The 56,888-nt window shown below is 68.8% G+C and carries 51 protein-coding genes and 6 pseudogenes (1 of these 57 running past the window's edge); 34 read left to right on the top strand and 23 right to left on the bottom strand.

The features are described 5' to 3' along the window. The 5 genes from ACIBNE_RS37705 to ACIBNE_RS37685 all read left to right on the top strand — a co-directional run. Positions 1-235, top strand: partial view of a hypothetical protein gene (locus ACIBNE_RS37705; RefSeq protein WP_399279947.1) — the final stretch only. The gene continues 1,034 nt to the left of window position 1, outside the view; only the last 235 of its 1,269 coding nucleotides appear in the window; its start codon lies beyond the left edge, outside the window; its stop codon occupies positions 233-235. A gap of 280 nt (positions 236-515) precedes the next feature. Next, positions 516-992: a hypothetical protein gene (locus ACIBNE_RS37700; protein ID WP_399279945.1), complete on the top strand. Its 477-nt coding sequence runs from the start codon at positions 516-518 to the stop codon at positions 990-992. Positions 993-1,277: 285 nt separating this feature from the next. Next, complete coding sequence (locus tag ACIBNE_RS37695; RefSeq protein ID WP_399279943.1) at positions 1,278-2,165, top strand: hypothetical protein; 888 nt, start codon at positions 1,278-1,280, stop codon at positions 2,163-2,165. After that, positions 2,165-2,887, top strand: a complete 723-nt coding sequence (locus ACIBNE_RS37690; RefSeq protein ID WP_399279941.1) for a hypothetical protein — start codon at positions 2,165-2,167, stop codon at positions 2,885-2,887. Before ACIBNE_RS37695 ends, ACIBNE_RS37690 begins: the two co-directional genes overlap by 1 nt. A gap of 60 nt (positions 2,888-2,947) precedes the next feature. Continuing rightward, a complete protein-coding gene (locus tag ACIBNE_RS37685; RefSeq protein WP_399279939.1) occupies positions 2,948-4,114 on the top strand; it encodes an ISKra4 family transposase in 1,167 nt (388 codons plus the stop codon). 3 nt (positions 4,115-4,117) lie between these two features. Here the strand turns inward: ACIBNE_RS37685 and ACIBNE_RS37680 are convergent, their stop codons facing one another. The 3 genes from ACIBNE_RS37680 to ACIBNE_RS37670 form a co-directional block, all read right to left on the bottom strand. Further along, complete coding sequence (locus tag ACIBNE_RS37680) at positions 4,118-5,098, bottom strand: threonine/serine dehydratase (RefSeq protein WP_399279937.1); 981 nt, start codon at positions 5,096-5,098, stop codon at positions 4,118-4,120. A gap of 333 nt (positions 5,099-5,431) precedes the next feature. Then, the gene (locus ACIBNE_RS37675) at positions 5,432-5,989 is read right to left on the bottom strand and encodes a hypothetical protein (protein WP_399279935.1); all 558 of its coding nucleotides are present in this window, start codon (positions 5,987-5,989) and stop codon (positions 5,432-5,434) included. A 72-nt stretch (positions 5,990-6,061) separates the two neighbouring features. Then, positions 6,062-6,361 (bottom strand): hypothetical protein, encoded by a 300-nt coding sequence (locus ACIBNE_RS37670; protein WP_399279933.1) that lies wholly within the window; start codon positions 6,359-6,361, stop codon positions 6,062-6,064. Positions 6,362-6,408: 47 nt separating this feature from the next. Here ACIBNE_RS37670 and ACIBNE_RS37665 point away from each other — a divergent pair, with 47 nt between their 5' ends. The 3 genes and pseudogenes from ACIBNE_RS37665 (at position 6,409) to ACIBNE_RS37655 (ending at position 8,051) form a co-directional block, all read left to right on the top strand. Beyond that, positions 6,409-7,002 carry a hypothetical protein gene (locus ACIBNE_RS37665; RefSeq protein WP_399279931.1) on the top strand — a complete coding sequence of 198 codons (594 nt, stop codon included), beginning with the start codon at positions 6,409-6,411 and terminating at the stop codon, positions 7,000-7,002. A gap of 265 nt (positions 7,003-7,267) precedes the next feature. Next, positions 7,268-7,348 (top strand): annotated as a pseudogene (locus ACIBNE_RS37660) (transposase); the annotation flags it as partial. A 67-nt stretch (positions 7,349-7,415) separates the two neighbouring features. After that, complete coding sequence (locus ACIBNE_RS37655; protein WP_399279929.1) at positions 7,416-8,051, top strand: IS5 family transposase; 636 nt, start codon at positions 7,416-7,418, stop codon at positions 8,049-8,051. Here ACIBNE_RS37655 and ACIBNE_RS37650 read toward each other — a convergent pair. Further along, positions 8,014-8,550, bottom strand: coding sequence for a hypothetical protein (locus ACIBNE_RS37650; protein ID WP_399279927.1), 537 nt, complete (start codon positions 8,548-8,550; stop codon positions 8,014-8,016). The genes ACIBNE_RS37655 and ACIBNE_RS37650 overlap by 38 nt on opposite strands. Before the next feature lie 226 nt (positions 8,551-8,776). Between ACIBNE_RS37650 and ACIBNE_RS37645 the strand changes: the two genes are divergently transcribed. From ACIBNE_RS37645 to ACIBNE_RS37635, 3 genes are read left to right on the top strand one after another with little or no spacing between them, the layout of a single operon-like run. After that, positions 8,777-9,724 carry an ISL3 family transposase gene (locus tag ACIBNE_RS37645; RefSeq protein WP_399279925.1) on the top strand — a complete coding sequence of 316 codons (948 nt, stop codon included), beginning with the start codon at positions 8,777-8,779 and terminating at the stop codon, positions 9,722-9,724. Beyond that, positions 9,721-10,374 carry a transposase gene (locus tag ACIBNE_RS37640; RefSeq protein ID WP_399279923.1) on the top strand — a complete coding sequence of 218 codons (654 nt, stop codon included), beginning with the start codon at positions 9,721-9,723 and terminating at the stop codon, positions 10,372-10,374. The genes ACIBNE_RS37645 and ACIBNE_RS37640 overlap by 4 nt, the downstream gene beginning before the upstream one ends. A 43-nt stretch (positions 10,375-10,417) precedes the next feature. Then, positions 10,418-11,203, top strand: a complete 786-nt coding sequence (locus ACIBNE_RS37635) for a hypothetical protein (protein ID WP_399279921.1) — start codon at positions 10,418-10,420, stop codon at positions 11,201-11,203. 164 nt (positions 11,204-11,367) lie between these two features. Here ACIBNE_RS37635 and ACIBNE_RS37630 read toward each other — a convergent pair whose 3' ends face one another. The 4 genes from ACIBNE_RS37630 to ACIBNE_RS37615 all read right to left on the bottom strand — a co-directional run bounded on the left by ACIBNE_RS37630 (position 11,368) and on the right by ACIBNE_RS37615 (position 15,261). Further along, positions 11,368-11,667 carry an ATP-binding protein gene (locus ACIBNE_RS37630; RefSeq protein ID WP_399279919.1) on the bottom strand — a complete coding sequence of 100 codons (300 nt, stop codon included), beginning with the start codon at positions 11,665-11,667 and terminating at the stop codon, positions 11,368-11,370. 374 nt (positions 11,668-12,041) lie between these two features. Beyond that, the gene (locus ACIBNE_RS37625; protein ID WP_399279917.1) at positions 12,042-13,262 is read right to left on the bottom strand and encodes a Ca2+-dependent phosphoinositide-specific phospholipase C; all 1,221 of its coding nucleotides are present in this window, start codon (positions 13,260-13,262) and stop codon (positions 12,042-12,044) included. Positions 13,263-13,637: 375 nt separating this feature from the next. Beyond that, complete coding sequence (locus ACIBNE_RS37620; RefSeq protein ID WP_399280140.1) at positions 13,638-13,901, bottom strand: tetratricopeptide repeat protein; 264 nt, start codon at positions 13,899-13,901, stop codon at positions 13,638-13,640. A gap of 565 nt (positions 13,902-14,466) precedes the next feature. After that, positions 14,467-15,261 carry a DUF5995 family protein gene (locus ACIBNE_RS37615; RefSeq protein WP_399279915.1) on the bottom strand — a complete coding sequence of 265 codons (795 nt, stop codon included), beginning with the start codon at positions 15,259-15,261 and terminating at the stop codon, positions 14,467-14,469. 393 nt (positions 15,262-15,654) lie between these two features. Between ACIBNE_RS37615 and ACIBNE_RS37610 the strand changes: the two genes are divergently transcribed. Next, complete coding sequence (locus ACIBNE_RS37610; RefSeq protein ID WP_399279913.1) at positions 15,655-16,764, top strand: polyprenyl synthetase family protein; 1,110 nt, start codon at positions 15,655-15,657, stop codon at positions 16,762-16,764. A gap of 33 nt (positions 16,765-16,797) precedes the next feature. Here ACIBNE_RS37610 and ACIBNE_RS37605 read toward each other — a convergent pair whose 3' ends face one another. Next, the gene (locus ACIBNE_RS37605; protein ID WP_399279911.1) at positions 16,798-18,456 is read right to left on the bottom strand and encodes an FAD-dependent oxidoreductase; all 1,659 of its coding nucleotides are present in this window, start codon (positions 18,454-18,456) and stop codon (positions 16,798-16,800) included. 627 nt (positions 18,457-19,083) lie between these two features. Then, a complete protein-coding gene (locus tag ACIBNE_RS37600; RefSeq protein ID WP_399279909.1) occupies positions 19,084-19,914 on the bottom strand; it encodes a lysostaphin resistance A-like protein in 831 nt (276 codons plus the stop codon). Positions 19,915-20,218: 304 nt separating this feature from the next. Between ACIBNE_RS37600 and ACIBNE_RS37595 the strand changes: the two genes are divergently transcribed. Both ACIBNE_RS37595 and ACIBNE_RS37590 read left to right on the top strand, forming a co-directional pair. Next, the gene (locus ACIBNE_RS37595; protein ID WP_399279907.1) at positions 20,219-20,395 is read left to right on the top strand and encodes a hypothetical protein; all 177 of its coding nucleotides are present in this window, start codon (positions 20,219-20,221) and stop codon (positions 20,393-20,395) included. A gap of 157 nt (positions 20,396-20,552) precedes the next feature. After that, positions 20,553-21,365: a S1 family serine peptidase gene (locus ACIBNE_RS37590; protein WP_399279905.1), complete on the top strand. Its 813-nt coding sequence runs from the start codon at positions 20,553-20,555 to the stop codon at positions 21,363-21,365. 17 nt (positions 21,366-21,382) lie between these two features. On the opposite strand, the pseudogene ACIBNE_RS37585 reads toward ACIBNE_RS37590, so the two are convergent. Continuing rightward, a pseudogene (locus ACIBNE_RS37585) lies at positions 21,383-21,783 on the bottom strand (Tn3 family transposase); the annotation flags it as partial. Positions 21,784-22,266: 483 nt separating this feature from the next. Here ACIBNE_RS37585 and ACIBNE_RS37580 point away from each other — a divergent pair. Next, positions 22,267-23,076: a SigB/SigF/SigG family RNA polymerase sigma factor gene (locus ACIBNE_RS37580; RefSeq protein ID WP_399280138.1), complete on the top strand. Its 810-nt coding sequence runs from the start codon at positions 22,267-22,269 to the stop codon at positions 23,074-23,076. 958 nt (positions 23,077-24,034) lie between these two features. Here the strand turns inward: ACIBNE_RS37580 and ACIBNE_RS37575 are convergent. Next, positions 24,035-24,304, bottom strand: a complete 270-nt coding sequence (locus tag ACIBNE_RS37575) for a hypothetical protein (RefSeq protein WP_399279903.1) — start codon at positions 24,302-24,304, stop codon at positions 24,035-24,037. A gap of 331 nt (positions 24,305-24,635) precedes the next feature. Between ACIBNE_RS37575 and ACIBNE_RS37570 the strand changes: the two genes are divergently transcribed. From ACIBNE_RS37570 to ACIBNE_RS37560, 3 genes are all read left to right on the top strand, one after another. After that, positions 24,636-25,412 carry a TetR/AcrR family transcriptional regulator gene (locus tag ACIBNE_RS37570; protein WP_399279901.1) on the top strand — a complete coding sequence of 259 codons (777 nt, stop codon included), beginning with the start codon at positions 24,636-24,638 and terminating at the stop codon, positions 25,410-25,412. After that, the gene (locus ACIBNE_RS37565) at positions 25,405-26,067 is read left to right on the top strand and encodes a hypothetical protein (protein ID WP_399279899.1); all 663 of its coding nucleotides are present in this window, start codon (positions 25,405-25,407) and stop codon (positions 26,065-26,067) included. Before ACIBNE_RS37570 ends, ACIBNE_RS37565 begins: the two co-directional genes overlap by 8 nt. Before the next feature lie 148 nt (positions 26,068-26,215). Next, positions 26,216-26,467 carry a hypothetical protein gene (locus tag ACIBNE_RS37560; RefSeq protein WP_399279897.1) on the top strand — a complete coding sequence of 84 codons (252 nt, stop codon included), beginning with the start codon at positions 26,216-26,218 and terminating at the stop codon, positions 26,465-26,467. A 27-nt stretch (positions 26,468-26,494) separates the two neighbouring features. Here the strand turns inward: ACIBNE_RS37560 and ACIBNE_RS37555 are convergent. Both ACIBNE_RS37555 and ACIBNE_RS37550 read right to left on the bottom strand, forming a co-directional pair. After that, positions 26,495-27,337 (bottom strand): annotated as a pseudogene (locus tag ACIBNE_RS37555) (IS5 family transposase). Positions 27,338-27,406: 69 nt separating this feature from the next. After that, positions 27,407-27,826 (bottom strand): MarR family transcriptional regulator, encoded by a 420-nt coding sequence (locus ACIBNE_RS37550; protein ID WP_399280136.1) that lies wholly within the window; start codon positions 27,824-27,826, stop codon positions 27,407-27,409. A gap of 124 nt (positions 27,827-27,950) precedes the next feature. Here ACIBNE_RS37550 and ACIBNE_RS37545 point away from each other — a divergent pair, with 124 nt between their 5' ends. Continuing rightward, the gene (locus tag ACIBNE_RS37545; protein WP_399279895.1) at positions 27,951-28,823 is read left to right on the top strand and encodes an alpha/beta fold hydrolase; all 873 of its coding nucleotides are present in this window, start codon (positions 27,951-27,953) and stop codon (positions 28,821-28,823) included. Between the two features lie 121 nt (positions 28,824-28,944). Next, positions 28,945-29,715 (top strand): transposase, encoded by a 771-nt coding sequence (locus ACIBNE_RS37540; protein WP_399279893.1) that lies wholly within the window; start codon positions 28,945-28,947, stop codon positions 29,713-29,715. Between the two features lie 73 nt (positions 29,716-29,788). Here ACIBNE_RS37540 and ACIBNE_RS37535 read toward each other — a convergent pair. Then, a pseudogene (locus ACIBNE_RS37535) lies at positions 29,789-31,473 on the bottom strand (ISAzo13 family transposase). 33 nt (positions 31,474-31,506) lie between these two features. Between ACIBNE_RS37535 and ACIBNE_RS37530 the strand changes: the two are divergent. Continuing rightward, entirely contained in the window at positions 31,507-32,316 is an 810-nt protein-coding gene (locus ACIBNE_RS37530) for a hypothetical protein (RefSeq protein WP_399279891.1), read from the top strand. Between the two features lie 1,324 nt (positions 32,317-33,640). Continuing rightward, complete coding sequence (locus ACIBNE_RS37525; RefSeq protein WP_399279889.1) at positions 33,641-34,426, top strand: hypothetical protein; 786 nt, start codon at positions 33,641-33,643, stop codon at positions 34,424-34,426. 303 nt (positions 34,427-34,729) lie between these two features. Here the strand turns inward: ACIBNE_RS37525 and ACIBNE_RS37520 are convergent, their stop codons facing one another. Next, positions 34,730-35,011, bottom strand: a complete 282-nt coding sequence (locus tag ACIBNE_RS37520; RefSeq protein WP_399279887.1) for a hypothetical protein — start codon at positions 35,009-35,011, stop codon at positions 34,730-34,732. 28 nt (positions 35,012-35,039) lie between these two features. Here ACIBNE_RS37520 and ACIBNE_RS37515 point away from each other — a divergent pair, with 28 nt between their 5' ends. From ACIBNE_RS37515 to ACIBNE_RS37505, 3 genes are all read left to right on the top strand, one after another. Beyond that, positions 35,040-35,186 (top strand): hypothetical protein, encoded by a 147-nt coding sequence (locus tag ACIBNE_RS37515; RefSeq protein ID WP_399279885.1) that lies wholly within the window; start codon positions 35,040-35,042, stop codon positions 35,184-35,186. A gap of 473 nt (positions 35,187-35,659) precedes the next feature. Next, entirely contained in the window at positions 35,660-37,834 is a 2,175-nt protein-coding gene (locus ACIBNE_RS37510; protein WP_399279883.1) for a hypothetical protein, read from the top strand. A 231-nt stretch (positions 37,835-38,065) separates the two neighbouring features. Next, positions 38,066-39,103 (top strand): helix-turn-helix domain-containing protein, encoded by a 1,038-nt coding sequence (locus ACIBNE_RS37505; RefSeq protein ID WP_399279881.1) that lies wholly within the window; start codon positions 38,066-38,068, stop codon positions 39,101-39,103. A 324-nt stretch (positions 39,104-39,427) separates the two neighbouring features. Here ACIBNE_RS37505 and ACIBNE_RS37500 read toward each other — a convergent pair whose 3' ends face one another. Next, the gene (locus tag ACIBNE_RS37500; protein ID WP_399279879.1) at positions 39,428-39,601 is read right to left on the bottom strand and encodes a hypothetical protein; all 174 of its coding nucleotides are present in this window, start codon (positions 39,599-39,601) and stop codon (positions 39,428-39,430) included. Positions 39,602-40,147: 546 nt separating this feature from the next. Between ACIBNE_RS37500 and ACIBNE_RS37495 the strand changes: the two genes are divergently transcribed. The 4 genes from ACIBNE_RS37495 to ACIBNE_RS37480 all read left to right on the top strand — a co-directional run bounded on the left by ACIBNE_RS37495 (position 40,148) and on the right by ACIBNE_RS37480 (position 45,911). Further along, a complete protein-coding gene (locus tag ACIBNE_RS37495; RefSeq protein WP_399279877.1) occupies positions 40,148-41,053 on the top strand; it encodes an HNH endonuclease in 906 nt (301 codons plus the stop codon). Between the two features lie 527 nt (positions 41,054-41,580). Then, the gene (locus tag ACIBNE_RS37490) at positions 41,581-41,787 is read left to right on the top strand and encodes a hypothetical protein (RefSeq protein ID WP_399279875.1); all 207 of its coding nucleotides are present in this window, start codon (positions 41,581-41,583) and stop codon (positions 41,785-41,787) included. A 494-nt stretch (positions 41,788-42,281) separates the two neighbouring features. Next, complete coding sequence (locus ACIBNE_RS37485) at positions 42,282-45,695, top strand: RHS repeat-associated core domain-containing protein (RefSeq protein WP_399279873.1); 3,414 nt, start codon at positions 42,282-42,284, stop codon at positions 45,693-45,695. Positions 45,696-45,743: 48 nt separating this feature from the next. Then, positions 45,744-45,911 (top strand): hypothetical protein, encoded by a 168-nt coding sequence (locus ACIBNE_RS37480; RefSeq protein WP_399279871.1) that lies wholly within the window; start codon positions 45,744-45,746, stop codon positions 45,909-45,911. A 366-nt stretch (positions 45,912-46,277) separates the two neighbouring features. On the opposite strand, the gene ACIBNE_RS37475 is transcribed toward ACIBNE_RS37480, so the two are convergent. From ACIBNE_RS37475 to ACIBNE_RS37465, 3 genes are all read right to left on the bottom strand, one after another. Further along, entirely contained in the window at positions 46,278-46,775 is a 498-nt protein-coding gene (locus tag ACIBNE_RS37475) for a hypothetical protein (RefSeq protein ID WP_399279869.1), read from the bottom strand. Positions 46,776-46,911: 136 nt separating this feature from the next. Continuing rightward, entirely contained in the window at positions 46,912-47,199 is a 288-nt protein-coding gene (locus tag ACIBNE_RS37470) for a hypothetical protein (RefSeq protein ID WP_399279867.1), read from the bottom strand. Positions 47,200-47,323: 124 nt separating this feature from the next. Beyond that, entirely contained in the window at positions 47,324-47,674 is a 351-nt protein-coding gene (locus tag ACIBNE_RS37465) for a hypothetical protein (protein WP_399279865.1), read from the bottom strand. Positions 47,675-48,182: 508 nt separating this feature from the next. On the opposite strand from ACIBNE_RS37465, the gene ACIBNE_RS37460 reads away from it, so the two are divergent. Continuing rightward, positions 48,183-48,677, top strand: a complete 495-nt coding sequence (locus ACIBNE_RS37460) for a hypothetical protein (protein WP_399279863.1) — start codon at positions 48,183-48,185, stop codon at positions 48,675-48,677. A gap of 35 nt (positions 48,678-48,712) precedes the next feature. Here the strand turns inward: ACIBNE_RS37460 and ACIBNE_RS37455 are convergent, their stop codons facing one another. The 3 genes from ACIBNE_RS37455 to ACIBNE_RS37445 all read right to left on the bottom strand — a co-directional run bounded on the left by ACIBNE_RS37455 (position 48,713) and on the right by ACIBNE_RS37445 (position 50,627). Beyond that, complete coding sequence (locus ACIBNE_RS37455) at positions 48,713-49,261, bottom strand: GNAT family N-acetyltransferase (RefSeq protein WP_399279861.1); 549 nt, start codon at positions 49,259-49,261, stop codon at positions 48,713-48,715. 246 nt (positions 49,262-49,507) lie between these two features. After that, on the bottom strand, positions 49,508-49,819 hold the full coding sequence (locus ACIBNE_RS37450) for a hypothetical protein (protein ID WP_399279859.1): 312 nt from the start codon (positions 49,817-49,819) through the stop codon (positions 49,508-49,510). A 34-nt stretch (positions 49,820-49,853) separates the two neighbouring features. Beyond that, the gene (locus tag ACIBNE_RS37445) at positions 49,854-50,627 is read right to left on the bottom strand and encodes a glycosyltransferase family 2 protein (RefSeq protein WP_399279857.1); all 774 of its coding nucleotides are present in this window, start codon (positions 50,625-50,627) and stop codon (positions 49,854-49,856) included. A gap of 63 nt (positions 50,628-50,690) precedes the next feature. On the opposite strand from ACIBNE_RS37445, the pseudogene ACIBNE_RS37440 reads away from it, so the two are divergent. From ACIBNE_RS37440 to ACIBNE_RS37425, 4 genes and pseudogenes are all read left to right on the top strand, one after another. Next, a pseudogene (locus tag ACIBNE_RS37440) lies at positions 50,691-51,596 on the top strand (nucleotide sugar dehydrogenase); the annotation flags it as partial. A gap of 13 nt (positions 51,597-51,609) precedes the next feature. Continuing rightward, positions 51,610-51,825: pseudogene (locus tag ACIBNE_RS37435) on the top strand (glutathione S-transferase family protein); the annotation flags it as partial. Positions 51,826-52,191: 366 nt separating this feature from the next. Then, entirely contained in the window at positions 52,192-52,404 is a 213-nt protein-coding gene (locus ACIBNE_RS37430) for an MbtH family protein (protein WP_399279855.1), read from the top strand. A gap of 523 nt (positions 52,405-52,927) precedes the next feature. Next, on the top strand, positions 52,928-56,888 hold a 3,961-nt coding region (locus ACIBNE_RS37425), incomplete at its 3' end, for an amino acid adenylation domain-containing protein (RefSeq protein ID WP_399279853.1).

Here is a 56,888-nt window from a genome sequence, read left to right as displayed (position 1 = left end):
CGTGGTTGCCGAGGGCAGGGACCACGATGCCGTGTTCGCGGACGCCATGGCAGCTGTGCTCGACGATACGGACCGTCTGGTCCAGCTGGCTGCCGTCTACGGGCTTGCTCTCCACGACGACGAACGGTGCGTGGAAGCAGCACGCCTTCTCGGCCCGCCGCAGCGCGGTTCTCTGGAAGAGGATGGCTGCCTCGACGCGGTGTGGCGTTACGAATGGCGCCGCGACGGCCGCTGAACGTTTCCGCCTGTACCTGTCAGCTGCTCGGGGGCCGGGAACACCGCATGGTTCGAATGGCGCTCCCCGCCAGCTGGCGACGCGACCGGGAGCGGGAGTTGCGGCTCCGGCGCCGCCACCAGGACGGGGGAGAGCAAGGGAGCGGCGCCTTCGCCCTGCGGCCTTACTCGCCTGTGAGGCGCGCCGGACTGAACGTGTCGAATGGCGATGCTGGCGGCGTTGGTCAGCGTTAGGGTCGGCGTCTGGCACCGTCCCCGCGCATCTGTTGGAGGAACAGCCGATGAGTACTTCGCCGTCTGATCGTGATCTCTGGCAGGCGTATGAGGACGCCCACTCGGAAATGAGTCGCTACCGAGCCGAGTTCGACGAGCATGCCAAGGACCGGACCGAGATCCTCAGAGCCGCACTGGGCAGTGGGCCTAGAGCAATAGCCGCACTCGACTTCCTCGAAGCGCGCTCAGGGGACGGAAGCGTTGGGTTGGCCCTTCTCCCAGAGCTGGTGGAGTGGACGAGGTCCCACCGCTACGCCCGCTTTGCCCGACAGGCCATCAACGCCATTCCGAGCGAACGTCTGCTGCCCGTGCTCGAACCCCTCATTCTGGAACGGCTCGACTCAGCCGACGGCGAGGAGTACCTGCGCTACGCCGAACTCCTCTTCCACATCGAGGCAAGGGAACTCCTCGGCCGGCTCACCGCCCGTGCACTGGCCAGCGACGACCCCGACACACGTGAAGTGGGCGAGGACTACACGCAGTAGTACGGCCCGACGTGACTCCCCCGCCCCACCCCGTACCCCTCCCAGCGCCCCCTCGGCGCCAAGCGAGGCTACCGGCCACCTGCGTACCGCGCGGGACGAACAACGATCTGACGAACAACGATCTTCGGTGCGGGATGTCCGGATCCAGTGACACGCTGCCTGCATGGCTGCCGTCGGCACCACGCGGCCGTGTCGTACCGCGGGCCGGATTTCGGTGTTCGGATTCCGCCGACGGTCCCTCATTGGCTACCTTGGTCGGGTCGAGCCTGTGTCGAGGGGTGAGGGATGGGTGGTGGCGCCGACGAGGTGACCCCGAAGCCCGAAGTGGTGCGCAATCAGATCACCGGCGGCGCCGTTGTCTTCGGCCCGGTGGTGCAGTCCGGCACGTTCGCCGGACAGATCCATCATCACTACAGGGACGACCGCCGACCGCTGGACCTGCTCGCGCTGCGGTTGTGGGTCGACCGTATCGCGGCGGACTACCGCACGATGGTCGAGGACACCGGCGACCGGGCGGGTGCCGCGCACATCCGGCAGATTGACTTCGTACGGACCGGACTGGACGACTCTGGTCCCGCGAACGAGCGGCGCAAGGACGCAGTCCGGCGCCTCGTCGTCGCCGGCATCATCGGCTACCTGGCCCACCCCGGCGCTCCACCGAAGGAGCCGGTGCCCGAGCAGATCCTCCTCGACCTGATCGTCTTCTCGCTGTGGCCGGTGGTCACCGCCAAGAAGCTGCCATCAGGCTGGCAGGGCGAACTCGCCCAGATCACTTCACCTCGGCTCGCGGCGCTCGTGGAACGCGCGCGAGACGAGCGAAAGCCCCGCGCCGAGACGTTCGCCCGCGCCGTGGCCAACAAGTCGTTCTCGTCGGCGATGGCGACGTTGTTCGACGACCTGGCCGACCCCCGCCGTGGTGGCATGCTGCTGACAGCGATGGCGATTGCGGGTGGTCTGCCTGCCCCGCCCACCGGACGACAAGAAAGCAAGAAGGTCGCCGCGTGGGCGCTCGCCATCGCGGGTGGCGCCGCACTGTCGGAAGCCTTGAGGGGCCGTGATTCACTGGCCGCCCGAATCATCGGCGATGTGGTCACCGGCCTGCCCGCCGACGCGAGCGACCCGTTCGAGGCGACGATGGACCTGCTGGATCTGGTCGAGGGGCTGCTCGGCTGATGGACACCTCACTCGACCTCGTGTTCAGCGCGGCGTGGCTCACGGCGAGGACCATCTTCATCGGCACCTTCGGGATGTTTCTCGTCACCCAGGGCAATCCCCGTGAGATACAGGGCACAGCCCGGATCATCCACTACCTGAACGCGGCGCCTCCGACCGCGGTCTTCAGCTGGCAGAAGAGCGACGGGTATGAGGTCATCGTCTACAACTCCGCCACTGACGAAGAGGAGACGAAGCCCGCGCTGTTCCAGCCGGTCAGGTGGTCGGTGACCTATCCACTGTGGCCGAAGAAGCACCCGCAGTCCAAGGACGTCATGGCGCGCCGCGCGCTGCTTGCCTTCCTGGTGCGGTCGCTCTGCTTTCTCTGCTTCTTCCTCGGATCGTTCTGCCTGCTCGGGTGGCTGGCCGTCACCGAGAGCTGGCACTGGGGCGTCGCGCTAGGAGTACTGGCCGTCCATCAGCTCGCCTTCGCCCGCGCCCACACCTACTTCGTGTGGCTGAAGGGGTGGCTCTTTGTGGTAGTCGGCCTCGGGGTGTGGGTGTACCTGCAAGGCGGGACGTTCGAAACGATCGCGGTGTGCACCGTCGGCGCACTGGTCACGATTGCCATCCTGGGCCAGTGGTACATGGCGACGAGCTGGCGGTTCGAGCACATGCGTGACGTCGGGCGCAACCTCGGGGTTGGTCCCTTCGCCCCGAGGCGTCGGGGCAGGCTGTGGTGAACCCACCCACAGTACGGCTCGGTTGTCATTCTCCGGTCCGGTGCGGCACCTCCTGCGGAGTTGATCGGTGAGCAGGGCGGCGGTGATACGCAAGGCCAGGGAACAGGCCCGCGTGCAAGCCGGCAATGGCTGAGCGGCTCCTACGACCAAGTCCTGGAGGCGATCGAACGCCGCTGCGGGACGCGGACGGTGGGTAAACGCCAGGCCGAACAGCTCGTGCGTGCGGCTGCGGTGGACATCGCCGCCTTCTATTCCGCCCGCACCCCTGCCCCGGCGGCAAGCACGACGCTGCTGGTGCTCAGCGTCGACGGCAAGGGGATCATGATGCGCTCAGGCCATCTGCGGGAGGCGACGCGGAAGGCGGCGGAGCGTGCGACGCGCACCTTCCGCACCCGCCTGTCCGCCGGAGAGAAGACCTGCCGTAAGTGGATGGCCACGCTGGCTGTCGTCCACGACGCGGATACGGTTCCGCGCCGGGGGCACGACATCATCGCCTCGCCCCAAGGCCGCACCACCCGCCGTACTCCGGGCAAGGGCCCCAAGGCCCGTACGAAGTGGCTCACCGCCTTGGTTCAACACGACGCGGACCACGTCATCGCCGCCGCGTTCGACCAGGCAGAAGCTCGTGATCCGCAGCACCACCGGTGCTGGGTGGCCCTGGTCGACGGCGCCGAGCACCAGATCGAGTTGATCCATGCCGAGGCCGCCCGACGAGGCGTCACCATCCATGTCATCCTTGACACCGTCCACGTCATCGAGAAGCTCTGGGTGGCCTCGCGGTGTTTCCACACCGCCACCGATCCGGACGCCGGGACCTGGGTCGGCACCAGGTTCGCCCGGATCCTGGCAGGCGATGCCCTTGGCGCCGTCGCCGGCATCCGCAGCCAAGCCGACCGGCTGGGCCTGTCACCAGATCAACGGACCGCGGCGGACAGGACCTGCCGCTACCTGGAGAACAACGCCGCCGATCTCCACTACGGCCAGGTCCTCGCGGCCGGATGGCCGACCGCCAGCGGCATCGTCGAAGGAGCAGCACGTCACCTGGTGGCCGACCGTCTCGAAATCACCGGCAGCCGGTGGAGCGCCCTCGGTACCGAAGCCGTCCTGACCCTCCGGGCCCACATCAGCAACGGCGACTTCCCGCAGTACTGGACCTTCCACACCCGCAGAGAACGCGAATGCCTCTGCCCCCGGTCCAACCGGCACAGCTGCGAACTCCTGACCTGAGCATCAAGACCGGTGGAGGGGAGCCGCACCGACCCAGCGGTGATAGTTGTCTGCGTCGACGTTGCTGCCGCACACGATGGTCACCACGTGCCGCCCGGCGAAGCGGGCAGGGTCTTCGAGGACCGCCGCGAGGCCGAGCGCTGCGGACGGTTCGACGACGAGGCCGGCGTGGGCCAGGAGCATCCGCATGCCCGAGATGATCGACGTTTCTTGGACCAGGACCGCGTCGTCAGCGACCATGAGGAGGTCGTCCAGGACGGCCGGAATCGGGTACCGTCCGGCGACACCGTCGGCGATGGTGTCGGTGGAGTCGGTGGTGACGACACGTCGCTCGCGCCACGAGCGTGTCAGCGCCGGTGCGCCCGCCGGCTGGACGCAGATCACCTCGACCTCGGGTGCCAGGTCCTTCACCACATGACCCACGCCGGTGGCTAACGCCCCACCGCCGAGAGCGATCAGGACGGTGTCGAACGACGGCACGGTGCCCACCAGTTCCAAGCCGATGGTTGCCGCGCCCTCGCAGGTCTCGATGTCCAGACTGTCTTCGAGCAGCCGGATGCCGTCGTACCGCGCGATGGCCGCCGCCCGCTCGCGAGCCATCTCGTGGTCGCCGTCCACCAGCTCCAACCGGGCGCCCAAGGCGCGGATACGGTCAAGCTTGGCCACCGTCGCAAAGCGGGACGCCACGACGGTCACGTCGAGCCCCCGGCCGCGACCCGACCACGCGAGGGCCTGGCCAAGGTTGCCCGCGCTGGCGCACACCACGGCTCGCGAGCCGCTGTCGGCAAGCAGGCTCGCGGCAATCTCAGTGCCACGGGCCTTGAAACTGCGGACCGGGTTCGCCGTTTCGAGCTTGATGCTCACCGTGCACCCGAGGCCGGGCTCCAGCGCCTCACAGCGGTACAGCGGAGTATCGAGAAAGATCGGGTCGATTACCCGGCGAGCTTCCCGGATCCGAGCAGTATCGAGCCGCGTCTCCCGCATGACGCAGCAGCCTAGCGCTGTCAGCCGCTGGAGACGATGGCCGCGGGCTGGGTTCCGGCTCATCGGGTACACGTACCCGCATGAGCGTGGTGTGGGCTGAGGCGGTGGAACAGGCGTGGAGGATCGCCACGGGTATTCTCTGGCGATGTCGAATCAGTCAGTGGCGGCGGGAGTCAGACTCGCTGGTGCGATGGCACACTGCGGCGGGATCCCGGTGGGCAGCGCCGAGACGGTGTGACGGAGCCGGCCCTCCTTCGGCGAAGAGCACACACCGCGTGTTCTCCCGCGGGGCGAATTCCCTGAGCTACCAGGACCGTCCGAGCCGATCGTCGCTCAGGGCTGCCATCGCGGGGCCTCATCATCGGGTGTGTCCGGGCTGGCGAAGTGGAACGGAACAGAGAGGTGCTCAGCAAGGGCACGCCCCACCCGTTCGGCAGCTGCAGCTACGGGGTGGCGCGGATCGCCCTCCGCATCCTCGCCTAGGTAACGCTTGGCCGTTGACCAGTAGACGGTGGCCATGTGGGCTTCTCCCGCCGGGTCGGCGGTGATGGCCAGCAGCCGTACGAACCAGTCGTGGACGGTGTCACCATCCCAGATCGCCTCGATCGCCACTATGCGGCCCTCGCACCCGGCCGCCCTATAGGCCAACGACTCCAGATCGAGGGGGCTCTCCGGCTCGCGTGCAATCCGGTCCCCGTAGTGGAGATAGCGGTCATGGGCGATCAGCTGAGCGGTACCGACGCCGATGCCATGAGGAACGAGGCCGATGGCGACGATGACACGCACGGCCCCGAGAAGGGAGTCCTTAAGGATGTGTCCGTCGATCTCGTCGCGGATCCCGGCAGGCAGACTCTCCCACCATTCGGTCCTGGCCGCCGTGCTCATGCCCATCGAGAGCCCCCGTCTCCTTGGAGGCCCAAACAACCGAGCCTCGGGCCACTCTACGCCGTAGTCCAGCACCGTCTACGACAGCTGTCGCGCAGGGATCCGTCTGGTCACAGTGTCTTTGATCGGGGACAACACCGGCTGACCGATAGCTCGATACGCGGCCAACCAGACAGAAATGCAGTGTCCCAGACACGCGCCCCAGCCCCGCCGCGGGTTCACGCCGTCGGCGACCTCGGCCGCCGACGGCGCCGCCATGCCTGTGGCCTGGCGATCGGTCTGCCTGATCACGTGGTCCGCGAGGCTGTGACCGACGGAGAGAACCGCCCCCACCGCCCCGAAGGTCGCCAGGGTCTCGATCTGCTCGATGGAGGTCATCGGGTACCTCCTGCTTCGGCCAGGAGACCGTGGTCCAGAATCAGGGCATGGACGTCCCCAAGCTGCTGGAAGCCGCTTCCCTGCTGGTTCCCGAGAAGATCGCCACTGAGAACGACATCACGGTGAGCGACGTCTGGGAGTACCTCGTTCACGACGAGTGGGAAGTGGCGCTCGATCTACTGGAAGAACTTGGTGACGTCCGTCCGCTTCCGCTCAGCTTCTGGGAAGCCCTGGCCACCGCTGCCGAACAAATGAGGATGGAGAAGAGCGCAGCCTGGTGCCACTGGCGCGCCTTCGAGACCCGCCACGGGATCCTCCGAGCCGACCTCACCCTCCGCCCTGCCAGCGAAGCGCGACGGCAGACGCCCATCTCCGGCGCCGGCGTCCTGCGACCGATGTGGAACATCGGCCATCAGACCGCGACCGGCGAACCGGCTCTCAACATTGCCCGGCTCTGGGTGGAGTTCACGCCCTTCCTGGAGCCCGGGGGACATGCCTCGGTACGACTCGCGCCCCTGGACCCTTCGCAGTGGCAGCACCTTCGGCCTGGCCAGGTGATCACCATGCACGAGGACCAATCCGTGGCTGGCACGGCAGTCGTCCTGGAGATCCAGCGCCCCTCAGCCACGTCCGCCACGTAGTAGCTGTTGTCGTTCCGATCTTGAGGGCTGCACGTCGAACGGGGTGCTCGATCGGGTGATCGCCCCTGGCTGCGGGGATGAAGGCAGCGCCTCCTGGTAGCTCGGGGGTGCGAAGCCGACCGAGATCCAGGAGACCCTGTTGCCGCAGTTGTACGTGCTCGCGCCGGTGGAGTTCAACTCGGCTGCACCGACGTGTGATTGTGTCGCTCACCGGTTTGGAAACGCCGCCGATCACCCGGAACGTGTTCGGCGGTATCCCTCGGACATGACGGACGCGGAGTGGGCCGTGGTCCGGCCACTGCTGCCGGTGCCGGGCTGGATGCGCGGCCGGCGCGGGCGGCCGGAGGTGTACTGCCACCGGGCGATGCTCGATGCGATCCGTTACCTCGTCGACAATGGCATCAAGTGTGGCTATGCCAGTGGACTTCCCGCCGTGGGACCGGGTCTACGTGTCTTTCCGCCGCTGGCGCGACCGCTTGCCGGTCAGGGAGTTCCACGACCGGCTGCGCACCAGGGTCCGCGAGAGGCTGGGCCGCGACACGGAGCCGAGTGAAGGTGTGATCGACTCGCAGTCCGTCAAGGCGAACGCCGTCGTCGGCTTGGACAGCCGTGGCTTTGACGGTGGCAAGCCGGTCAACGGCCGCAAGCGGCCTGTCGTGGTCGACGCCCTGGGCCTGCTGCTGGGCGTGATGGTTACCGCCGCGGACACCGGCGACCGCATCGCTGCCCAGGTGCTGCGTGCGCAGGCCGCCGACGCGCACCACCGCCTCGCCCTGGTCTGGGCCGACGCCGGCCACAGCGGCCCGCTCATCGAGTACTGCCTGGCCACGCTCGGGCTGGTCCTGGCGATCGTCAGACGCAGCGACGACATGCGCGGCTTCGTGGTGCGGCCCAAGCGGTGGATCGTCGAGCGGTTCTTCGACCACCTGATGCACACCCGCCATCTGGCACGCGACTTCGAGCGCCGCACCACCAGCGCCGAAGCGATGGTCTACTGGTCGATGACCCTGTTCATGACGCGCCGCCTCGCGTGGCCGGGCCCTGGGTGAGGGCGAAGGGGCCTGGCTGCCGCTCGGCCAGCCACCCCCGTGCGGCCAGCCGTTTCGCCTTCGGCTGCAGCGCCTCCACTTTGGCCGACATCACGTCCAGGCCGAACAATGTGGCCAACTCCTGGCAGGTCAGGGGCCTTTGAAGTATCCGGTGCCGTTCCACCAGGGCTTCAAGGATGCGCTGATAGTCCACCGACAGCACCGACCAGGCCAATCCCTCACGCCACACCGGCACCTGCGACTTCGGTTTCGCCGCCTGGCCGGGCGCCGAGCGCGCGTCCGTGGCCCGTGGCTCGGGGGCGGCCTCCGCGTCATCGATGCCACCGACGTGCGGAGCCAAGACCGTGCTCACCCGCCTGCGAGCGATCACCCACTCCTGCCATTCCTGCGCAGCCGCGGCCAACTCGGCCTGGATGCGATCGGCTTCCTCACTCAACCCGTCAACCCGACGCCGACCAGCGAGCTCGTGCTCTTCCACCAGTCCGACGGCCGACGGCATCCGCAATCTCCCGGGAAGCGACGACACAGCACGCGACCACTCCCATCGATCCACCGCCCCTATGCCTGACCAGCGAAAACACCGCCTGGCTTTATTCGCGAGTTGTGGCTCTGGTCCACTTCGTGTGGGCGGGTACGCACGGTGACTGTTGATCTTCGTGTGGTGCGCGTTGAGGTCGCCCGAAAATCGCCCGGCCGAACAGCTTTGTGGTCGACAGTCCTTCGCTGTGAACGAAGTGCTGCCGCAACTGGACGAGCTGTTGTTCTCCTCGGACGTCGGCGTATCGGTGGTGTTGGTGCACGTGACCGATACGGTCGTCCAGGTCGAGGCCCGGACGACCACCGAGCGGGCGGCATGCCCGGACTGCGGATGCTGGTCAGAGCGGATACACGGCTCCTACCTGAGATTCCTCCGTGATCTGCCAGCGGTCGGCAAGCTCGTAGTGGTGTCCTTGCGGGTGCGCCGCTTCGTCTGCGCACAGGAGTCCTGCTCGCGCAGAACGTTCGCCGAGCAGGTACCCGGACTCACCCGCCGGTTCGGTCGGCGGACCGAACGGCTGCGCTCCACGCTGATATCGGTCGGTCTCGCGCTCGCGGGCCGGGCTGGTGCACGGATGGCCAACGCCTTCGAAGTACCCGTCAGCCGCAACACCCTGCTGAGGCTGATTGCCTCGCTGCCCGACCCAGTCACCGAGCCACCCCGTGTGGTCGGCGTTGATGAATACGCCCAGCGCAGGGGCCGAATCTACGGGACTGTGCTTGTCGACGTCGAGACACGTAGACCAGTGGACCTCCTGCCCGACCGGGAGGCCAGCACCCTCGCGGCCTGGCTCGCCGAACGGCCCGGCATCGAGATCGTCTGCCGTGACCGGGCTGTCTTCTTCGCCGAAGGCGCTACGCGGGGAGCCCCGCAGGCCCTTCAGGTTGCCGACCGGTGGCACCTCTGGCATAACCTGGGCGAGGCAGCGGAGAAGTGCGTTTATCGGCACCGAAGTTGTCTCCGGTTCACCCCGGCAGCGCCAGGACAGGAGCAGGAGGAAGTTGAGCCTGCGGCGTCGTCTCCCTGGCCGACAGGCCACCGGTTTGCGAACGCACCCGCGCCAAGCACGCCACCATCCACGCGCTGCTGGCCGCCGGCCACAGCAAACGGTCCGTGCCCCGGCAGCTGGGGATGACCCTCAACACCATCATGCGTTTCTCCCGCGCGGCCACCCCGGAGGAGATGTTCACCGGCCAGTGGCAAAGCCGGGCGACCAAACTCGACGCCTACAAGCCCTACCTCGACCAACGATGGCAGGAAGGCTGCACCAACGCCTGGAAGCTCTGGGAAGAGATCAGCGAGCAGGGCTACCCGGATGGCTACGCCAACGTCCGTACCTACGTCAGCCGGGTGCTACGCGGGAAGCCCCAGCCCGTCGGGCCGCGACCGCCCTCAGCTCGCGCCGTTACCCGCTGGATTCTCACGCATCCGGACGCCCTCGCCGAGAACGACAGACTCCGTCTCAAAGCCGTACTGGCGAGCTGCACCGAACTGAAAACGCTTGCCGAGCACGTGCGCTCCTTCGCCCACATGGTCACCCAGCTGCAAGGCGAGCAGCTGCCTGAATGGATCGCCTCGGCTACGGCCACGACCGATCTGATCAGCCTCAGCAGGTTCGCCCAGCACCTCGAACGAGACCTTGACGCCGTCACCGCGGGCCTCACACAGCCATGGAACTCGGGCGTCGTGGAAGGACACGTCAACCGCATCAAGATGCTGAAGCGTCAGATGTTCGGGCGCGCAGGATTCGAACTGCTCCGCAAACGCGTCCTGCTCTACCCATAAGCCCAGGCACAACTCTGGTTGGCCAAGGCACTAGCCTCAGCCTGTGCCCCCCCGCCCCAGACAGACCGAGCCGCCTTTCCCCACTGAGTTCCCTCTCAACGAACTGCTGGACAGAACGGACTGGGCGTCACTGGCCACGGCTGGCGGCACAGGTGAATCCCTGCCCGCGGCACTGACGCTCCTGACCAGCTCGGATCCGGTCGCCAGGGAGACCGGACTCCGCACCGCGTTGGGATCCGTAACTCACCAGAACAGCATCTACGAAGCCACGGTGCCCGTGGCACTCTTCGTTGCGGCGATTCTCGACCACCCGGCCGTCACGGCGGGTGACAGCGGCCACGGTGCCCCAACGCCCTCAACTCTCGTGCGGCTTCTCGACTGGCTCGGCGATACCGCTGCGGATGCCGACGACGAGTTCTCCGCCACTGACGAACATCTCGACAGTGAGGTATGCCGCGCGGAGATACGTGCGTTCAGGGAAGCGAAGCCAGCGATCTTCCCCAAAGTGCAGGCCCTCCTTGGCCATGACAGCACGGACGTCCGCCACGCCGCGCTCATCGCTGTCATTCCGCTGGTAGAGCACCCCTTTCTCACCCAGCACCAGGCCGAAATCGTTGGTCATGCACGACGTCTGCTGGCAGCCAGCACTGACCGCCACCATCGCAACCGCGCTCTCGACGCACTGAAAGGGTGGGGTTACAACACCGGCGAGTTGGAGAACGCGTCGGACATCGCAGCCCGCGAACGCTATGCCAGGCTGCAAGCTGCTCGTGCCTCTTGGGACGGCAACTGGGCAGGGGGCGGATATAGCGAAGAACCGCCGTTCTGACTCAAGGTCCAAATCGCTTTGAATCATCCGCTGCTCACACCGCGTGGCCGCTCCACACCAAGTGGACCAGAGCCCGTTCTCGTGAGCGAAGCCAACCGCCCTCAGATTCGGAACGACAACAGCTACACGCATGCCGCCGGGTCTGTCCATCGAACGGCCTCGTCTCACATCCGGTGACGACGGAGAGTGCTGTTATCCGGGGAGGATGCGGTGGCGGAGCAGGCGTGGAGCCAGCGCAGGGCCGCCAGGTCGCGGATCTGGGCGGCGGGGAGCTTGGGGGACGCGTTGAAGTCGAAGCCCTTCAGGGCGACTTGCTGCTCGAACTTCACCTTTCGCGGGTGGCGTTCGAAGGCGAGGCTCTCATGTCGGATGATCTCGTCTTGGCAGAGGGCCTGGAGGAAGTCGAGGCGGCCGAGCTTTCCGCCGGGGGCCTGGGCGAGGCGGGCGTCCAGGGTCTCCAGCATCGCTGGCCGAACTGCGCCGTGCCCGGCTCCGGGGCCGATGACGCCACCGAGTACGACCTGGTCGACTGCGTCTACCCGCACATTCCGGTCGGCGCTGGCATCCCGGCCGCAGCCGTCACCGCGGCCGGGATGCCGGTTACTTCTTCCAGCCGCGCCTGCCGAGCTGGGCGCAGGAGCCAGGGCGAGGACGACGGTGGTTGTGGGCTTCCGCAAGATGTGTGGCCAGGTGGCCCGGGGCGTGAGCGGGAGCCTGGCATCGGTCGGCGCCCCGGTCATCGCGAAATGCGGCCCGTGGGCCCATCTGAACTGCCTGGCCCGTACCGCTCACGCCCTCGTAGTCGCCCGGCGCGCTGGCTTCACGGTCACCGGGCCGGTCAGCGGTACCGCTTGAGATGGCGCGGGTTCTCGATGTCGAGCGCTTGGCAGAATGACGGAGCGTTGACCGGGTTGCAGCGTGCCGGTGTTCCGTCCGGTACCTGAACGGCGAAGGAGGGGTTGATCAGCGGGTCGGCTCTGGGGTAGTCGGTGCTGACGAACTGGGCGCCCGAAGCGAAGGCCGCGTCTCTGCGGGCGGTGCTGCCGGTCCGCGCTTCCACTGTGTTGGCGTCCGAGCGGGTGCGGACCATGTAGCCCGACGCGACCAGTTCCTTGATCCGGGCCAGGTCCTTCTCGGGCTCTTCCATGAGGACGACGGCCGCGTCCGGGTTGCCTGGCTTGGAGGTCGGGAACATCACCCGGCCGTGCAGGCTGCCGTCCGGCCGCAGGTAGTCGATCCGGTGGCGGTCATTGGCCAGGCAGTTGCAGCTGACGAACATGAACTTGCCGCGGCTGTCGGCGAGTTTGGGCCACTTGTTGGCGCGTACCGCGGACTCCAGGGTCGGGTAGCGGCCCTGGACGTCGTCGGGGGTGATGAGCTTGTCGGCGCCGAGCACCGAGCGGATCTCGTGGTCGAGGGTGTTGTAGTCCGCGGGGCCCCACTGCTTGGCCGGTGGGGTGTCCTTGATCTCCACGAGCACCATGAACGGCAGGTGGCCAGGGTTTTTCCGCGACCACTTCGCGAGCTCTCCCAGGCACTTGGTGAACAGTACGCAGGTGGTCCGCTGGTCGATCTGCCCGATGTGGAAGGCCTTCAGCCCCGGCTTGCGCCAGTCCGGATCCTTCATCCGGGTGGGTCCGCCCACCTCGGCCAGCATCGGGGTGCCGACGTACCGGCCTCCGTGGGGGTCGGCGTGCACGTCCAGCTCGACGTGCCGCACCCCCAGCTGCCCGATCTGCTTGGTCAGTGTGGCGTGCCGGTGGTCCAGCGACTGCCGGAGCGTTTCGAGAGGGAAGGGCAGCTGCGCGCCCAGCGACGGAGGCAGGCCCTGAGGTACGGGACCGGGCTTGTAGCTGTTGTGGGTGCCCATGTCCTGGATCTGGTTCATCCGGAGGGCGTTGTCCAGCGGGTAGGGCTTGCTGTGGTGCTTCCGGGCGCTGTCCGGCCCGGCGACAGCGCTCGCCGGGACAGGGCCCAGTGAGACCACGAGGCCCAGCAGTGCCGCTACGGCGCCGGCGACGGCATGCCGACGCGGGAACCGGACGGGGAATACGCTCACGTCTCTCCTATGGTGCGCAGCTTGTGAGGCAGCCCGGACGCTAGCTGCGTGCGCAGAAGGGGATCAACGGAGGTACCGAGCCGTGCGCAAGAGTTCACCGCTCCGTGCGCCACCGTGCCCCTGAAGATCATGCAAGGTGATCGGCGGCGGTCTCAAGGGCAGCCTGACGCGCCGCCGTCGCCGCGGCCTGGCCGAAAGCAGCGTTGCCATCCGGCGGCCCACATCGGGCCCCAGCCGAGGTCGACGTCGCCCAGCGCATCCAGGCGCTCGGTGCTCATCGCGCGCCGCCCGGCAGCACATCGGCGCTTCACCCACCCCGTCAGCCCTGCCCGGTCTGCGGGGACGTGTCCTGCTCACGCCACCGCCGCAGCCTCTTCACCCGGTCTCTGGTGTGGGGGTGCTCCTCGCCCAGAGTCGGCCGGGAGTCCTCGCCCCCCGTGCAAGCAGCTGCACAGCCTCATCCCCACGCCCCGCGTCGTGGTAACTGGCGGCAAGATTGGCGCGGGCGGCCAGGGTGTCGGGGTGCTGGGGTCCGAGAATGCGTTCGTTGCCGGCCAAGACCTGCTCCTCCAGCTCGATGGCTTCGTCGGTGAGCCCTGCATCCCGACAACTGGCGGCGAGGCTGGCGCGGGTGTTCAGGGTGTCGGGGTGCTCGGCACCCAGCTGGCGCTGCGCGTGTGATGCCTGGCTTTCCCAGTGGGGTGCGGTTCCTTTGGAGGGAAGTTCTGGTCGGGTGGAGGGCCTGCGGGAGGAAGCCGCGCGGCGGGCTGAGGTGCTGGAGTCTGCGGAGATCGAGCTGGACCGGCGGGTGATCGCCCGGGAAGAGCTGGGCGCGGCCCTGGCCGCTTCCGACGCTGCGACGACTGCCGTGACCGGGGCGGAGCGGGAAACCGTGTTCTCACCGGTGCCGGGGTCGGTGGTGCCGCCCTGGCGGGACGGGTTGGCGGTGACCGTGCCCGCGCTTGACTACCAGCGGATTGTGGGCGTGTTGGAGGCGCGGCGGTCCGCGGGCGGGGGACCGATGATGGCCGAGGAGATCGCGGCGGAGGTGGGCCCGGGGGCGAGGCCCGGGAAGGTCGAGGGGGGGGTGCGTTCGAAGGCCCGGCGTCTTGTGGAACGCGGGTGGGTCCTGGTGGACGCGTCGGGGATGTTCAGTGCCGGCCGACGGTCTGTGGCCGTGCCAGACGTCGGCTCAGACGAAGAGTCATCCGGCCTGTGGGGGACAAGGCGGTCGTGCCCCCGAGGGAGTGGGGAGGGAGGGGGCTGTGACGATCAGGCGTGCGATGAGCCCGGCGCGCCGTTCCATGCGGCGGATGATGTGGGCGCGGGTCGGTGTGTCCGGGGCGTTCCACAGGGCGAGGATGTCGCGCCAGATCCGGTCGCGCCATGCCACCAGGACGAGCATCGTCAGGCGGGCGCTCGTGCGGCGGCCCGCGGGTAGGCGTCGTAAGACCGTGGTGGTGCGGCAGCGGTAGCGCTCGGCCAGCATGTCCGTGCACTCGAGGACCGACTGTTCCAGGATGCGGTTGACGCGGAAGTAGTCGTGGCGGTAGCGGCGCAGGAGGTGTTGGTCGATGTGCGTGCGGTTCGCTTGGAGGTAGGCGTGGACGACGAGTCCGAGGTCGTGGTTGATGTGCGCGTTGATGCCCAGGATCGCGCTGCGGTACGGCGCTGCGGGTCCGTGGGCGGCGTAGCAGGTGGCCAGCCGCCAGGAGGTGGCGGTCACCGGTGTGCCGTGCAGTGAGTTCCGGGTGGCGATGAGGGCTTCTTCGGCGAAGAGGCCGGTCAGCTCGGAGAGCCACCCGGGTTCGAGGAAGCCGTCGTGGTCCTCGGTGTGCAGGATCTCGACGACCCGGCGGGTGATGACGACGTAGACGTCGAGGAAGACGGCGCGGTCGTCGTCGGCTTCGCGGAGCCGCTCGGTGAGCAGTTCGAGTGCCGCGAGGGCCTCCGGGGCCGTCCGTGGCCGCCAGTTGATGTCCTCGGTCGTGATCCGCACCCTGTGCTCCGGTCGTCAGTGATCGTCTTCGTGCTGACAAGCTAGCGGGTTCGGACGCCGCGGGGACCGGAACCCGGGAGACTCCCCGTCCGTGGCAGGGTGGGATGGCGCCCGGGCCGCACCGGCTCCGCCTGCCGGGGCCCTTGCTGTGCCGCACGGCCGAGGTGAGCCGCTACGGCAGCCACCCCCCTGCCGCACGGCCCTTGCGCGGCAGGGGAGGACAGAGTGGTGCTCCTGTCGGACCCCGCGGCACGCCGGGTGCGCGGAGGGGGCGGGTACGGGCGGTCCAGCCGGTCGGATCCGAGCGGGACCCGGGCGGGTTAGGCTCGGCCCGGGGCGTTGCCCGAACCCCTTCCGCGCTCACCGCCGACCGGTTCCGGAGCCCTGTTGAACATGTCGTCCGCCATAACGTCCCGCCCCGTCGCCCGTCTGCTGTCCGAGGCGCGTGATCGTACGGACGCGGTGGTCTCCGCCCTCTTGGAGCAGGTGGAGGAGGGCCCTGGCCGGGTTTTGGCCTACCAGTGGGGTCTGCGGGACCCCGAGGGTCGGCCCGTGCCCGCCGACGGACCAGGGAGGGGCAAGGCGGTGCGTGCAGCGCTGGTGTTCGCGGCCGCCCGGGCTACGGGCCGCCCCGGCAGCGATCCTCTGGTGCCTGCCGGGGCCACCGCCGTCGAGATGCTGCACACGCTCTCTCTGCTCCACGACGATGTGATGGACGAGGACGAGCTGCGGCGGGGGCGTCCGGCGGCGTGGCGGGTGTTCGGGGCGGACGCAGTCGAGAACGCTGTGCGTCACTTGACCCCGCACGCCGTAGGCCTGCTCTTCGACGCGGCAGCCGGCCCGGACGCGGACCCGGCACCGACGACCTCGCCCCGGGGCCCGGAGGCGTTGCGGGGCCCCGCACGCGCGGCGGGCGTGCTCGGCGCGGCGCTCGTTCGGCTGGTCCAGGGCCAGGCCCTCGACCTCGCCCTGGAGCAGGAGGCGCACCCCGGCGTCGCCGCGACCTTGCGCGTGCACGCCGACAAGACGGGCTCGCTGTTCTCGTGCGCCTGCGAGCTGGGGGCCGCCCCGGCCGCGGCCGGGGAGTTGGCGGTCTTCGGCGAGCACCTCGGCGTCGCTTTCCAGATCACCGACGACGTTCTCGGTATTTGGGGAGACCCCTTGGTGACGGGGAAGTCCGTCGGCTCGGACCTGACGGCCCGCAAGAAGTCCTACCCGGTCGCCGTCGCCCTGGCCCCGACGACCGCATCGGACAGCGCCGCCGACGATGCCCGCCGAAGACTGGCTCGCCTCTACGCCCACACCGAGTCCTGGACGGCGGCGGAGACCGACGAGGCACGCAGACTCCTCGACCACACCGGCGCCCGCTCCGTGGCGGAGGCGGCCGCGCGCCGCCACGCACGGGCGGCCCTCGAAGCCCTGTCCGGGATCTGCCCTTTGGACGAGGAGGCGGGGCAGGACCTGAGGGCGCTGGCCGCGTTCGTCACAGGCCGCCTGTACTGATCACTGACGGGGCCCGGGAGTCGTGCACTCTCTTCAGGACTGTTCCCAGGGGGCGGGTCGATCGAAGGTGTTGGGCAGACCGGCCGCGTACAGCTCGTCGTCCAGGCGGTGCAGACGGGCGAGTTCGGAGGGCGGTTTCCAGCCACGTATCACGCATGCCGGTGCGGTGGAGCCGGCGGTCGCGAGGAGGGCGTTCACAGCGGCTTTGGCGCTCTGGTCCGCAGCTTCCATGGTGGCGAGGTTGAGGTCCACGTCCACGTGGTCGCCGGCCTGGAACAGGTTGGGGACCTTCCCGGCCGGTTTGGGACGCCACCGGCGCGAGCCGGCCGTGCTGATCAGCAGCGGTTCGGTGTTGTGGGCGAGAGCACCGGGTTCCGTGGGCCAGCGGATGGCGGGATCGGTGAAGCAGGAGTGCACCAGATCGGGGCATATCAGCTGACGGCCGTCGCGGCGCAGCGAGCCGGCCAGTTGGTGCCACACCTCGCTGACCACCTCCTGCCGGGTGCAGGCCCGGGCGGGTTTTCCGGTCAGGGGTCCTGGGACGTCCCAGGCCGACACGTCGACCGACAGGCAGTCGTGGACGGTGCCGTCGCCGTACCGGGTCGGCAGGTCGATGCCGGACCAGAACTGGGCCTGGGCGATGGAGGTGAGCGCCCAGGGGGAGTCCACGTGGATGACGTGGCCGTGGACGATCGGGGTTGGCTCGCGCAGGAAGAACTGGATGCCGGTCATCCAGTCCGTTTCCAGGCGGTCGATGTCCGCCAGGGCCTCGTCGAGCTCGCACACCTCCGGCCCGAGGGTGCGTACGGCGGCCTCGGCGGGGACCGCGCAGACGAACCAGTCGGCCTCCACCTCGTGGACAACACCGGACGGAGTGCGCACTACGGCGGCTCGTACCGCTCCACGGGCCGTCCGCAGGCCCTGGACGCGGTGACCGACGAGGAAGCGGACCCCGAGCGATATGAGATGTGCGGCCCACGGCCCGATCCACGCCTCCGTGGTCGGCGCGTCGAGGACCCGGTCGGCCTCGGCGTGGCCGGCTCCGCCGAGCAGCCCGGACCAGAACTCCACCTGGGTACGGCCGATGGAGGCGACGCTCGCCACCTCGGCCTTCGCGGCGACCAGCGTGCGGGTGGGACCGATCACGCAGAGCCGCCGGTACTCCTCGGAGGCGGTCGCACCCGCCGTGAAGTCCCACCACGAGGTGTTCTCGAACTCGCTGTCGCGGCGGGCGGCCCCGCTCGTGGCCCAGACCAGCAGCCGGTTCGCGAAGTGTGCGCTCTCCTCAGCGGAGAGACCGGGCGTGCGGGCCAACAGGTGGCCCACCGCGCGCAGCGTGGCCTCGATGCTCCTCGCCGCAGGTCCCCCGGAGATGTCGACGACCACCCCGTCGCGCTGCCGGTCCCGCGCGTACAGTACCTGCGTGGTAGCCACCAGCCGGTCGGCGACCCAGCCGTCGCCGGAGGGGATGCGTGCCATCGTCTCGGTCACGTTCCGGTAGAACCCCGGGAAGAACCGGAACCCGTGCTCACCCGGCAGATCCCGACGCCCCTGCTTACCCGTCCCGGGAACAGGAATGCTGCGCGCCTTGCCGCCCAGTGCCCGGGCCTCGATGACGGTCACCGCGAACCCCCGCTCGGCCAGCTCCATCGCCGCGGTCAGCCCCGCCGGCCCGCCCCCGATGACCACCACCCGCCGTCCGACGCACCCGCCCCGGCTGTGCCCTCGGACCCCTGCCCCGACAACACCTGTCCTGGCCCTGTTCCCGCCTGTCCCCACGCCTCTGCCCTCCACGTGCCCGGTGCCGGACCGGTGTGCCCGAACCCCTCGCACAAGATCAGGGATGACGGCCAGGTAATGTGCTCCGGCCGTCCTCGAAGATCATTTCAGCACGCGCCCGCCGGCTTCAGGAGGCCGGGACCGGGCCCTGTTCGTTGCCTTTTACGTCTCCAGACCTCGCTGAACTCCAGCTGCTGAAAAGGGTGGTGGGCATAGCTGAATCCGGAGGGACGGCTCGGTGCTGGTTCTGGGGCCGCAGCGGTGGGTTGCGGCCGGGCGTGGGCGGGAACGCCGACAGCCCCGCCGCCTTTGACCGAGGGTTGCGGGGCTGTCGTTTGACTGTTTCATCCGGGTTGACTGGTGGTCAGGTGATGATCGGGACGACGACGGGGTTGAGCGAGTTGATGATGGCGAGGACTTCGGCGGACATGGGCGGGCCTCCTGGCGGCGGTGTGGGAGTGCGGGTGTCTCCCGGGACTGTTGATCAAACCGGCCGGAGAGGCCCGGGGCAACGCCTGCTTTGCGCCAGGCTTTGGCCGGTCAGTGGCCGGGAGCCGGTTCGGGCTGGGGCTGTCCGCTCGCGGTGCCGCCGGCGGTGGGGGCCGGTTCGATGGAGCGGCGTCGCAGGAGCAGGACGACGATGAGGGCGACCTGCAGGATGATCGGCAGGACCATCCCGGCGGACAGTTTGGGGTCGGTACCGACGCTGTTGGAGACGAGGCTGAAGTCCCACAGGCCGTGGACCAGCATGGGAAGCAGCAGAGTGGTCCCGGCGCGCAGGCACAGGTAGAAGAAGTAGCCCGAGGTGGAGACCACGATCGCCTGGAGGACGGCCTGGGAGCCGGTGCCGATAGCGTTGGAGAGGTGCACCGCGCCGAAGACGACCGAGGACCACAGGGCGACGCGGCCCTCGCTGAACCCTGCCTTCTTGAAGACCTGGACGCCGATCCCGCGGAACATCAGCTCCTCGCCGATGCCGACGCAGGCCGTCATGGCGAGCAGGGCCACGACCATGGCGGCTGGCTGGGCGGCGAGGTTGGAGTAGCTCACCGCGAGGAGGGCGGCGGCCAGCATCGAGACGGGCACGAACCGCACCCAGCGCCGTACCGGCGCCCGGTAGTGCAGGACGTCGCCCCACCAGCCGAGCCGGGTCACCACCGCTGCAGCGAAGACGACGGACAGGCCGATGGGTATCAGGCCGTTGCGGACGATGGCCTCGGTGGTGGGGAACTCGCTCTTCGCGCCGGAGGTGTCGACGCCGATGAGCAGGCCGACACCCTGGACGACCACGAGGTAGACGACGACCACGGCCAGGAACCACGGCCAGGTCAGCGTTCTGCCCTGCCGGGAGAGAGGTCGGTGCGTGGACATGGGACGACTCCGATCCGGTACAGCGCTGTGACATCACCAGGCGAAGCGGGACGATCCCCCCATCGCAAGGCGCTCGTATCTTCCCACAAGCACTTATCCCGCCTATACGCCCTCACGTGCCCAGGGCGGGCAGCCGGGCAGGTCCTGCTGCGGCCCGGCTGCCGCCTCGCCGCTCTCGCACCCCGTCACGGGCATCGCACAGCCGGTGATAATTTCGCACCGGCGCCCGGCCGCAGCCGCACCGGCCGGCGGGACGCCGCCCGGGGGCACGGCGCGCCCGGACGACCGAGAGGGAGTGCCCTTCATGAACCTGTTCCGTCAGGCCGTCGCCCGCAAGGCGGCGGCGCTCGCGGTCCTCGCGCTCGCCGTGACCGCCCTGGCCGCTGCCCTCGCCCCTGGCCAGGGCCCCGTCGCGACCTCGGCCCTGACCTACGGCGTCAGCGTGCGGCACATCTTCACCATCGAGGTGACCGTGCACTGACCCCGCCGCCGCGCTGGACGGACACCGGCCGCCCGGACATTCCGATGATCAAGAAGGGCCTGTTTCCCTCTTGGCGGCCCCCGGCCGTGACCGGCACGCTCCCCCGTGGTCGTGCCCCCGCCCCAGGGGGACGCCGAAACAGGGAGAGGGAGCGAAGATGGCACGGGCGGGGAACCGGATGCGGTGCGTGATCGCGGTGACGGTGGGAGCGGTACTGGCTGCGGTCGGTATCGGCACATGCACAGCCACGGCCGAGCCCCTCCCGCCGCCCACCCGGATCGTCGGGGGTACCGACGCCCCGGCCGGCGCCTACCCCTACCAGGTATCCTTGCAGCAGCAGGACTACGGCGGCTGGTACCACGTCTGCGGCGGGTCGATCATCGGCGAGCGGTGGGTACTGACCGCCGCACACTGCCTGAAGGCACCGGCCTCCAAGCTCCGCGTCATGACCGGCTCGAACACCCTGTCCCCCGAGGGCGTCACCTACCCGGTGCAGGAGACCGTGGGCCACGAGAACTACAACGGCGCCGCCGCCGGCAGCCCCAACGACATCGCCGTCCTGAAACTCGCCGCACCGATCGCCTTCACCCCACAGGTCCAGCCGATCGCCCTCCCGCCCCAGCCGGAAGCCTTCTCCGGCACGGCGACCCTGACCGGCTGGGGCTACCTCACCGGAGACGGCCCCACCCCCAACACCCTCCAGCAGGCCACCCTCACCCTCATCCCCATGACGGAGTGCCGACTGCGCTGGCCCGGCCAGAACCTCAGCCTGACCAACCACCTCTGCACCCTCGACAAAGAAGCCGGCCTGTCCGCCTGCTCGGGCGACAGCGGCGGCCCCCTCGTCCAGTACGGCCGGGTGATCGGCATCGTCAGCTGGGGCGTCAAGACCTGCAGCGGAAAGTACCCCTCCGTCTACACCAACACCGCCGCCTACCGGCCCTGGATCACCACCAAGACCGGCATCTGACCCCTCACTGGGCTCCGTCAGGTTTCAGCGCCGTCCTCGTCCTCGTCGAGCCCGGCCGCCTCCGGGTCGCGCAGCGGCCTCAGAGCCCCGGCGGCCGGGGCCGAGGAGGTGAAGCTGTAGCGGCCGAGCAGGTTCAAGGTTGCGGTGCTTGAGCGGGGAGAGCCGGGCGATGTCCTCGTCCCGGATCTCATGCCCCTCGGCGCGAAGCCGGGCAACGGCAGCGTCGATGTACTTCGTGCTCCACAGGCACGATGGCGTCGAGGACCAGGCCGAGCGCGCCGAGCTGCCGGTTCATCTGGCGGCGGTAGGTGTCGTCCACCGGGTCGACCACGCGCAGCAGGTGCTCGGTCTTCGCGATCCGCCCGTACCCGGCGAACGCCTGCCCCGGCGAGGTCGGGCGGCCGTCGCGGTCGAACACACACCGCGACGAGACCACTGAGGCCGGGGCACGTGATTTGTGCGCGGTCTGCCGTCCCGAGACTGGGCACCGCGTCGTCAGCGGCGTGCTGACCTGCGTGGTCGGGGCGGTGGTCGGGGCGGTCCGCGTGCTCCTGGCTGTGGCCGCTGGCATCACCCTGACCGGGTTCTACCGGGCCCGCCGCCGGGCCCGCCGGGGGAGCCGTAGCCGCGTCTCGGCCGGGGTGTCGGGCTGGCTTCGGAGGACGCTGCGGGACGGCGGCGTCGGTTTGCGGGCGCGGGGGTGGGGCAGGCGTGGGGGAGTGCTTCGGACCGGAGGCACGCCACAGGGTGCAGCTCTGCTGCCCCGGGCGTGCCGTGCCCGGGTGCGTGGAGGGGACCTGTGCGGCGGTTTCCGTATGGGACCGTCTTCCCCCGCGAAAGGGATTTTCCCGTGACCGCGACCACCCGCACCACCGCCTCTCCGCAGCACCCCGCCGCTCCCGTGGCCAGGGGTCCACGCCGCGCATCACCTCGTAGCCGTCATCCGCACGATGATGCCCCCGACACCGCCGCCGCTTTCCGGCGCCTGGCGGCGCTGCCTGCCTGCCGTGAACGGCAGGCGCTGCGCGGGGAGCTGACGACGGCGTGGCTGCCGATGGCGCACCGTATTGCGACCCGGTTCCGTCACCGCGGGGAGAGCATGGACGACTTGCGGCAGGTCGCGGCTGTCGCTTTGGTGAAGGCGGTGGACCGGTTCGAGCCCGCCCAGGGCAACGCCTTCGAGTCCTACGCGGTGCCCACCATCACCGGGGAGCTGAAGCGGCACTTCCGCGACCATGCCTGGGCCGTCCATGTCCCGCGCCGGGTGCAGGAACTGCGCGGCCGGGTCCGCCGCGCCCGCATCGAGCTGGAACAGACCCAGGTCCGCGAGCCGACCCTGGCCCAGCTCGCGCTCCAGGCCGGGCTGAGCGAGGACGAGGTAGCGGAGGGCCAGGAGGCGATGGGGAGTTTCTCCGCGCTGTCGCTGGACCGGCCCGCCACGGGCGCGGACGACGGCTACAGCATGCAGGACCGCATCGGCCGCATCGAAGGCGCCTTCGACCAGGCCGTGGACCGCGAAGCCGTCAAACCCGCCCTCCACGCTCTGCCCGAGCGGGACAAACGCATCCTGTACATGCGGTTCTTCGAGGGCATGACCCAGGCCCGCATCGCCGAGGAGTTCGGTATTTCCCAGATGCACGTCTCCCGCCTCCTCACCAAGATCTGTGACCGGGTGCGGGACCAGGCGCTGAAGGACCGACACGCCGCCTGAACCACCACGCGGCCCCTGGCAGCCGCGAGGCCGCCGCCTGCCCGGTGGCCGGTTCGGCACCCTGGACGGAGAGAGGGGACGGTCCGTAGGTTGGTCGTGAGGGGCGAGTCCGGGCCCCCCGTCCGGCCGCGCCCTTTCGCGGGGCGGGCTCAGTCCCCCGTTGAGCCCGCCCCCTCTCTCTCCTTCTGCTCAGTGCATGCGACGGCGCCGGGCGGGAAGTCCGGTGCCGGGCAGGGCCGTTGCCGCTCTCGGGGTCCGGGAGAGCGGGCGGCCCGCCGAAGCGGTCCTCATTCTCGTGCCGTCATGTTGTAGAGACCGCTGGGCGCCCTGCGCAATAGACGGTGTGCACGGAACACGCCGCGAACCTGCCGCGCGGGTTACCAGGCGGCGGACCGGGGAACTCGGAGCGGGAACGGGCCCGCGGGTATTGCCCGAAGCAGAGGCTTCCCGCACCTCTGGACACCCGCGGCGTGCTGGGCCCCGGCCGAGAGGTTCCGGGGGAGCCGGAACCCTCGGGGCCCAGCACGAACAGGAGAGGCACCGCGCTGACCAACAGGGCCGGGGCAGCGATCGGAGTGCTGCCCGTGCTCCTGGACGCCGTTGGCGACGTCGCCCTGACAGGGTTCTACCGGGCCCGCCGGGGAAGCCGTGGCCGCGTTTCGGCCGGGGTGTCGGGCTGGTCTCCGAGGACTCCGCGGGTCCGGAGCTGGTTGACGACAGCGAGCTGTCCCGGCCGGTACAGCAGGACCCCGGGCCGCACGTCGGCTTGCGCCGCGCGCACGGTTCGGCGGGACACACAATGCCGCGTAGTTAGCGGGTGTCTGCCCCTGTCAAGGGCTTCGGGCGGTGTCGGCCAGGATTACCTCGTGGTGGGCACGAGCTGGGCGGTGCCGGCCTGCCAGTGAATCCACTCCGTCGCCCCGCCCTTGGCGGTGATTTTCCCGCGCTTGTCCTGCGGTTACAGGTCTTCGACGTTCAGGCACAGCACTTCGTCGGCCTGTGCGGCGGACTTGTAGAGCATCTTCCACTGCGTTCTTTCCCGGCGTCCTACGTCCAGGTGCCACAGCGCGGTGATCTGGTTCTCGGCCAGGGCCTTGGTGCGGTCCGGCGGTGCCGGCCGCCGCTCGATGCCGATCGTCGGATCGCATTCGATCCAGCCCTGGCGCTGCCACCAGCCGATCGCCTTGCGCGCGATGGACAGTTCGCGGTTGACGGTGTCGGCGCCCATCTTGTCCGCCGCGCTGCCGCCACTTCGGCCAGTGTCTCGGGCGGTGCCGGGTCGTCGATCACGGCGGTGGGGAAGACCGGTGGCTGCGCGCCCCGGCGGGCGGGCCCGGTCGGCGCGGGCTTGCGGTTGAGTATCCATCCCCATGTCGTCAGCGAGATCCGGTAGATCCACGCGGAGGGCTTCGCGATGCCCGCACCCGCCAAATGCACTAAATCCGGCATTCACTGCGGCAGCACCCTGGCGGGGCGTCAGGCATCAGGCTGGGTGCGAGAATTCTTGTTTATTGCATATACATTGTATATCGTGTAAACACACCTAGTGGGAGGGGCCCATGCTGCCCGCAGATCGCACCAGCCGTCCCAGCCGCACGAATGACCTGAGCGCTGTCGCAGACCTCCTGTGGCGCGTCAATACCGACCATGCCGAGGAACCTCGCCCTCGGCTCAGCGCCAAGCGGATCGTGGGGACAGCCATTGCTCTCGCCGATGTCGAGGGACTGGACGCACTGTCGATGCAACGCATCGCCTCCGAGATGGGCTGTACCGCGATGGCGCTCTACCGGCACATCCCGAGCAAGAACCAGCTCCTCGCCGCAATGACCGACGCCGCTACTGGCCGCCCACCCACACCAGCCGCGGCCAAAGCATGGCGCTCCGAGGTCGAAGGATGGGCGGACGCGCTCTGGGGCCTCTACCTCCGCCACCCCTGGATCCTGCAGACGCCCAGGCTCAGCGCACCGGTCGGGCCGAACGAACTGGCGTGGTTCGAGGCACTGCTGAGCCCGCTCCACCGCGCCGGTCTCGACCGCGGAGACCTCATTCCGCTCGCCACCTTCATCTCCAGCGCTGTACGCGACCTGGCGCGAGTGGCTACCGAACTCGATCCCGAGGGCGCTGCCGCATACGGCCAGGTCCTGGCCGAGCGGCTGGACCCGCAGCTATTCCCCACCCTGTGCTCGCTTGCAGGCGGGGACGGGCTCGACGAAGCGGAGGACGGTGATGTCACTCCGATCGTCCACCTCGGTATGCAGCGCCTGCTCGACGGCATCGAGGCCCGAGCCCACTCCAACTCCTCTTCCGCACCGGACAAGGAAGAACGTCATGGATGACATCCGCATACGACAGCTGATGGGCCTGTGCGGCATCACCGCCGGGGTACTGGCTGCGATCGGCGTCCCGCTCTACTTCGTGTACTCCGGGGCGCCGCCGGCCTCGAACGTGCTCGCCAGGATCCTGTTGAACATCCTGACCTGCGGCGCGCTCCTGGTCTTCCTGACGGGCCTGCGCCATCTGATCCGGGGCGCGGGCGCCGGGTTCGAGTGGCTGGCGAGCCTGGTGTTCGGCTCTGGGCTGGCCTATGTCACCGTCACCCTGGTCGCTGCGTCGATCGAGGCGGGGACCGTCCTGGAGCATCCCGACGGGACCATGGACCCAACCGTCGACGGCACGCTGGCCCACGCGAACATGCTCCTGCACGGGTCGGTGGCCCGGCTCCTGACGGCGGTCTTGCTGATGGCCGCCGGATACGCGATCCTGCGCAGCGGAGTACTGCCGCGCTGGACCGGGCGCTTGGCCTACGCCGTCTCGGTGGTCAACCTCATCTTCGTACCATCGCTGTTCTTCGGGACGGATGCGGCCGACTTCTACAGCGCCGTCGGCTGGGGCAATACCGCCATGACCGCGGCGCTGGTCGTCTACTGGGCGCTGGCCGTCGGCATCGTGGTCATGAGGCGCCCCTCCCGGCAGTTCACGCGACTCGCCTGACGGCTAGGGCGCGAGGGCTGGCAGGCGAGTCGGTGTGATCGAGGCAGTTGCGGCATCGCAGCCTCCGGGGGCGCCGCGGTGGCCTCGACGCACTGCTGTTTCCCATCCCTTGACGGAGCGGTATGCCGTCCACGACTACGTACAGGCTGTGGACTCGGTGCGCGCGGTGCTGTCGGCGGTGCGCGAAGCCGGCGTCGGTGGTGTCGGGGGTGAGGTGCCGCTGGAGGACGTCCGAGCCGCGCTGACGCAGCTCGCCCGGGTCCGTGAGGATGTCGACGTCTGGGAACTCGCCCTGATCGAGGCGGCGCAGGCGCGCGGCGCGTCCCTGAGCGGGATCGCCGCGGATCTGGGGATGACGACACGGCAGTCGGCGGAGTCGCGGAAGCTGAGCCACGCATAAGGCCCTAGGAGCTGTTCAAGGTTCGGATCATGTGGCTGTAGTCAGGGACTTCAGCCACATGATCGATCCGCAGAGGTGTAGGCCTGCCGTGTAGCTTTCCGGGCTCTTGTCGTACCTGGTGGCCAGGCCGCGCCAGGTCTTGATCTTCTGGAAGCACCGTTCAACGTGGTTGCGCCGCTTGTAGAGGTCGGTGTCGAAGGTGACGGGCCGGCCGCCGGCGGAGCCCTTGCGCTTCCGGTTTGCGGCCCGGTCCGTCTTCTCCGGGATGACCGCGGTGATCCCGCGTCTGCGCAGATAGACGCGGTTGGCCTTTGAGGAGTAGGCCTTGTCAGCAGTCACCGCACCCGGACCTTGTCGAGCACTGTCTGGAAATGACGGCAGTCCGCGGCCTGGCCAGGAGTCAGCACGAACGCCAGCGGAAGGCCGGTCGGGGTCGGACGTGTCCTGTAGTCCCGCTGCCCCGTCACCTTCAGCACGGTCTTCTGCCGCGTCAGCGGAACCCCCTATTCCTCGGTCAGGGCCTGCTCAAGCGCATCCAGAGTCTCCCCGGCGACCGCCAGCCCGGACGATCGTGGAGTCCACGCTGACCAATTCCAGCCCGGCCTCGCCGCGCGAGGCGGCCTCCGCGATCAACTCGTCCATCAGGACCTGGAAGAACCCGCAGGCCACCCAGTTCCGGAAGCGGGCGTACGCGGCGCTCCAGGCTCCGTTGCACTCGGGTGCGTCCCGCCAGCCGCTGCCGGTACGAAACCGCCACAGCACCCCGTTGAACTGGTCCCGGACCCGCCGCGGCAGCGGCCCGGTGGCAGCCACCGGCACATGCGGTTCGATCAAGGCCCACTCGGCATCCGTCACGTCAAAACGCGCCACGCCCTCGAGTTCTACCAGAGACACCGGCCCGAAACTGAGTCACTCCAAGATCCAAACCTCGAACAGCTCCTAGATCGTTGCCTTCCGCATCCCAGCCAGAAAGCCCCTGACCGCGGCCAGTTCCCGCTCGTCGTATCCCCGCAGCAGGTCCACCGCCCGATCGATGAGCGGTCCGAAGTGGGACCAGCCGAGGGCGACCGCCCGCTCGTCCACTTCGATGGTGACCTTGCGGCGGTCCCTCGCATCGCGCACCCGCCGCACATGCCCGGCCCGTTCCAGGCGGTCGACCAGTGCTGTGGTTCCTGCCGAGTTGAGCCCGAGAGCGGTGCCTAGGTGCCCTGCGGTGGTCTCCTCGCCGGCGCGGGCGGCGTCCATCAGGGCGATCAGCGCACGCACGTCGGTGGGGTGCATGCCGTTGCGCTGTGCGAACCGGGTGCTGTGCCTGCCCAGGTCGACGGCCACCGCGCGCAGCAGGTGGACGATCTCCATCTCGGGCCCTGGCTCGGCTCGTTCGACGAGTTCCTCACCCTCCTGATCGGGCACGGACCACCTTCACGTATCATCTCGCCCAACAAGTATCTTGCTGAGCGAGATAATAGAGGAGTCGCCGTTCATGAACGCTCGCGATACGTACGACGCCGACAACTTCCTCATGGCCTACGACAAGGTCATGACCAAGTGGCCTGCCGCTCGCGAGACGGCGACCGTTCCCACGCCCTTCGGCGCGACACACGTCAACATATGCGGCCCGGCCGACAGGCCCTCGCTCGTCCTCCTGCCCGGCGGAGGGGGTGCAACCTCCGCGTCCTGGTACGCGCAGGCCGCCGAACTGTCCCGCACCCACCGGGTGTTCGCCGTCGACTTGATCGGCGCCCCCGGACGCAGCACTCCCGACGGCGACCGCCACCCCCGTACGGTCGCCGACCTGTCGGCCTGGCTGGACGCGCTCCTCGACGGCCTCGGAGTGGCCGAGACCGACCTGGGCGGACACTCGTACGGCGCCTGGATCGCGCTGCATCACGCCATGCGCGCGCCCGACCGGATACGCCGCCTGGCCCTTCTGGACCCGACCCAGTGCTTCGCAGGGTTCAGCCCCGCCTACCTGCTGCACGCACTGCCCATGCTGCTGCGGAACACACCCCGCCGGATCCGCGCCTTCCTGGAGTGGGAGACCAAAGGCTCCGCCCTCGATCCCGACTGGCTCGCCCTCCAAGAGGCGGCCGCCGGCTTCCCCTCTCTCCGACCCGTAACCGGACCGCGCCCGACACCGGACGCCCTGCGCGGCCTGGACCTGCCGGTCCTGTTGCTCCTCGCCGGAAGCAGCAGGACCCATGACCCCTCCAAGGCGGCCGCCCACGCCGAGGCGCTGCTGCCACGCGTCGCAACGACCGTGCTGCCGGATGTATCCCATCACGCGCTCCCACACACCATCCCGCCCGAGGCAAACCGCAGCCTCGCCGGCTTCCTGGAACGGTCCGCTGACTGAGCCTCAGCCCGCCCCGGGCACCACACCCTGAAAGTCAACCCTCGCTAGCTCCACTAATAGCACTTCCGATACACGGTCTAAAGGGTGCTGCAGAAGGATCTGTTTTGGGCATTTTCCCTGTATGGGTGGGGTGTTGCAGGTTGAGCCGGTGTGGGTGGAGGCGTTCACGGGCCTACGGATGGATCGGTTCGCGAAGCTGGTGAAGGTCGTGAAGGAGCGGGGCGGGAACGGGCCTGGTCGTGGCCGGCCGTGTTGTCTGCCGCTGCCGGACCGGGTGCTGCTGGTAGCTGTGTACTACCGCACCAACCTCACGATGCGGCAGCTCGCGCCGCTGTTCAGTGTCTCGCCTGCCACGGTCTGCCGGGTCATCCAGCGGCTCCGTCCGCTGCTGGCGCTCGAGCGAACTTTGCGGCCGACGGCGGACACCGAACGGCTGTGGATCGTGGACGGCACCCTCGTTCCGGTCCCCGACCGTAAGGTCGGCGCCTCGTCCCGCAACTACCGGTTCTCGGCAAACGTGCAGGTCATTATCGACGCGGACACCCGCCTGGCCATCGCGGCGGCCCGGCCGGCGCCGGGCAACAGGGCCGACGCGCACGTCTGGCGGGAGTCGCACCTGCCCGCCCTGACGTCGGGCACGACGGTCATCGCGGACGGCGCCTACCTCGGCACCGGCCTGATAGTCCCGCACCGCAAGAGAGCCGGTCGCCCCCTCCTGCGCGGGCAGGAGGAGGACAACGCCGAACACCGAAGGGTGCGAGCCCGTGTCGAGCACACCTTCGCCCGGATGAAGAACTGGAAGATACTGCGCGACTGCCGACAGCGAGGCGACGGACTCCACCATGCCGTCCAGGCAGTCACCGCCATGCACAACCTCGCCATGACCCGGTGAAACAGCAGATCAGACGCCGCTTCGGCCTACCGAAGCCCGACCTTCTGCAACACCCTTTAGGGCTTGCAGAGATTCAACATGCGGGTTTGGTCTCCGCGGGGTCACTGTTCGCGAGGAACGCGGCGATGTCAGCTGGTGTGCGGAAGCGGGCTGTGGAGGGTGGAATGGCGCAGCCGTGCTCGGCCAGGAGGGGCTTGACTTGGTGAACGGCTCTGGTGAGGGTGCTGCCGTTGACGCCGAGGAGCTGGGCGAGTAGGTCCCGGGTGCCATTTTGCGCAGGTAGAGCACGGTGGCCAGGACTCTGTCCGCGGTGGCCAGCTTGTCCTTCGCCCCGGCACCGCGAGCGCGGATGCGTTCGCCTCCTCGCTGCTGAAGGCGTCCTTGCTCTCGTAATTCATCAAGTTTCCGGGCGAGTTGGTGGACGAGTTCGTCCAGCGCTACTTCGGGCATGCCGGTCAGCTCCGGGTCTCGCAGGCGCCGGATGCAGGGCTGCGGGGGCGGGCCGTCGGCCAGCCGCGGGTTCTTGGCTGCGCGGGCGGTGTCGTGAGGTCGTGGATGGAGGGTGTAGTTCCAGTCGCCGTGGAAGCGGTGCCGGTGCATGGGCAGGGCGTCGATATCGCTGTCGGTGACCTTGACTCCCGTGTCGTAGGTGCCGGGGTCGAGTTCGGCGTGGACTTTGAGCCCGGTGAGGGTGGTGGTCGCCGCGATGCTGTTCACGATGACGTCGTGGCTGGTCAGCGGGCGGCCTCGCCAGTTCATGGAGATGTGGGAGAACAGCCGGTGCTCGATCTTGTTCCACTTCGAGGTGCCCGGCGGCATGTGGCAGACCGTGATGTCCAAGCCTGTTTCGGCGGCCAGGGCTGCGAGTTCGGTCTTCCAAGCGCGGGTGCGGTAGCCGTTGGAGCCGCCTGCGTCTGTGGTGATGAGCAGACGGGTGGCCTGCGGGTAGTCGTGTCTGCCGCGGGCCTGCCACCAGCGTCGGATGGAGGCAACGGCGAACTCGGCGGTGTCGTGGTCGGTGCCGACGCTAACCCAGCCGGTGTTCGCGGCGACGTCGTAAATCCCGTACGGGATTGCCTTGCCCGGCCCCTGCCGGTCCAGGAAGTCGTGCGTCTTGACCAGCACCGGCTCGCCCTCGGGCCGCCACTGACACCCGGCGTTCTTGTAGTCGCCGATGAGTTCCTTCTTCTTCGTGTCCACGCTGATCACCGGTTGCCCGCCGACCATGTGCCCTCGAGCCTGCTCGTTGATGTAACGGAACTGGGTATCACGGTCCGGATGCTGCTTACCCTCGAGCGTCTTGGCGCCGGCCTGCAGGCTGAAGCCCTCTTCACGCAGCAGGTCTCCGACCGTGTCCGCGCTCACCTTGTGCCCCCGACGGGTGAGGGCGGTTGCGAGGTTCCTGGTCGACTTCACAGTCCAGCGCAATGGCGACATCGGATCGCCCCGCTCGTCAGGTTCCACCAGTGCCAGCAGCGCGGGCCGCAGACCCGGATCAAGGTCCGCAGCCTTCTTCCGACCACCACCGGACCTGCGTACCCGCCCCAACGGCGCCTCGCCAGCCTCTAACTCGAACACGCCCTTGCGGACCGTCGTCTCGCTGACCTGGGCCGCCCGCGCGACCGCCCGGATACCGCCATGGCCCAGGATCCGGGCCTCCGCCCCCATCGTCAGCCGCCGCTGCCGCTCATCCAGATGCGGGAACAACACCCCGAATTTGATGGCGAGTTGATCGCGAGTCTCGTCAGGTACGCCCATACCACGTGAACGAGCCCGAGACCGGGAAGCAACATGTTGAATCTCTGCAAGCCCTTAGTGCCCGTGGGTGAAGATGATGTGATGCAGGAGAAGCGAGCAGAAGAGTACGGTCGGTGCGCCGCGGTTCTGGACGTCGACTTCCAGGTTCCTGGTGCGGCTGCGATTTTCGATCAGGCGTTGACGAACGGGCTGGCGGCCATCGTCGCTCACAACTGGCAGGGGGAGGAGAGCGAGAAACGCAGGAACGGCGATCATCGACTGAAAGCGGCGTCGCAGCTGCTGAAGGTCATCACAGAACGTTGTGATGCAGATCAGAAGGGCATACGATTCGTCCCCGACGTAGATCACGAGTCGAAGATCGCGGTAGATGTAGCGGCTCTGAGCGAGGCCCTGGAGCAGACCCAACGCGTTCGACATGCGCGTGGCGTGGGCGAGATCGAGAAGCGGTACGTTACGGCCTTGCTCGACCTCGACTACCACTCCTGTCTGGGCCAGGTCAGCGAGGAACGTCGAGATTCCGACTGGGTCAAACACCAGATTCAGGACCGATACGAGCGGCTGCGCGCTCAGGACTACCTGGAGCTGATCGGTGAGGTGGAGGCCGACCGACGCATCGCGTTGGCAGCCGACCACCGGCCTACGCACCCCGATGAGCTGAGCGACGGCATGGACGTGACGGATTGCCCGGTCTGCGGACGGGAAACCCTCGCCGTATCCGGCGTCGACGACTTCGGTGTCGGCTACGGCTCGGGTGTCTGCCTGGTGTGCTCCTACGTCCGCAGTCCCGATGCTGCCCACAGTCTGGCTCTCAGCCACATGCTTGCGCGCCACGCGGACGACTGAGGGAGGTGCAGCTGCCCCTGGCTGGGCGGTGAGAGAGGCCACGAGCTGATGCAGGCAGCGGCTGACCTATAGGGGCCGCTTGCCCGTAGGGTCTGTCGCTGCTGCTCACCAGTTGTCGAGTGTGCTGCTCACCCCCGCGGTCGGCTGGCCCACCGGCTCATCTGCCCCTCGTACCGCAGGGGAGAGGCTGAGTCCGCTACGAGAAATCCGGCCCGGATTGTCAGTGGCCCAGGGCAGAATGGTCGGATGTAGCTCACTCAGGTACGAAGTCGCCTCTTTCGTAACATCGTTGACAGCGGTGACGTCGATATCGCGCCGGACGTCACGGCGCTGGTCGGCAAGAACGAGAGCGGGAAGACAGCGCTGCTGTCGGCGATCTATCGCTTCCATCCCGTGTATCCGAAGGACTCCTTTGCCCTGGGGCAGGACTATCCGCGATGGAGGAAGGTGCCGGACACCCGCTCGAGGGAGATTAAGAACGCCAAGCCGATCACTTGCACGTTCGCTCTTGACGATGAAGACCTGAAAGCTGTCACCGACGCACTCGGCCCCGGTGTGATCACGGGCCGCTCGTACTCACGATCCAGGTCCTACGAGGGAAACGACACGGTCAGCCTTCAGATCGACGAAGCTGCGGCCCTGGAGAACCTGTACGCCGACGAAGAGGTGTCCCCCGCACTGCGCAGCGTCCTCGGAACGCGAAGCCTGGCAGCCGCCCTTGAGGAAGCTGCCGGTCTGGCCCCCACTGAGGAATCTGAGTACACCGCGGCGGACGTCGACCTCTTCACCAGGGCGGCACGCCAGCGCCTAGGTGAGGAGGCAAGTGCCTGGCATCGGGCCGTACGCATTCTGCGCGACCGCGAGCCGAAGTTCTTCTACTTCAGCGACTACCAGAACCTTCCCGGCCGGATCGCCCTGACGGAACTCAATGGCCAGGAAGAGCCTGGTGCCTCTCGCCCCCACCCAAAAGGAGCTGTCCCTGTGACCCACCCCTACGCGGTGCGGATCCGCACCGCCGCCCACCAAGTGACCGTCACCTCCCCCCACCGTGAGGTCGCCGACTGGACGCAGCGCTACTTCGGCCCGTGGTGGCACGCCACCCCCCTCGACTCCGCTGCCCCGGCCTTCCACGGCGCACCCCGGGTCGACGCCGCCGTGGACGTGCCCGCCACCCTCGCCCTGACCAAGGACGTCCAGGACTACCGGCACGAGACCACCACCTACGCGAGCGCCCCCCTCCTCTGCCGCACCGCACCCTCCGGCACCGTCCTGGCCGCCCAGCCCGCCCAGGGCCTTGGCTACCAGTACACTCCCCCGGCGCGGCGTGCTCCGCATCACCGGCTGCGACGAAACCGCCCTCGCCGTCGCCGCCGCCCGCCTCGCCCGCGAAATGCTCCGCGGACAGCTCCTCGCCGACGGCTGGAGCATCCTGCACGCCTCCGCCGTCACCGACCCCGCCGGAAACACCGTGCTGGCCTTCGGCCCGAAAGGCGCGGGCAAGACCACCTGTGCCCTGCTCCTGGCCCGCGCCGGCTGGCGGATCCTGGCCAATGACCGCGTATTCGCCCGCACCGACGGCGACGGCGTACGGATTCTGCCCTGGCCCTCCGCCGCCGCCATCGGCTTCGGCCTCCTTCACGCCCTCGACCTCTACGACACCGTCGCCCAGCGCGTAAAGGACGGCGAACAGCTCCACCCCACCCAGCACCCCCACGTCACCCACGCCCTCCTCACCGGCTCCCGCACCCCGGTCCGCAAGCCCGGCAGCGGGAAGGAACTCAAGCCCCAGTTCTTCCCCGACCAGCTCCCCGACTGGCTCGGCCTGACCCTGGCCACCGAAGGCCGCGCCGCCCAGCTCCTGTTCCCCACGATCACCCCCGATGCACGCCCGGCCGTCACCGGCGACGGCATGCTCCTCGGCGACAACGACTTCTTCCACCAGGCCACAGAAGACCGCTACCCCGACGTCTTCGGCCTCCTGCCCCCCGCCAGCAACACCACCAGATGCGGCACCGTCGCCGCAGCACTGGAACAACTGCCGCGCCACTCGCTGAACCTGGGTGACGACGCGGACGCCAACACCACCCTGCTGACCCGCACCACCGGCTGACCTGAACAACACCCCGTGCCCCGCCGCCCCCGCGCCCTGGGAGGCAGGGGCACAGCCTTGCCGCCGCCGAGGCAGCCCAGGCGCGGATTTCAGCACTGGCATCTCTCGGGTCCGTCTTCAAGCGGAGCTCGCCCGGAGAGGGAACCTACGGCGCTTCCGGAGTTACATCGGGGTCGTACCGGGGCGGGTCCAAGGCCGTTGCCCTGGAGCGGCAGTTGGCGCACAGGAGGAAAGGTGGTACGGCCGGCCCGTGCAGCCGCGGGCTGCACGGGGGAGAGGTGGCTGGCCTCTCCGTACCGGCCGTCAGTGCGGTCTCTGGCCCGCCGGGAGTTCATGCGCGGAGCGGCGCGCCGCCAGTGCTTCCACGCGTGTGCGCAGCCACCGCCGCCGCTGCAGGGGACGGCCGCCGCTGCCCTGGCGGTGCTCAAACCGGTCCGGCTCCTTGTGCTCGGCCAGGACCTCGTCGGCCACCGCGTTGTTGAACGCGGATGCATCGGCGTATCCCAGGATCCGCGCGGCTTCCTCGGCGCCGACCAGGTCCGCGGCGACTCCGGCCGACGGCAGGACGCCGCGCTTGCGCGCCACGTCGAGGACAACGTGCCGGGGCCACACCTTGCGCCGGCCACCCGGACTCGGCGGCACGTCAACTCCCGTCGGCAGTGCGGGGATCCGCACCTGGGACAGGGAACTGGAGAACGAGGAGCGGCTGCAACGCTGGCTGGGCGACGCGCAGATCACCGCCTGCGGGCAGGGGCAGTAGACCTCCCTGCCGTGCAACGCCTGGCAGTGGGAGTTCTCCGTGCCGGACGGCGACGGCCACACCGTCGTCGGCGCCAGCGGCCCGAAAAGGAATCGGGAGGGCAGGAGTGGCGGCGGGAACGCAAGAGTCCCGCACGAAGCGGAATACTATTCCGACTCGCATACCCATCTTGTGATCGCCCGGCCAGATACCTACGGTGATTTCGCAGACGGAATTCAATGCACATGTGGAATCCGGACGGCCGCCCAATTGGCCGTCCGGACATCTCTCCAGCGGTGAAGCCCCGACCGTGGTGCGCCATGAGAGTGGGTGAGATCACGCGAGTGTGTGCTGGCTGAAAAGACGCAAGGAATCGCCGTGCGCCGGATGCGCGAGACCGTGAACTTCCGCGACGTCAGACAGGAATCTTGATGCTTCACTCGGCTACATCTGTCCGAAGACAACAGCGCTGGAAGGCGAGGGCGTTACAGGGCATGGCCGTGGCGGCCGCGTTCACGCTGCCGCTGGTCGTCCCCGCCCGAGCAGCCGCCCCCGCGCAAGCGGCGGAGGTCGCGGCGAAGCCGGGCAGCCCGAGCCCCGCGTTCAAGACCGTGGGGCTCAGAACACAGCTCAACTGGATGCAGGCGATGCCGGACACCATGCCGCTGGCGCAGATGTCGATCCCGGGCACCCACGAGACGATGGCCTTTTACGGCACTGCCTTTGCCGAGGCGCAGGAATTCAAGGAAAGTCCACAGAAGAGCCTGACGATGCAGTTGGACGCAGGCATCCGCGCTCTTGACATCAGGGTCCACCCGCAGGGAGGCGTGGACGGAGACCGGCTGCACATCTGGCACGGTGCGGCCGATCAGAAGGCCGAACTCGGCAGCGGGGTGCTGGGTCCACTGAGGGACTGGCTGGGAAAGCACCCCTCCGAGACGGTCCTGATGAACCTCTCCGTGGAAGGCACCGTTGACCCGTCCTACTGCCCGGGTCAGGACACCGCCAGTTGCATGTCCGGCTACTTCAAGGAATACGTCGGACCGGGCAAGCAGTACGCCAGCCTGTTCTGGGCTCCTTCCGTCCAGGGCAGCTCGCGGGCTGAAACCCCTACCCTGGACAAGGCGCGGGGAAAGGTCGTCCTGAACGTCTACCGCAACTCCGCGGGAAACCCGTATTCGGGGTGGGGACTGAACTACGGGACCGACGCCGGATACAAGGCCCAGGTTCAGGACGAGTACAAGGTCGGCACGCCCTCCGCCATCACCACCAAGTGGAACCAGGTCCAGGCCTTCCTCGCGACGACACGGACAAAGAGGGCAGGGAATCTGCCCTACTACAACTTCCTTTCCGGTACGGGGATTCCGTTCCTGACCCCGTCGGACGTTGCGGGGGGCGGCTCCACCGGCAGTGGAGACCCCACGGACCCGCCCACCTACTTCACCGGAGTCAACGAGCGGGCCCTGGGCTTCCTCCGCACGGACAGCGGTGAGAGGACCGGCGTGATGATGATGGACTATCCGGGCTACGGGCTGATCGACGAGATCATCCGGCACAACCCCACCAGCCGCGCCGGGACGGCCGTGGAGCAGAACGGCCAGCTCAACGCCTTCGTCCGGGCGTCCGACGGGAACCTGGTGCGCTCCTACCTGCCCTACGACGCGCAGGGAACGCAGGGTCCTTGGGTCCAGGAAACCGTGGGCGCCACCCTTAAGGCACCCAAAATGGCAGGCAACCCGGTTGCCACCGTACGCAATGACAAGACGGTGGACGTGTTCTACCGGAGCGACGAGGGGCACCTGATCGAGGCATGGCGCCCTCCGGGCGGCACCTGGCAGTACGCCGACTTCTCGACCTCGGGCTACGCACCCGCCACCATCGCCGGAGACCCGGCAGTCGTCAACCACAATGGGGTCATCAGGGTATTCAGCCGGAATCCCGCCAACAATCACCTGATGGAAAGCGTCCTGCCCACTCAGGGATCGACCGCGGGCAGATGGGAGAAGTGGGATCACGCGGATGTCACAGGGGCCCCACAGATCTTCAGCAGCGCTACCGCCGTCGTCCGGCAGGACAAGACGGTGGACGTCATCTACCGCACCGCCGACAACCGGGTGAACCACTCCTATCTCGCCCCGGGTTCCTCGTGGAAGCAGGAACTCATCCCCACCGAACCCCCCAAGGGCGAAGGCAAGCTGGGTGAGGTCGCGGGCGACCTCTCCGTGGTCGCCCAAGGGAGCACGATCTCCGTCTTCAGCCGGGACGCCGCCACCAACCACCTCACGGAGTCGCTGCTCACCGGCGGCGTCTGGGTCCACACCGACGTCACGGCGGAAACCAACGCGCCCGAGCTGAGCGGCAGTCCGGTGGCCGCGCTCCGTTCGGACAACACCCTCGATGTGTACTACCGGTCCAAGGACGGGCACCTCATCGAAGCGTGGCTCAATTCCGGCAGCGGCACGTGGCAGCAGTTCGACTTCTCGAATCCCGTGTACCACTACGCGCCGCCACAGATCGCGGGGGATCCGGCCATCGCGATCCGGCCCGGAAAGGTCAGCGTCTTCACCCAGAGCGGAACCGGCAGCCATCTGACGGAAAGCTGGCTCACGACATCCACCTGGACCAACTGGGACATGACCGCGGACAACAGAGCACCCGTACTGGGCTGACCTTCGAACAGCCGACCGGCGGCCGTGCCGTCCCGAACTTCGGGGCGGCACGGCCGCCTCATGGGATCGTCCGGACAAATCATCCGGACAAACGGCCCCGGTCTCCGTGTCCCTTCAGTGTCTGAATTCATCTGCCACCGGTCATCGGCGCACTCGTGCTGTGCCGGAACTCCCGTTAGGATCCGGCGGCATTCGGCAGACGGGTGCACCATTCGGCACGGGGTGGCGGGCATGACTTCTTTCGGGCGGACACTGCGGCTCCTGCGCCGACGCGCGGGCATGTCCCAGCCGGACCTGGCGGCGAAGGCGTTCGTGTCGCAGCCGACCATCAGCCGCTTCGAGTCGGGGGACCGGACGCCCGATCCGGCGCTGGCCGTACTGCTCGACGAAGCACTCGCGGCCAAAGGCGCGCTGGCCGGTCTCGTCCCGGCCGACCCGGACCGCGCCGGCTTCCAGGCCCGCAGGCCGGGTGCGGTGGACAAGACGACGATCCTCGAAGGGGAGTCGGGGCTCGTCCAGTTGCGCAAGCTGGAGGACGCGTCCTCCTCGGCGGACGTCACACCGATGGTGGCCGCGCGGACCGAGATGGCCGTCCAGGCGGCCAAGGACGCGCCCTACGCCCTGAGGGCAGCAGCGATCGGGGTGGCCGCCATGGGTACCGCGTATCTGGGCTGGTGCCACTTCCTGGCCGGGCGGTACGGGGCGGCGGAGCAGGCGCTGGACAGCGCGGTGGCCTACGCCTACGAGTCACAGGCGCCCGACCGCGTCGAGCGCACGATGAGCTACCGGGGCGTGCTGGAGCTGGTGTGGGGCAGTCCTGCCGCCGCGGCGAGCATGTTCGACGCCGCGCGTCGTGACGGCCGTGCCCACCCGGCGCTGCGCGCCTACGACAGCGGACAGCAGGCGCGGGCGCTCGCGCACGCGGGGGAAGCCCGTGAGGCCGACCGCCTGCTGCTGGAAGCCGATCGGCTGGCCGGCACGGTCGACTACTCGGACCTACCGGTGGGCGCCTACTGGTACACACCGGGATGGCTGGTCCTGCGCCAAGGCGTGGCGATGCTCGCGCTGGGCCGTACCGCTGCGGCCCAGCGCGAAATCGGACAGGGCTATGCCGCCATGCCCGCAGAACACCGGCAAGCCCACTGGGCACGACAGTGGATCGACGCGATACATGCCGACCGTGACCCGTCCGATCTGGTCCTTTCGCCACAACAGCGCGGCAAGCGGCAAGCGGTGCCGCCCCGGCGCGTGCGGGCGCGCCAGTCGTAAGCGACGCGAGGGCCGAGCCCGGGCACCGGGGCTTCAACGTCGGCTCGGCACAGGGCACCTGGGTTCCGTGGGCGCGCACCGTACCCCACGCGCCGCGGCGGCGATAGATTCACTCAGAAGTCGAGCAACGTCGCTCTACGGACCGGGCAGGTCCTCGCTGGTGAGGGAGAGCAGGGACAGGGCGCCGTCCTGGTGCCAGTCGCCCAGGGAGGCCAGGAAGCGGTCGCGCCAGGCGAGTGCGTAGAGGGGGCTCCAGCGGTCGCTCTCCCCGTACTGCGTGTAGGTGCGGCCCGGATCGACGGGGGCGTCCGTCCCCTGTCCGGTTCAGACGCCCTCCTTGGCCAGGCCAGCTAGCGGGGCCGGGTTGTCGCGGACCTGCCTGAGGATGCGTTCCCAGGCGCGGGGTGAGCCGCCGTGCCGTTCGGCGAGGGCGGCGGCGATGCGGCCGAGGACAGGCTCGGCGCCGGCCGCCTGCATCGCGCCATCTGCTGTGGCCACGCGGGGGGTCGGTCTCGTAGGCGTGGGCTTTGCGGGGGCCCTGAGGTCCGGGCCGGCGGCCGCCGCCGATTCCCGCGGCCGACGGGGTGGTCGCGGCGGTCCTCAATCGCCTTACGGGGCCGGACGCGGGTGCCGTAGAGGGTTTCTCCGCGGGGAGGTAGTCCTGGACGGCGTAGGCGTGCACGGTGCTGGCCTCGATGCCGAGGACGGCTGCGGTCTCAGCCGCGGTGAGCCGGTCCTCGGGGTGGGGGAGCGCGTTGAGCACGGGAACGGGCTCTCCGGCGAGGTAGGCCTCGGCCTGGGCCAGGTCGTAGAGCAGGAAGCGCGCCCGTCTTGCGAGGGGGTACTGCCTGGCGGAAGGCGGGTGCGTCGCGGCGGCGCCAGGTGGACAGTGGCACCCCGCAGCGGGCGGCGATGTCGGCCTCGTTGATGACCGGACGGTTGCGGGGGATCAAGGTCTGGCTCCTCCTCAGGAGGCCGGATTCGGTTCCCCGTACTTCACAATCAGATGAGCATCGTGGGCAAGGGGGCCTTGTGGGAAGCGAAATGCGCCGGGTGTGGATGGTCCGGGGACACAACGTCAAACAGAGCCGGGAGCCCGGCGCCAAGGGGATGGACCTGGTACCGGAATGGGTACGGGACGGCTTCTGCTCCGTCTCGTTCAGGGAAGTCCCCCCGATCCCCGGTGATGCCGATCACGCCGGCATCACCAAGCTCTCGCAGGAAGCGCCGACCCGCAAGAAGTACACCGGCAGCGGCGCGGTGAGAGCCAAGTCCGTACGTGCCCGTCAGCTCGTCGACTTCTGGCTGGGCATTCAGATCGGCGACGTCGTCGTGGTGACGGAGTCCGGCCGGGGCATCACGGCCGGGATCGTCGAGAGCCTTCCGTACCACGTCCACGGCGAAGCCCTGAGGAGCAAGGCCCGTCGACGCCGTGTGAACTGGCTCGCTCACGGCGACAGTTGCATCCCCCGCAGCGCCCTCACTGATCCGACCGTCGACGCGCTGAAGGGCCGGACCACCGTGTACGAACTGAAGGGGACCGCAGCCGCGGAACTCCTCAGGCAGCTCGAGGACGAGCTGGCGGACCGGGACACGGACCAGAACGACGACGCCGTACGACGTGCCGAGCGCCTGGTGAACGTCCCGCTCCGCAACGCGGCAGCGCGCAAGTTCATCCTGGACCGCAGCGGAGGCGAGTGCGAGAACCCGCGGTGCGCACTGCCCCGCCTGCCGGATGTGACTGATGCCGGACTGGCCATCCTCGAAGTGGACCACGTCGTCCCCCTGGGTGAGGACGGACCGGACCGGCTGGAAAACATGATCGCGCTCTGCCCGAACTGCCACGCACTGAAGACCCGCGGAAGCGAGCGCAAGAAACTGACGAAGAAACTGGCGAAACGGGCCGCGAAACTCCATGCGCGCTCCTTCCCCGGCGGCTCGTTGAGCTGACCCTCCGGGCACACAGAGCAGAGGCACGCTGTCCATGACCACACGGCCGACCGCACGGGTGAGGACCAGGCCCGGTACAGACCCCTGTCGTGGCCCCGGGCTTCAGGATGGACGCCCTGGTGGAGGTCCATGACATCCTGCGGCGAGCGTGCGGCGGCGACGCGGCTGCTGCAAGGGTCCTGGACCTGATCGAGGGGTGTTCCTTCCATCGGCTGCTGTTGATGCAACCGATGCGGCGTGCACCGAGGCCGAGTTGAGCGCTGCGGCAGACGCGCTGCGTCGGCAGAAAACACCGCAGCCCTCACCGTTTGCCTCGGCCGACAGCCACTCAAGGCCATCCCGGAAACCTGCGGCAGTCCTTACAAAGCGGAGAGAAGACAGCCAAGAGGATGAACGAGGCCACACTCCAGGAACTATCAGAGACTGCACACGCGTGGGCACTCGAATGGAGTGAGGAGCATCCGCGAGATCTGCAGGTCGTTTTGACGACCGGTGACGCAGGAATGCAAGCCCTGTACGGTCCCGGCGTGGGTTCCAGATCGAAGCCCACTTTCCTGATCACCCTGCACGGCGACTTCTCGCTGCTCACGGCTTCGGGCATGTCACGGAACGGCGCCTGGGCCGCTCTGTTCATTCCGGTCGAATCAATGCGCATCACCGGGCACACGGTGTGTCCTGCCGGGGACATCCCACCGCACAGGCTGGAGGATCTGGGGCAGGTCTTCGCCCTATGATCTGGGATCGTTGCCCTGACCACTGGTGACGGGCCCGTACTCGGGGGCCTGGCGCTGGACGCCTACGTCCTGCGCGCGCTGCGCCGCCAGGCCGCCCTGGACGCTGGAGCCCGGCTCGGCGCGCTGGGCCTGGAGGACGACCTGTGCGGTGAGGGCGACAGCCTGCGAAACGCGGCGAGGTCTGGCACCTCACCGACGCCCGCGAAGTCCTGCTCGTGTCCCTGGACGGCCTGGAAAATGCCTACAGCGCGGTCCTGGCCATCGTCCTGCACCCCACGGGGCGCTACCCCGACACCGCGATGTCGGTGACCCTCGTCGATCCGGTGGATCGTACGGCCGTGGCGGTGAACCTTCAGCAGCTGTGCGCGGCCCGGTTCGACGGGGCGAAGCTTGCTGGGGGCGGTGGACCAGGCGCCGTGCGCTGTCCTCGCCCTCTGATCGCTACCTGCCGTGCGGCGGGGCGGTGTTGCGGCCCGGCCGCGCCCACCCGGCAGGTGTCCAGCACCCTCCTCAAGGGCCTGACGAACACCACCACCACCGTGATCTCCGAGGCCGTCACCGTCGACGGCAAGCGGCTCGCCAGGCCCAAGCGGATCATCGCCCCCACTTCGGCCGTAACCGTGGCCGCCTGCGAGGCGAACCCCGCGACCAGGGGCTGCCGCGTCCTGGAATTCGGGTACGCCACCGCCACCACGGCCACCGGTACGCAGACCGACGACCAGTTCGGCGACTTCGCGGGCCAGGTCCGGGAACTCCGCCTGTGGGCGTCCGCGCCCGGCGCCGCCTCCGGCACGGCGATCGCCGTGACGTCCTACCGCTACGACAGCAACGGCAGCCTGCGGCAGGTGTGGGACCCCCGCCTCTCCAAGGCCGGTGAGCACCAGTACGCGTACGGGGCCGGCCGTGTGACCAGGCTCCAGCCCGCCGGGCAGCTCCCCTTCACCTTCACCTACGGCAACGCCGGCGACGGCCCCGTTCCCGGCGACGGCATGCTGCTCAAGGTCTCGCGAGCCGCGCTGGTACCCGGCAGCGTCGACCAGCAGCAGGGCTCCGCGAGCGCCTCCGTCGTCTACGGCGTACCGCTCACGGGCGGCACCGCCCCGTACGCGATGGGCGCCACGGACACGCGGGCGTGGGGGCAGAGCGACCTCCCCACCGACGCCACCGCCATCTTCCCGTCCGACTCCGTCCCCGCCTCCCACTCCGGACCGCAGCTCACCGCGTCCGCGTACCAGCGCGCGACCGTGCATTACCTGAACGCGTCGGGACGCGCGGTGAACTCGGCCGACGCCGGCGGGCACATCTCGGCGACCGAGTACGACCGCTTCGGCAACACCGTCCGCGAGCTGACGCCGACGAACCGCACCCTCGCCCTGGGGACCACCGCCGCCGAGCGCGCGACCCTGCGGGACCTGGGCATCGACGGACGCTCTGCCGCCGAGCGGGCGCGCCTGCTGTCCTCCCTCTCCCTGTACGACCCGACCGGCATGCGGGAGACGGAGACGTTCGGCCCCCTGCACCGTGCCGATCTGACGCGGGACCTCAAGGACGGCACCACCGTCCTGGTGCGGGCGAACACCCCCGTCGCCGCGCGTGCATGGACGGTCAAGGAGTACGACGAGGGCCGGCCAACCGACGGCAGCGCCGCCGTGAGCAACCAGGTCACCCTCACGATCAGCGGCGTCCGCGTCCGTGACCACGACTCGGTCATGGGCGAGAAGCGGCTGAACGAAACCCAGTACGACTGGGTCAAGGGCCTTCCCACCCTGAAGATCCAGGATCCCGGCGGTCTCAACCTGGTGACCGGCACCACGTACGACGCCGAAGGCAGGGTCACCGGCACCCGGCCGCCCGGTGGCACGGGACAGGGCGCGGCCTCCAGGGTCATCGCCTACTGGTCCGCAACGGGTACCGGCTGGTGCAAGGGACGCCCCGAGTGGGCGGACCAGGTGTGCTGGACCGGACCGGCGGGTGACATCGTCGGCGGCGGCTCCAACCCCGTCAAGGTCGAGGACTCCACGATGGAGTACGGCCTCTACGGCCAGCAGTCCAAGAGCGTCGACACGGCGAACGGGGCCACCCGTACGCTTTCGGTGGTCTTCGACGCCGCGGGCCGGCAGACCACCACCACGATGAGCGGCGGGCTCGGGCAGGCGGTGCCGACCAGCACCATCACGTACGACCCCGCCGGCGGACAGCCGGTCACGGTGACCTCCCCGACCGGCGGCACCATCAGCAGGCAGTACGACAAGCTGGGCCGGCTGATCTCGTACACCGACGCGGACGGCGGCACCACCACCATGCGCTACGACGCGCTGGACCGCCCGCTGACCATCACCGACAGCGCCCCCTCGACTCGGACGTTCACCTACGACACGGCGATCGAGCCCCGCGGCATGGCGACCAAGCTCGTCGACTCCGTCGCGGGCACGTTCACCGCCACGTACAACGCGGCCGGTTCGATCGCCGCCGAGCAGCTGCCCGGCGGCTACACCCTGCGCCAGACGGAGAACACCCTCGGCATCACGGCCGACCGGGTCTACACCCGCGACGCGGACGGCGTCGTCGTCTACTCCGACGCGGTGACGCGCGCCGTCGACGGGAAGGTGACCACCCGCACCAGGGGCGCCACCAGCCGTGACTACACCTACGACGGAGCAGGTCGCCTGACCGTCGCGGAGGAAACCGCCGACTCGGTGTGCACCCGCCGCGCCTACGCCTTCGACAAGCGCAGCAACCGCACCTCCCTCACCACGACCGCCGCGCAGCCCGGTCTCGCCTGCACCACCACCGGAGGCACCACCCGCACCCGCACCCACACCTACGACAGTGCCGACCGCCTCGTCGACCCCGGCTACGCCTACGACGCCTACGGCCGCACCACCGCCCTGCCCGGCGCCACCATCGACTACTACACCAACAACCTGGTCCGCCGTCAGACCGCCGGCACCAAGCGCCAGACCTGGGAACTCGACGCGGCCCTTCGCTTCCGCAGCTGGACCACCGAGACCAACAGCGGCGGCACCTGGTCCCAGACCGGCGCCAAGGTCAACCACTACGCCAACGACACCGACAGCCCGAGCTGGATCGTGGAGGACGGCACCGGAGCCGTCTCCCGCAACGTCGCGTCACTGAGCGGCGGCCTGGCCGCCGTCACCGGCAAGACCGGCGGCACCGTCCTCATGCTCTCCAACATCCACGGCGACATCGGCGTGCAGCTCCCGCTGGACGCCTCGCAGAGCCCCGTGGCCCTGGAGAGCGACGAGTACGGCAACATCCGGACCGGCTCACCGGCGGCCCGCTACGGCTGGCTCGGCGCGTTCCAGCGCTCCAGCGAGACACCGACGAACACCCTGCTCATGGGCGCGCGGCTCTACTCACCCGGCACGGGGCGCTTCCTCAGCGTGGACCCTCTGCACGGCGGAAGCTGCAACTCCTACGACTACGTGTGTGCCGACCCGGTGAACACCTACGACAACGCCGGTACCGCGAGCTGCAAGACCGTCTCGCGCACGTACAAGCTCTACGAAGGAGCTGTGCGCATCCAGCTGGGCACCATCTCCATGCAGGCCGAGTTCTGCCTCAACAGCAAGGGAAACATCAGCAGCTCCTGGGCGTGGACGAGCGACGACGAGAGCGGTGTCGCCTCGGTCCTCGGCTGGAAGATCCAGTTCCACGGGGCGGCCCGCAACGCCCGGAGCTCCACCTATCATGAGTGGGGCGACTCCGGCATGGCCCAGGTCTGCGCATTCAAGATCTTCTTCGTCTGCGGCTACCAGGAACGCTTCGCCGTCACGGTCGCGTACTTCCGCAACGTCCAGGGCCCCGGCCTGTCCGGCCACCGGCGCTACTCCACCAAGTGGCGCGCCTACTGCACCAACAGGCACTGCGCGCTGCGCTTCTCCTAGAGGCGCGGCGAAACCGGACGACCCACCACCACGACAAGGAGTGAACGGATGCCAGGAAGACGCTTCTGGGGCCTCATCGTCCTCACCTCTACCACCGTCTTCTCCGCCATCGGCTACGTTCTCAACGACTCTAGCCCAAGTGGCCCCTGGGGCCTCGCGGGGCTGATCTGCGGCCTGCTCACGGTTCTCGTGATCAGCAGACTCCAGAAGGAGTAGAGAAGCCGCGGTACGGCCATCCGGATTAATTCCGGGTGGCCGTACCGGATGGGGGGAAGTCCCTGGGATGTCGACAGACTCTCGCCTGAAGCACGATGCTGTCGGGCAATTCGAGGGCTTGCGTGACGTGACGTCGGTTTCCAGGACCCGGTTGTGGCCTTGTAGACCGGTGTTGTCGTTTGGGGTGGGTGCGGGTGTCGTTGCGGCCGGGCGGGGCCCGAGAAGGGCTTTGCGGAAACAGTGCGGGTGGCGCGAGCTGCGTTCCCGAAGGGAAGCTTCGCTATCCCCTGGGACCAGTACGGCACACCGGTCGGACATGCACCTGCGCGAACGTAACCCGCCCGACACCCAAGCCGCGCTGCGCGCCTACATCCAGTCCACGGGCAGCGGCCCGGCACGGTGCGCGGGCCTGGGTGTGGGTGAGGCTTGGTGAGGGTGTGTCATCACCAGATCGCCGGGCGGCGACTGCCGGGCGGTGAGCAACGACGCAGTCCGTTCCGTCCACTCCCGCACCGTCACTGCTTGCTCGATGCGGTTGACGATGTCCTTCTTGGACGTCGTGTCCAAGGTCTCCGGGATCTTGTCGAAGGTGTCGGGAAGGACGTCGAGGAGACCCCAGATCTGTTCGCTGGTGCTGACGGTCAGCAGCTGCTGGCACCTCCACTGCAGCGGCACCTCGGGACGGTGCGTGAGCCGCTGCACGAGCGTCGGGAACAGGTAGTGCGTAGCCTGTGCGGCGAGGTGCTCTCGTAGCCAGTCGACCGGGAGCCGTTGGCTGAACCCATGCAGGGCGGCCTCCTGGGCCAGGTCCAGGAGCTGGGCGGTGTCGACGGCCCGGACGGTGCGGGGAAGGACCGGGGTCATGCCGCAATGATGCCGATGAGCCCCTGCGGGGCCGAGCGGTCAGCCGGGCCGGGCGATCTGGCCACGAGCAGACACTCAGGATCCGATTCGCCCGGCGGTGAGCTCTCTCTCCCCCCCCCGGCGACCCGACGCGGCGTCACATCCGTCTGCCGCCCTCCTTGATCCACTCCCACTTGATGAAGCAGACCACAAAAGGCGAGAAGAACATCGCAAGCAGCCACAGGCCCGTGCTTGCCGGTGAGTAGACGTAGTACTGCCACGCCGCAGGCAGCAGCGACGGCGCGAGTGCCAGCATGACCAGTGCGGCCCAGACAGCCAGTGTTACGGCCGCCATGCGTGCTATCACCATTGCTTTCGCGGGCACCAGCACGAGCAGTGCACCCCCAACGACCAGCACCACGGCTGCGGTGCGTGCCACGGTCATTGCTTCGTCCCCCCCTTCTTTTCTGCCGTCGTCACCGGCCACGTCGGGGCCGGCATTGAGGTCCTGATCAGCGGCCCCACGGACACCGGTGGCTGATGCCGTTGAACAGATTCCGGCAGCGTTTCTAGCCGGGCTCCGTGCGGTGCAGGTAGTAGAGCTCTGCGGTGTCGGGGTCGCCCGCCAGGTAGTACGGCTGGAGCCCCTCGTCGGTGCGGTCCATGCCGAACTTCCACGTGTACTCGCCCAGCGGAGTCCGGGGATCCCCGAACACGTCGGTGGCCGGCCAGTTCTCCAGCCGGGTCACCTTGGTGATGGCGACCTTCACCGCGGGCGCTGCCGCGATGGTTTCCCCGCTGCCGCTCTCGATGAGGCGCCAGGTCCCCATGCCCGTCATGGACCACCGGTCGTCGAAGTCCCAGTCCTCACCGCGCAGCTGCCGCACCTCGGCATCACCGTCGGCTTCGAGAACCACCACCGCGCCTCCGCCACCCGACCATGTGCCGACGAGCTCCCCGGGAGAGGCATCGTCCACGCTGGGCAGCGGGAAGAACCCGCAGCCGCCGGCCGTCACCGCAACAGCCGCGCACAGCCCGGCCCACCTGGCCCACCCAGTCCTTGCGATCGTCGTACGCACCATGCCTCCGCCCGTCGAACTACCCGCCCCGACTACGGCTTTGAACACGTTCAGACTACTCCGGTGCGCTCAGCGGACCGTCTCCACCCCACCCTGTTCCCGCCGGACACAGGGCCGTAGGAACTCCGCTGGAACAGCCGGTCCGTGCAGGCCAGCGGCCGCCGGACACATCGGCACTGACGCTGATCCAGCGCAAGGTTCACGAGCCCGCCCGGCTATCGCTTGGCCAGGCATGGGTGGAGGCGCAGCCGGGCGCGAGAGAGGCGGGGCCTTCGGGCAAGTGAGCTCCCCGCAGCGTGGTACCGGGGGACCGGTCATATGGGCCGGACCGTACGAGGGGGGATCCGGGATGGGTGAGTTGCGAAGAGCGCGGCTGGCGGCGGCCGTTGCTGTCACCTGTGCGACGGTGGCCGGTGCGGTGGTGGGTGTGCCGTCGACGGCGGTGGCGAAGCCGATCGCCGCGCCCGCCGACTTCAACGGCCGCGGTTTCCAGGATCTGGTGGTGCCCGCGCCGACGGCCACGGTCGGCGGGAAGCATGGCGCGGGGGCGGTCGCGGTCCTCTACGGATCGCGGAACGGTGTGTCCGCCGCGCGCAAGGCGGTGTTCACGCAGAACACCCCCGGAGTGCCGGACACGGCTGAGGCCAAGGACCTCTTCGGCGGTTCGACGGCCTTCGCCGATCTCGACAAGGACGGCTACAGCGATCTGATCGTGGGGGCGTCGGGCGAGGACGTTGGCAGGTTCACGGATGCCGGTTCGGTCACGGTGCTGTGGGGCGGCAGGCGCGGCCTGTCCGGGGCCCGTCTGCTCCCGGTGCCGGCTGACCCTCACCGATCACGCTGATCTTGCTGACCTGACAGCCGACGGGACCAGTCGCGTCAAAGCTCCCTGACCAACAGCGAATACAGCAACATGTCCCGGCGTTCGTTCCCGACCTGCTGCCAGCTCCGCAGCAGTCCTTCGCGTTGGAACCCCACGCGTTCGGCAGTGCGCACAGAAGCCGTGTTCCACGGTTCCACGCACAGCTCGAGTCGAGGAATCCGCAGGTCACCCAGGGCCCAAGCGGTGACTGCCCCGAGTGCGGCCCCGGCGGCACCCTGACCACGCGCCGACTTGACGATCCAATAGCCGAGCGAGGCGCGGCCCTGGCCAACATCCTTGAGCCAGAGCCCAACATTCCCGACCGGTCGACCATCAGCGGTCACGATGACGAACGGATACCCCGACCCCGCGGTCGCCCGGCCCCACTGCCGCTCAACGAACGCGATGCCCGCCGCCTCGGAATACGGCGACGGAACCGTCGTGATCAACGGGATGTAGTCGTCCTCCGACGCCTCACGGACAAGCTCAAGATCCGCAAGACCCCACGGGCGAAGCGTGAACCCCCCGCCAGCAGCGAGCTCAGGCACGTCAAGCGGTTCTTCCATGCCCACATCCTGCCGTGATCCGCGATCCTCCGCACCCAGGCATCCGCGTCGGCTTCGAGCCCTTCACGGGCGGCGTGTATCTCCAGAACTGCCACTTGCAGCGCCCCGAGGACCTCCTTGCCGAACGCCGAGGGGAGTTGGACAGCGATGGACAGCACGCTCAACATCGCGACGGCAGTGCGGACTTCTCTCGCGTGCGTGGTCACCAGTGTCTGCACAGCGGTAGGGCGTGGTGGCTCGGCTCCGTCAGAAGGTGAGACCGGAGCGGGCGGCCAGGCCCCGCAGTTCGGTCGTGGTCCGGCCCGAGACGAGAAGCCCCTGGGCCATGGTGCGTGCGGCAGGCCGGGTGTGGGTCTCCTGCGGTGCGATGCGCTCGGCGCACAGCAGGGCTCGTACGGATTCATCGCGCCGGCCCCAGGCGGCGTAGGCGGTGGCCAGGTCGCAGTAGTAGCGGGCCTGCCGCTCGACGGTGGGCAACTGCTGGGGGACCAGGTCCCTGGCGGCGTTCAGGGCGCTGCCGGGGTTTCCGGCTCCGCCCCGACCAGGCCTCAAGGTCACTGCGGAATCCCGCAGCCTGCCTTCGCGGTGGCGCTCAGATGCGAGAGTTGCGCAGCGACTGCCACACCGCACCGGTCAGCGCCCGTGTCGCACGTGGGACCGACAGATGCTCGTGCTCGCGGTACAGGGCCCAGTTGTACTGCACGAGCGACAGTTTGTTCGACGACAGCGATCCCGCCTGCTGTGCCCTGTACACCGCGAGCGGCTCAGCCAGGCCCCTGGCGTCCGCACCGTCCCGCATGATCGACAACCACAGGGCGTAGTCCTGGCGCTTGCGCATCTCCGGCATCAGTCTTGTGCCCAGGACACCGCGGTCGTACATGGTGGTGAGCGCGCCGATGTGGTCCCGGACCAGCATCGCCTGGTAGTCCACGTGCTCGCGCGCACGGACCACCCGCCCGTTGGGGACCCAGTCGGTGCTCTCGCCGTCGTGGGCGGCGTCCATCTTGAAGTACGACGTGAAGGTCAGCGGCGCACTGCCGGCCGCGGCGAAGGCGAGCTGCTTCTCGGTCTTCTCGGGAAGCCACATGTCATCGCTGTCGAGGAAGGCGATGTAGTCACCGCGGGCCCGCGCGATCGCCAGGTTCCGGGCCCGGCCCGCACCGCCCTGCTCGGGGGCCGGCTCCGGAAGGACCCGCTCGTCCTGCGCGGCGAACTCGCGCAGCAGGTCCATGGAGCCGTCGGTGGACCGGTCGTCGGTGACCAGCAGCTCTAGGTCGGTGTGGGTCTGGGCGAGGACCGACCGGACGGCTGCGCCGAGGGTGGCCGCCGAGTTGTAGACGGGCATCACGACAGACACCAGAGGCACAGTGCTTCTCCTTGCCAGAACCGAAGGCCCCCATTCAAGCACCGCATCCGAGGAGGATCAGACATGCGCGTCGTTGTCGCCGGCCAGGGCTACGTGGGATTGCCGCTGGCAGTACGTGCCGCCGAGACGGGGCACCGCGTCACCGGCTACGACGTGGACCGTGCCCGCGTCCAGCAGCTGGCCGCCGGTGTCTCGTACGTGCAGGACGTGTCCTGCGCGAGGCAGCGTGCGGTACTGGCGAGCGGGGCCTACCGCGCGAGCGCCGACGCCGCCGCACTGGCGGGGTTCGACGTCGCGGTGATCACCGTGTCGACCCCGCTGCGGGACCGCGTGCCCGACCTGACGTACGTGGAGGCGTGCACGCGGACGCTGGGCGAGTACCTGCGTCCCGGCGCGCTCGTGGTCCTGGAGTCGACGAGCTACCCCGGGACCACCGAGGAGGTGCTGCTGCCGGTCCTGGAGAAGGCTTCGGGTCTCACCGGCGGCACAGACTTCCTCCTCGGGTTCAGCCCCGAGCTCCTCGGGTTCAGCCCCGAGCGCATCGCCCCGGGGAACAGACGGTGGCCGTTCGAGGAGACTCCGAAGCTGGTGTCGGGGATCGACGCGGCCTCGCTGGATGCGGTCAGGGGTCTCTGCGACCGTCTGTTCCACAACACGGTGCCGGTGTCGGGCGCCAGGGTCGCGGAGATGGCCAAGCTGATCGAGAACGTCTTCCGGTTCGTCAACATCTCCCTGGCCAACGAACTGGCCACGCTCGCACGACCGCTGGGCGTGGACATCTGGGAGGCGATCGCCGCGGCCGCGACGAAGCCCTTCGGCTTCATGCCCTTCATCCCCGGCCCCGGCGTCGGTGGGCACTGCCTGCCCGTCGACCCGATGTTCCTCTCCTGGAAGATCCAGCAGGAACTCGGCACCCCGTATCGGTTCGTCGAACTCGCCGACGACATCAACCGCCGCATGTCCCACTGCGTCATCCAGCGCGGCCTACGCCCGCGACCTCTTCCAGACGCCCGGCTTCGGCGACACGGTCGACTTCGACCACATCAAGCGCCACTACTACGAGGTGCACACGGGGACCAACCCGACCGGCATCGTGCCCGCAGGCCCCGACCCGTCGGGCTGGCACGCCCCGCACCACCGCGAACGACTGGGCGGACGCCCCTTCGGCGACGGCACCCCGCCACGGGCCGCCCGATGACCGGCCCTGCGGGGTGACCGGCCCGGTTCGCGGACCGGATCGATTAGCAGGCCGGGCCCGTCGTGGCAATGCCGCATCCGGCGCGGGGCCGTGTGCGGTGCGCAGTCGTGCCGACGGGGGCGGACACCGACTCGGCGAGGCGCCGGACAGGGGGCAGCGGCGGCGTGATCGCAGGTCACGCGGGCGCCGAGAGCACTCCGTCACACATCACCGAACGTCACGATGCGTGACTGAAAGGTTTCGGCGGCCATCGCAAGATCATCTCGTGGCCGATCGAGATTACCCACATGTTCACTTGAGCTGGTTGTACTCCTCGTGAGCCAAGTTGGCCGAGATCACACGTAACCGGCACCAGAAAGTCGAAACATGACGAATCCGTTCGAGGACCAAGAAGCCAATTACCTGGTGCTGGTCAACCCGGAGGGGCAGCACTCCCTCTGGCCGACTTTCGTCGACGTCCCCGAGGGCTGGGAGGTCGCGTTCGGCGAGGCCGCGCGACAGGACTGCCTTGACTACGTGGAGCGCTCCTGGACCGACATGCGGCCCCAGAGCCTGATCGACGCCATGAACGGAAACTGACGCAGCGCTTCTCGTGGTCCGTGCCCCTCGTGTCCGCCGGAATCCGGCGCACCACGCCGGGGGACGCTCGGACCCGAGCGGAGACCGCCGCACACGCCGTACGTCTCCGCAGGCCGGCCGCCACACCGCCCGGACGCGAGCCCTGGGGCGGACCCCCGATCCCGGATCCGCCTCAGGGCCGACCGGTGGACCGCTAGGGCCTCCCGCCCTCACGCGTCCTCATTCGTCCTCACTTCCGGACGCCGGAGAGTTCACCTGATCCGCATGCGTGAAAGCGGAGAACCGCTTCAGCCGACATCGGTGAACTCACCACATCGCGCATCACGTTGACAGCGATGCGCCGACGCCCTCTCCGAACGGCCGCAGGAAATTCGCCACGCGCACAGCAGGCACGCAGCCGGGCACCGGAGAACCGAAGAGAGCGCCACGGCGGACGCCCTTTCCGCCGGCGGATGCCGAGTCCGCGCGGCACGGGACCTTCCGCCGATTTCTCGCTGGACACCAAGCACACGGGACATCCAACATGTCGAACCATGCCCCCATTGCCCTGACCGCAGCTCAAGAGGGCATCTGGTACGCCCAGGCGCTGGACCCGCAGAGCCCGGCCCAGAACATGGTGGACTACCTGGACATCACCGGCAGCCTGCGGCTCCCCCTGCTGGAGCGGGCGTTCGGCCAGGCGCTGGCCGAGACGGAACTGTTGCGTGCGCGGTTCGGGCAGAACGACGAGGGTCCGTGGCAGGTCGTCGAACCCCTCGTCGGCTACCGGCTGTCCGTGATCGACCTGCGGCAGGAGCCCGAGCCCGCCGCTGCCGCCGAGGCGTGGATGCGGACCGAGGCGGCCCGCCCCGCCGACCTCGAAGGCGGCAGGATCTGGACCATCGCCGCGCTCCTGGTGGACGAGGACAGGCACGTGCTCTACCTGGGGGCCCACCACATCGCGCTGGACGGCATCGGGTACTCGGTGTGGCTGAACCGGGTGGCGGAGATCTACACCGCCCTGGAGCACGGGCAGGACTGCCCGTACACGCCGTTCGCGACCCTCGAAGAGATCGTCGCCGACGACGCGTCCTACCGCGCGAGCGAGCAGTTCGCCCAGGACCGGGCGTACTGGACGGAACAGATGGAGGACGCCCCCGAGGCCGTGACCCTGGCCTCGGGGACGGCCTTCGCGTCCCGCCACTCCCACCGCAGGACCGCCGTGGTCCCGGCCGGAGCCACGCAGTCGCTCCGGCAGTTGGCCCGCGCGTCGGGCGTCGCCCTGCCCGCCCTCCTGATCGGGGCTGCCGGACTCTACGTGCAGCGGATGGCGCAGGCACAGGAGGTCGTGCTCGGACTGACCGTCACGGCACGCAAGGGAGCACGCGTGCAGGGGTCGTTGGCGAGCATGGCCCAGGCGCTGCCGCTGCGCCTGCCCATCGCGCCGGACATGACCGTACGCACCCTGGCCAGGGAGGCTTCCGCGCGGAGCCGGGGAGTCCTGCGACACCAGCGCTACCGGTACGAGCACCTGCACCGCGACCTCAAAATCGCCCGCACGGGCGGTCGCATGCACGGCCTCGTCCTCAACTTCCTCCCCGACGACCGGACGATGCCCCAGTTCGGGCGATGCGAGACCACCGCGCGCACCTACTTGGCGAACGGTGCGGTGGACGACATGACGATCCTCGTGTACGAGCGGGACACGGGCCTGCGGGTGGACTTCCTGGCCAACCCCGCCCTCTACACCGAAGAGGAGAATGCCGCCCACCAGACGCGGTTCCTGCACCTGCTTACGGCCCTCGCCCGCTTGGAGCCCGACACCCCCGTCGCCCGGCTGGACCTGGCCACTCCTGCCGAACGGCACCGCACCCTGGTGGAGTGGAACACCACCACCCGTGACGTCCCCCTCCGCACCCTTCCCGAGCAGTTCGAGGAGCAGGCCGCGCGCACCCCGGACGCGACCGCCGTCGTGTTCGAGGACACCCGGCTGACGTACGCGGAACTGAACGCCAGGTCGAACCGTCTGGCACGGCTACTGATCACCAGAGGCGTGGGGCCCGAGAGCCGGGTGGCCGTGCTGATGGACCGCTCGGTCGACCTCACGGTCGCCCTGCTGGCGGTGCTGAAGGCGGGCGCGGCATACGTGCCGATCGATCCTGGTCATCCGGTGGAGCGGGTTGCGTTTGTGGTGGCTGATGCGCGTCCTGTGCTGGTGGTGACTGCTGGCGGTGTGGGGTCGGTGGTGCCTGGTGGTGTGGTGCGTGTGGTGGTGGATGCTCCGGAGGTTGTGGAGGAGTGTGCGCGGTTCGGGGACGGGGATCTGAGCGATGGTGATCGTGGTGGGGTGGTTCTGCCGGGGCATGCGGCGTATGTGATTTATACGTCGGGTTCTACGGGGCGGCCGAAGGGTGTGGTGGTTTCCCGGGGGGCGCTGGGCAATTTTGTGGCTGTTGTGCGTGGGCGGTTGGCGCTGGGGTCTGGGGATGTTCTTGTTGCGGTGACGACGGTGGCTTTCGACATTCATGTGTTGGAGTTGTTTGTGCCGTTGGTGTCGGGTGCTCGGGTGGTGCTGGCCGGTCGGGAGACGGTGCGGGATCCGGGGGCGTTGGCGGGGTTGGTTGTGGGGTCTGGGGCGACGGTGCTTCAGGCGACGCCTGCGGTGTGGCAGGGCCTGGTGGCGGAGGCTCCGGCTGCGGTGCGTGGGTTGCGGGCCCTGGTGGGTGGTGAGGCGCTTCCTGCTGGGCTGGCCCGGCAGTTGACTGCGTCGGCGGTGTCGGTGACAAACCTGTACGGTCCGACGGAGACCACGGTGTGGTCGACGCTGGCGGACCTGCACACCGGAGACGACAACCACGTACCCATCGGACGGCCGATCGCCAACACCCGGGTGTTCGTGCTGGATGCTGCGTTGCGGCCGGTGCCGGTCGGGGCCGCGGGGGAGTTGTATGTGTCCGGGGCGGGTTTGGCTCGTGGCTATCTGGACCGGCCGGGGCTGACGGCGGAGCGGTTCGTGGCTCATCCGTATGGTGCGCCGGGTGAGCGGATGTATCGGACCGGGGACTTGGCCCGGTGGGGCTCGGATGGGCGGTTGGAGTGTCTGGGGCGTACGGATGACCAGGTGAAGGTGCGTGGTTTCCGTATCGAGCTGGGTGAGGTCGAGGCGGCGCTTGCCGCGTACCCGGCCGTTGCCCAGGCCGCTGTCGTCGTGCGTGAGGACCAGCCGGGCGACAAGCGACTGGTGGGGTACGTGGTCCCGGTGAGCGGTTCGAGCGGTGTGGACGTCGTGGACATTGCGGAGGTCCGCGCCGGTCTCTCGGCGGTGCTGCCGGACTACATGGTGCCTGCGGCGATCGTGACGCTGGACGCGCTGCCGCTCACGGTGAACGGCAAGCTCGACCGCAAGGCCCTGCCCGCCCCCGGCAGTGGCGCGGATGTCGGTGGCCGAGGTCCTGCGAATGCGCAGGAAGAGATCATGTGCGCGGCGTTCGCCGAGGCGCTGGGCCTGCCATCGGCGGGAGCGGAGGACAACTTCTTCGAGCTCGGCGGTCACTCCCTGCTCGTGACGCGTCTGGTCAGCCGCATCCGGTCGGCGTTCGGAGTCGAAGTACCGATCCGGGCCGTGTTCGAGACCCCGACCCCGGCCGCGCTCGTCGGCCGATTGACCGCTTCGGACCAGTCCCGTCCCGCGCTGGTACCGGTGGACCGCCCGGAGACGGTTCCGCTGTCGTTCGCGCAGCAACGGCTCTGGTTCCTCAGCGAGTTGGAAGCAAGGTCGGCGACCTACAACATGCCGATGGTGCTGCGCCTGACCGGTGCGCTGGACGTCGACGCTCTGCGTGCGGCGCTGCGCGACGTGGTGGGCCGGCACGATTCGCTGCGCACGCTGATCGGCACGGTGGGCGGTCAGCCCTGTCAGCGTGTCGTGGATGTCGACGCGGTCGGTGATCTGCTCACCACGGCCGACGCCGAGGGTGCCGAGCAGACAGGGGTGGCTGAGCTGGTTGCCGAGGCTGCGGGGTACCGTTTCGATCTGGCGGGAGAGGTGCCGCTGCGGGCGTGTCTGCTGCGGACCGGTCCCGACGCGTACGTACTTGTCGTGGTGCTGCACCACATCGCGGGCGACGGCTGGTCGTTGGGCCCGCTGGCCCGTGACGTGTCGACCGCGTACGCCGCCCGGTGCGAGGGCCGGGCTCCCGTCTGGCAGCCGCTTCCGGTCCAGTACGCCGACTACAGCCTGTGGCAGCGCGACCTCCTGGGTGACCAGTCCGACCGCGGAAGCGTGCTGTCCGAGCAACTCGCCTACTGGCAGCGAGAATTGTCCGGCGTTCCTGAGGAGTTGGTGCTGCCGGTGGATCGTCGGCGTCCGGTGGTGGCTTCGCATCGTGGGGGTGTGGTCGGTCTGGATGCGGATGCCGAGGTGCATCGTGCGGTGGTGGAGCTGGCTCGTGCTCAGGGTGTGACGGTGTTCATGGTGGTGCAGGCGGCTCTGGCCGTTCTGTTGC

The organism is Streptomyces sp. NPDC050504, from assembly GCF_044458065.1.
Taxonomy (GTDB): Bacteria; Actinomycetota; Actinomycetes; order Streptomycetales; family Streptomycetaceae; genus Streptomyces.
The sequence above is the reverse complement of the archived record's forward strand: the minus strand, read 5'-3'. Positions and strand labels throughout refer to the sequence as shown.

Bases quoted from the DNA above. Each gene is read 5' to 3' on its own strand.
- ACIBNE_RS37640 (WP_399279923.1), top strand. From the start codon at position 9,721: ATGACCCTCAACACCATCATGCGTTTCTCCCGCGCGGCCACCCCGGAG.
- ACIBNE_RS37600 (WP_399279909.1), bottom strand. From the start codon at position 19,914: ATGTCCACGCACCGACCTCTCTCCCGGCAGGGCAGAACGCTGACCTGG.
- ACIBNE_RS37475 (WP_399279869.1), bottom strand. From the start codon at position 46,775: ATGACCCCGGTCCTTCCCCGCACCGTCCGGGCCGTCGACACCGCCCAG.
- ACIBNE_RS37460 (WP_399279863.1), top strand. From the start codon at position 48,183: ATGGGTGAGTTGCGAAGAGCGCGGCTGGCGGCGGCCGTTGCTGTCACC.
- ACIBNE_RS37570 (WP_399279901.1), top strand. From the start codon at position 24,636: ATGCTGCCCGCAGATCGCACCAGCCGTCCCAGCCGCACGAATGACCTG.
- ACIBNE_RS37665 (WP_399279931.1), top strand. From the start codon at position 6,409: ATGGACGTCCCCAAGCTGCTGGAAGCCGCTTCCCTGCTGGTTCCCGAG.
- ACIBNE_RS37495 (WP_399279877.1), top strand. From the start codon at position 40,148: ATGCGCCGGGTGTGGATGGTCCGGGGACACAACGTCAAACAGAGCCGG.
- ACIBNE_RS37610 (WP_399279913.1), top strand. From the start codon at position 15,655: ATGTCGTCCGCCATAACGTCCCGCCCCGTCGCCCGTCTGCTGTCCGAG.
- ACIBNE_RS37455 (WP_399279861.1), bottom strand. From the start codon at position 49,261: ATGGAAGAACCGCTTGACGTGCCTGAGCTCGCTGCTGGCGGGGGGTTC.
- ACIBNE_RS37480 (WP_399279871.1), top strand. From the start codon at position 45,744: ATGCCAGGAAGACGCTTCTGGGGCCTCATCGTCCTCACCTCTACCACC.
- ACIBNE_RS37530 (WP_399279891.1), top strand. From the start codon at position 31,507: ATGTTGAATCTCTGCAAGCCCTTAGTGCCCGTGGGTGAAGATGATGTG.
- ACIBNE_RS37650 (WP_399279927.1), bottom strand. From the start codon at position 8,550: ATGCCGTCGGCCGTCGGACTGGTGGAAGAGCACGAGCTCGCTGGTCGG.
- ACIBNE_RS37655 (WP_399279929.1), top strand. From the start codon at position 7,416: ATGCCAGTGGACTTCCCGCCGTGGGACCGGGTCTACGTGTCTTTCCGC.
- ACIBNE_RS37695 (WP_399279943.1), top strand. From the start codon at position 1,278: ATGGGTGGTGGCGCCGACGAGGTGACCCCGAAGCCCGAAGTGGTGCGC.
- ACIBNE_RS37575 (WP_399279903.1), bottom strand. From the start codon at position 24,304: ATGGGCGCCGACACCGTCAACCGCGAACTGTCCATCGCGCGCAAGGCG.
- ACIBNE_RS37675 (WP_399279935.1), bottom strand. From the start codon at position 5,989: ATGGGCATGAGCACGGCGGCCAGGACCGAATGGTGGGAGAGTCTGCCT.
- ACIBNE_RS37670 (WP_399279933.1), bottom strand. From the start codon at position 6,361: ATGACCTCCATCGAGCAGATCGAGACCCTGGCGACCTTCGGGGCGGTG.
- ACIBNE_RS37510 (WP_399279883.1), top strand. From the start codon at position 35,660: ATGGCCGTGGCGGCCGCGTTCACGCTGCCGCTGGTCGTCCCCGCCCGA.
- ACIBNE_RS37430 (WP_399279855.1), top strand. From the start codon at position 52,192: ATGACGAATCCGTTCGAGGACCAAGAAGCCAATTACCTGGTGCTGGTC.
- ACIBNE_RS37470 (WP_399279867.1), bottom strand. From the start codon at position 47,199: ATGACCGTGGCACGCACCGCAGCCGTGGTGCTGGTCGTTGGGGGTGCA.
- ACIBNE_RS37595 (WP_399279907.1), top strand. From the start codon at position 20,219: ATGAACCTGTTCCGTCAGGCCGTCGCCCGCAAGGCGGCGGCGCTCGCG.
- ACIBNE_RS37545 (WP_399279895.1), top strand. From the start codon at position 27,951: ATGAACGCTCGCGATACGTACGACGCCGACAACTTCCTCATGGCCTAC.
- ACIBNE_RS37690 (WP_399279941.1), top strand. From the start codon at position 2,165: ATGGACACCTCACTCGACCTCGTGTTCAGCGCGGCGTGGCTCACGGCG.
- ACIBNE_RS37540 (WP_399279893.1), top strand. From the start codon at position 28,945: ATGGGTGGGGTGTTGCAGGTTGAGCCGGTGTGGGTGGAGGCGTTCACG.
- ACIBNE_RS37630 (WP_399279919.1), bottom strand. From the start codon at position 11,667: ATGCTGGAGACCCTGGACGCCCGCCTCGCCCAGGCCCCCGGCGGAAAG.
- ACIBNE_RS37590 (WP_399279905.1), top strand. From the start codon at position 20,553: ATGGCACGGGCGGGGAACCGGATGCGGTGCGTGATCGCGGTGACGGTG.
- ACIBNE_RS37700 (WP_399279945.1), top strand. From the start codon at position 516: ATGAGTACTTCGCCGTCTGATCGTGATCTCTGGCAGGCGTATGAGGAC.
- ACIBNE_RS37565 (WP_399279899.1), top strand. From the start codon at position 25,405: ATGGATGACATCCGCATACGACAGCTGATGGGCCTGTGCGGCATCACC.
- ACIBNE_RS37680 (WP_399279937.1), bottom strand. From the start codon at position 5,098: ATGCGGGAGACGCGGCTCGATACTGCTCGGATCCGGGAAGCTCGCCGG.
- ACIBNE_RS37550 (WP_399280136.1), bottom strand. From the start codon at position 27,826: ATGGAGATCGTCCACCTGCTGCGCGCGGTGGCCGTCGACCTGGGCAGG.
- ACIBNE_RS37505 (WP_399279881.1), top strand. From the start codon at position 38,066: ATGACTTCTTTCGGGCGGACACTGCGGCTCCTGCGCCGACGCGCGGGC.